This is a genomic window from Mycobacterium sp. NGS29 (assembly GCF_059812965.1).
The window spans coordinates 109801-167471 of record NZ_JCALDR010000008.1 but is presented as its reverse complement, the minus strand read 5'-3'; the positions used below and the strand labels follow the sequence as shown (position 1 = coordinate 167471).

Sequence of the window (57671 nt, the reverse complement as noted above, 5' to 3'; positions counted from 1 at the left end):
CGCAGCAGTTCGTCGACCATTTCCTCTTTCGAGGCGAAGTGGTGATACAGGCTGCCGGACAGGATGCCCGCGCCGTCGGCGATGTCGCGCACCGTGGTGGCACGCAACCCGCGCTCGGCGAACATCACCGCAGCGAGTTCCAACAACTCGTCGCGGCGGCTGTTAGCCTGGCCGGCCACGCGCTCCACCGGGTCAGCGTATCAACCAAGCGCTTGCTCGGCCAACGGGCCTCCCCGCGAGGGGGTCAGCGCATCGTCACCACGGGTGGGCTCTGCGACACGTCAGCTTTCGCGCTCACGTAGGAGCGCACCTGACCTGACTTGGTCCCGCCGGCCTTGGTCTGGGCGGTCAGCGGAAAGATGACGTCCCCGGAAACCCGTGCGTCCAAATGATATTGGTCGAAGAACGCTACGCTCAGACCACTCACGTCCGGCTTACCCCAGACCACGGTGCCGTCGACCAGGTCGTAATCGCGTGCCCGCTGTGGGCAGCCGGGCGGCGCCAATTGCGCGGACCGCGTGCACTGAGTCAATTGCGCCGATATGGCTGACATGATCGCCGACTGCCCGGAATCGCTCAGCTCGAAATCCAAGCTGCCGAAACTGCCGGTGGACAGACTGTCGAGCAGGTACGGCTTCTTCAGCTTGACTGCCACATTCGCGTTGGTGCTGCCCGCATTCACCCAGCCTGGGAACACATACGCCGGCGACTTGCCGACCGCGGTTCCGAAGAACGTCAAGGTCTCGAACGCTTTGTTGTCGACGGAACTGACCGTGTCGATCTTGATCGCCGCTTGATCGATCTTCCATTCCTTGCCGGACCTCTTGGTCGACAACGTCACATCGGAGATGTTCTCGCCGAACTTCGCGCTCACGTGAACCTGGCCGAAACTCAGCGCACCGGAGTCGCCGAGGATCTTGATGTCGGTGATGGGCCAATGCGCGATCTGCTTCTTGAGGATTTCGTCGGTGAGGAATTCCTTCGACCCCGGCTGATCGCTGCCGTAGCTCAGGGCCGTCTCCGCGTCGCCCCGCGCCAGTGCCTCGAGGTATCCCTTCACCGCGTCCCCGGCGCTGCCCGATCTGCCGTCACTTCCGGACGACACCACCGCGATCACGACGAACACGACAACCACGACGACGACGGCGGCGGCGACACTCAGGGCGATGATGAGCGGCTTTCGGTTGCGCGGGCCCGGTGGTCCGAACTGGCCGAAATGCTGGGGACCCGACGGCCACTGCTGGTAGCCCGACGGCGGCTGCCCCGGCCACGCCGGAGGGGGCGGCACCGGCGGCGCGGACCCGGGCTGCGGCAGCTGCCAACCGGCCTGGGTCGCACCGTCAGCGGGATTTGGGGCCTGGCCCCATGGACCCGTAGTCACCACAAACCTTCTTTCCCAGCGTTGCTCATCAGCTATGTGCATCCCCCGTTGAACGGCCCGTAACCAATGCCAGGCCTCGGCTGATCCTAAGTCGTCTCGTTGCGGTTATTCCGCGCTCGATCCGGCCGCCGGTGGCCGGCCGTCACGGTGCGAGGCGACGTTCGGTCGCGCATTGTCGACCGGGCGGCGCCAATTCCGCGAAACACCACACAATCCGTTCGTCGCGTCGTATGTTCTCCCGGGTCGAATTTTGCTCAGTCAGTCCACAGTTGCTCCGACACAGGAAGGGCCGGAATCGTGTTGTACCTGACGTTGCCGCCGGAGATCAATTCACTGCGGATGTTCGCCGGAGCGGGAGCGGCGCCGATGCTGGAAGCGGCCACCGCATGGTGCGGACTGGCCGACGAACTGGGCTCCGCCGCGGAATCTTTCGGCTCGGTGACCGCCAACCTGGCCGGACAGGTATGGCACGGTCCGGCAGCTATCGCCATGGCCGCCAAGGCGGCTCAGTACACGACGCTCCTGAACTCGGCATCGGCACAGGCGACCGTCGCGGCCGCCCAAGCCACCGCGGTGGCAAGTGCTTTCGAAGCGGCCAAGGCGGCCACCATCGATCCCCAGCTGATCGCAGCAAATCGCAACACCATGCTGAACCTGTTCCGCTCCAACATCTTCGGGCTCAATGCTCCGGCCATCGCGGCAGTCGAGGGAATCTACCAGGAGTTCTGGGCCGCCGACGTCACCGCGATGCTCGGCTACCACGGCGCTGCGTCCGCGGCGGTCGCACAGCTGTCGTCCTGGCAGCAGACGCTGTCGGAACTGCCCGGTATCGGCCGGCTTGTGGCCAGTGCGCAGGATTTCAACCTGGGCGTCGGCAATCGAGGCAGCGGCAACGTCGGCAGCGGCAACACCGGTGCCGGCAACTTCGGCAACGGCAATCGAGGCAACTCGAACGTCGGCGGGGGCAACAACGGCAACGCGAACATCGGCGGCGGAAACTACAGCGACCGCAACGTCGGCTTCGGGAACACCGGCGCGGGCAATTTCGGACTCGGGAATCTCAGTGTCGGTTTTGACAAAGGCGGCAACGCCGGCGCCGGTAACTGGGGCAACTTCAATTTCGGTTTCGGCAACAACGGCACCGCCAACATCGGCGCCGGTAACAACGGCGAGTACAACATCGGTTTCGGCCTCGACGGCAACAGACTGATCGGCATCGGCAATGCGTACTACAACCTGTCCACCGGACAGTTCACCTTCCACGGCCTGAACTCCGGCAGCGGCAACATCGGCTTCGGCAACTCAGGATCCAACAACATCGGCTTCTTCAATTCCGGCAGCGGCAACGTCGGCCTGTTCAACACGGGCAGCAACCCTTACGCCCCGGGCAGTCTGAGCAACCTGGGCATCGGCAATTCCGGTTTCGGCAACATCGGTTTCGGAAACTCGGCGAGCGGAAACTTCGGCATCGGCAACTCAGGCGTGTTGAATACGGGCTTCGGTAACTCCGGCGGATTGAACACCGGTTTCGCGAACGCGGGCGTACTCAACACCGGGATGGACAATTCCGGCGACTACAACACCTTCGACGGAAACTCGGGCAACACCAACACCGGATTCTTCAATTCCGGCAACGCCAACACCGGCGTCGGGGTTATCACCGATAGTGGCGCCGCCACCTCGGGATTCGGTAATACGGGTCTGAACGTCAGTGGCTTCAACAACAGGGCCTCCGGCGGATTGGTGAACGGCAGCATGTCGGGTTTCTTCAATTCGGCGGGCGGCGCAGACCCCACGCTGGGTGAGAACGGCCGCGTCTCCGGCTTCTTCAATGCCGCGGTACCCGAACCGAACTCGGACCTCGTCAGCGGCTTCACCACCGGGTTATGGAATATGGGTTCGCAAATGGCGGGCCTGTTCAGCATCGCCGGACTGCTGAACACCCCGTTCTGACGACGCCCGAGAGCGGCGCCACGGTTCAGGGGTGCTGACTGGAGACCGAAATCACTTCCCCGGTCAGGTAACTCGAGTAGTCGCTGGCCAGGAATGCGATGGTGGCGGCCACCTCCCACGGCTCCGCGGCGCGCCCGAATGCCTCCCCGGCGGACAGCCGGTCCAGCAGTTCCACAGACGACGTCCTGTCCAGGAACTTGTGCCGCGCAATGCTGGGCGAGACCGCATTGATCCGCACTCCGTACTCGGCGGCTTCGATTGCGCTGCAACGGGTTAACGCCATGACGCCGGCTTTCGCGGCAGCGTAGTGCGACTGCGAGTGCTGCGCCCGCCAGCCCAACACGCTGGCATTGTTGACGATCACGCCGCCGTGGTCCGCGTCGCGGAAGTACCGCAACGCCGCCCGGGTGGCGCGGAACACCGACGTCAACGATACGTCCAGGACGCGGTCCCATTCCTCGTCGGTCATATCGGCCACCGGCGTCTGACCACCCAGTCCGGCGTTGTTCACCAGCACATCGAGCCGACCGAATCGCGCTGTCGCCGTGGTGATCAGGGCGTCGACCTGCGCGGTGGACGTCACGTCGCACACGACATGCTCGACCCGGCCCAGCCCCAGCGCCGTCAACTCGTCCGCTGTCTCACCCAGGCGCCGTTCGTGGTGATCGGAGACCAGCACGTCGGCGCCCTCGACGAGTGCCCGGCGCGCGGTGGACGATCCGATGCCGGTGCCGGCAGCGGCGGTCACCACCACGACCTTGCCGTCCAGCAGTCCGTGTCCGGCAATCTCTTTCGGCGCTTCGGCCAAGCTCACCCTTTAACCTCCCGAGGCAGGCCGAGCACCCGCTCGGCGATGATGTTGCGCTGGATCTCGTTGGATCCGCCGTAAATGGTGTCGGCGCGGGTGAACAGATACAACCGCTGCCACTCGTCGAAATCACCGTCGGCCAGGGTCAGTCCCGGCTTGCCCAGCACATCCATCGCCAGCTCACCCAGGCTGCGATGCCAGTTGGCCCACAACAACTTCGACACATTGTCCTGACCGGGCTGCTCCACATCCATGGTGGCCAGGGCGTAGGAACGCATGGCCCGCAGCCCGGTCCAGGCCCGGGTCAGCCGTTCCCGGATGAACGGGTCGTCCACCGCACCGGTGCGCTGTGCCAGCTCCGCCACATTCGAAAGCTCTCGGGCATAGACGATCTGCTGACCCAGCGTGGAAACGCCACGCTCGAAAGTGAGCGTTCCCATCGCGACCCGCCACCCGTCGCCGGGCTGACCGACCACCAGCGACGCCTCGGTGCGGGCGTCGTCGAAGAACACCTCGTTGAACTCCGCGGTGCCGGTGATCTGGATGATTGGCCGCACCTCCACACCGGGCTGATCCAACGGCACCAGCAGATACGACAACCCGGCGTGGCGTTTGGAGCCTTTCTCGGTGCGGGCCACCACGAAACACCACTGCGACAAGTGCGCCAGTGAGGTCCAGACCTTCTGGCCGTTGATCACCCAATGGTCGCCGTCCAGCTCGGCGGTGGTCGCGACGTTGGCGAGATCGCTGCCGGCGCCCGGCTCGGAGTAACCCTGACACCACAATTCGGTGACGTCGAGGATGCGCGGCAGGAAGCGTTGCTGCTGCTCGGGAGTGCCGAACGCGATCAGGGTCGGACCCAGCAGTTCCTCGCCGAAGTGATTGACCTTGTCCGGGGCGTTGGCCAGCGCGTACTCCTCGTAGAACGCCACCCGGTGCGCGGTCGACAGTCCCCGGCCCCCGTGTTCGACCGGCCAGCCCAGACATGTCAGGCCCGCCGCGGCCAGATGCTGGTTCCAGGCTCGGCGTTCCTCGAACGCTTCGTGTTCGCGTCCCGGACCGCCGAGTCCCTTGAGTGCTGCGAATTCGCCGACCAGATTGTCGGCGAGCCACTGCCGTACCTCGGCCCGGAACTCTTCGACGTCCTGCATAACCTGTAGGCTAACCTACCAAGCACTTGCTTTGTTAGCCTAGCGACGCAGCCCGCGATGCGGCCGTGTGCTGAGCAGGCGGGCAATCGATACAGGAGCGTCGATGACCAGCGATCCCCGGACCATACCGGCGGCGCTGGACGACCTTGCCCGCCGCTACCCCGATCACGACGCGCTGATCACCGACGACCGCAGCTTCACCGCGACCGCCCTGCGGGACGAAGTGCGCCGGGCGGCCGCGGCACTGGTGACCCTGGGTGTGGCACCGAAGGACCGGGTAGCCATCTGGTCGCCCAATACCTGGCACTGGGTGGTGGCCTGCCTGGCCATTCACCACGTCGGCGCCGCGATGGTGCCGCTGAACACGCGCTACACCGCCGAGGAAGCCACCGACATACTGGCCCGCACCGACGCTCCGGTGTTGTTCGCCGCCGGCCGCTTCCTGGGCACTGACCGAACCGCGGATCTCGATCGTGCGGCACTGCCCGCGCTGCGTCACATCGTGCGCATCGGAATCGACGAGTCCGACGGCACCTGGGCGGAATTCATCGCCCACGGTGACGACCCCGCGGCGGTCCGCGAGGCAGCCGGGCGCGCCTCGGCCGTCACACCCGACGACGTCAGCGACATCCTGTTCACCTCCGGGACCACCGGCCGCAGCAAAGGTGTGCTGTGCGCGCACCGGCAGTCGCTGGCGGCATCGGCAGCATGGGCCGCCAACGGCAAGATCACCAGCGCGGACCGCTATCTGTGCATCAACCCGTTCTTCCACAACTTCGGCTACAAGGCGGGCATCCTGGCCTGCCTGCAGACCGGCGCGACGCTGATCCCGCACCTGACCTTCGATCCGCTGCGCACGCTGCAGGCCATCGAGCGGCACCGCATCACCGTGCTGCCCGGGCCGCCGACCATCTATCAGGTGCTGCTCGACCACCCGGCCCGCGCCGACTACGACCTGAGTTCGCTGCGGTTCGCGGTGACCGGCGCGGCGACCGTTCCGGTGGTGCTGGTGGAACGCATGCAGTCCGAACTCGACATCGACATCGTGCTGACCGCGTACGGCCTGACCGAAGCCAACGGCATGGGCACCGCCTGCCGGCCTGAGGACGACGCGGTGACCGTGGCGACCACCTGTGGGCGCCCGTTCGCCGACTTCGAGCTACGCATCGACGACAGCGGTGAAGTGTTGCTTCGCGGTCCCAACGTGATGCTGGGCTACCTCGACGATCCGACGGCGACCGCGGCCGCGATCGACGCCGACGGCTGGCTGCACACCGGCGACATCGGCACCGTTGATGACGCCGGCAACCTGCGCATCACCGACCGGCTCAAGGACATGTACATCTGTGGCGGGTTCAACGTCTATCCGGCCGAAGTCGAACAGGTGTTGGCCCGCATGGACGGGATCGCCGACGCCGCCGTCATCGGGATCCCTGACCGGCGACTCGGTGAGGTGGGCCGCGCCTTCGTTGTGACGCGGCCCGGTGCCGATCTGGATGAGGAGTCGGTAATCGCCTACACCCGTGCGCATTTGGCGAATTTCAAAATACCGCGCTCGGTGCGGTTCGTCGACGCGTTGCCGCGCAACCCAGGCGGCAAGGTGGTCAAACCACAACTGCGAGAGATGACGTGATGGATCTAGAACTGGACGAACAGACCCAGGAGTTTCAGGCCGAGGTGCGCGATTTCCTGGCCGCCAACCGCGACTCGATCCCGACGAAGTCCTACGACAACGCCGAAGGCTTTGCCCAACATCGCATTTGGGACAAAGTGCTGTTCGATGCCGGTTTGTCGGTGATCACCTGGCCGGAGAAGTACGGCGGCCGCGACGCCCCACTGCTGCACTGGGTCGTCTACGAGGAAGAGTACTTCCGGGCCGGAGCACCCGGCCGGGCCAGCGCCAACGGCACCTCGATGCTGGCACCCACGCTGTTCTCGCACGGCACCGCAGCGCAGCTGGACCGCATTCTGCCGAAAATGGCCAGCGGCGAACAGATCTGGGCACAAGCCTGGTCCGAGCCCGAGTCCGGCAGCGACCTCGCGTCGTTGCGGTCGACCGCGACGCGGACCGACGGCGGCTGGTTGCTCAACGGGCAGAAGATCTGGAGCTCCCGCGCGCCGTTCGCCGAGATGGGATTCGGATTGTTCCGCTCCGATCCGCAATCCCAGCGCCATCAAGGGCTGACCTACTTCATGTTCGACCTCAAGGCCGCGGGGGTGACGGTACGCCCGATCGTCCAACTGGGTGGTGACACCGGATTCGGCGAGATCTTCCTCGACGACGTTTTCGTTGCCGACGAGGACGTGATCGGCACGCCCAACGACGGCTGGCGCGTCGCGATGAGCACCTCGAGCAACGAACGGGGCATGTCGCTGCGCAGCCCGGCCCGGTTCCTGGCCGCCGCCGAACGGCTGGTACAGCTGTGGAAGGAGAGCGGCGCACCACCGGAGTTCGCCGACCGGGTCGCCGACGGCTGGATCAAGGCGCAGGCCTACCGGCTGCAGACTTTCGGCACCGTCACCCGGCTGGCAGCGGGAGGCGAACTGGGCGCGGAGTCGTCTGTCACCAAGGTGTTCTGGTCCGACCTGGACGTGCAACTGCACCAGACCGCACTCGATCTGCGCGGCGCCGACGGCGAACTGGCCGGACCGTGGACCGAAGGCCTGTTGTTCGCCCTCGGCGGCCCGATCTACGCCGGCACCAACGAGATTCAGCGCAACATCATCTCCGAACGCCTGCTCGGCCTGCCTCGAGAAAAGAAGGGGTAGAAACGCCAATGGAATTCATCCTCGACGAACAGCAGCGTGACTTCGCCGCGAGCATCGACGCCGCCCTGGGCGCCGCGGACCTCCCGGGCGCGGTGCGCGCCTGGGCCGCAGGCGATGCCAAACCCGGCTTGAAGGTGTGGGAGCAGCTGGCCAACCTCGGCGTCACCGCGCTGATGGTGCCGGAGAAGTACGACGGCATCGACGCATCGCCGGTCGATCTGGTGGTGGCGTGTGAGCGCCTCGGACGCTGGTGTGTGCCCGGCCCGGTCACCGAATCCATCGCCGTCGCACCGGTATTGCTTGCCTGCGATGCTCAAGCCGAGCGCTCCGCCCGGCTGGCCGCCGGCGAGTTGATCGCCACCGTCGCGCTGCCGCCACAGGTGCCGCGGGCGGTCGACGCCGACGTCGCCGGGCTGGTGCTGATGGTGGACCAAGACGTCAGCGAAGCGACCCCCGGCGAACGCCACGAGTCCGTGGACCCCAGCCGTCGCCTGTTCGACGTCACGGCCACCGGGGACGCCTGGCCGGCGGATGTCGACCGGGCCTTCGAGTTCGGCGCGCTGGCCACCGCGGCGCAGCTGGTCGGTGCGGCTGAGGCGTTGCTGGCCGGCAGCGTGGACTACGCCAAACAGCGGTCCCAGTTCGGCCGTGTGATCGGCTCGTATCAGGCGATCAAGCACAAGCTTGCCGACGTGCACATCGCGGTCGAACTGGCCCGGCCGCTGGTGTACGGCGCGGCGCTGTCGATGCAGCCCCGCGACGTCAGCGCGGCCAAAGCGGCAGCGGCCGAGGCTGGTCTGCTGGCCGCACGCTCGGCGTTGCAGACCCACGGTGCCATCGGTTTCACTCAGGAGCACGACCTATCGCTGTTGTTGTTGCGGGTGCAGGCGTTGCGATCGGCCTGGGGTACACCGCGATCGCACCGGCGACGAGTGCTGGAGGCGTTATGACCGAAGAACGCGAGATGTTGCGCGACACCGTCGCCGCACTGGTGGGCAAGCACGCCGGCCCGGCCGCCGTGCGGGCGGCGATCGAGTCCGAACGAGGTTACGACGAGTCGCTGTGGCAGTTGTTGTGCGAGCAGGTCGGCGCCGCCGCGCTGGTCGTCCCGGACGAACTCGGCGGCGCGGGCGGCGAACTGGCGGATGCCGCCACGGTGCTGCAGGAGCTGGGCCGCGCGCTGGTGCCGTCCCCGCTGTGGGGTACCACCCTGGCCGAGCTCGCGCTGCTGGCCGCGGCAGAACCCGATGCCGAGACGCTGGCGGCGCTGGCCGACGGCAGCTCGATCGGGGCGCTGGTGCTCGACCCGGACTACGTGGTCAACGGTGACGTCGCCGACGTCGTCGTGGCCGCCGCCGACGGCCGGGTGAGCAGGTGGACCGAGTTCAGCGCGGAACCGGTGACGACCATGGATCTGACTCGCCGACTGGCGCGCCTGACCCCCACGGACACCGCCGACCTGGGTGCCGATCCGGGTCTGGCGGACTTCGCGGCCATTCTGCTGGCGGCCGAACAGATCGGTGCTGCCGAGCGGTGTCTGGGCCTGACCGTCGAATATGCCAAGAGCCGCGTGCAATTCGGCCGCCCGATCGGCAGCTTCCAGGCGCTCAAGCACCGGATGGCGGACCTGTACGTCACCGTCGCCGCCGCGAAGGCCGTGGTCAACGAGGCATGCGACCAGCCCACACCCGTCAACGCCGCCACGGCCAGACTGGCCGCGACCGAGGCGCTGAACATGGTGGCGGCCGAGGCTATTCAGCTGCACGGTGGGATCGCGATCACCTGGGAACACGATATGCATCTGTACTTCAAACGCGCCCACGGCAGTGCGCAGTTGCTGAGCACTACGCGAGACATTCTGCGCGGCTTGGAATCCGAAGTTCTGCCGGCATCGTGACCCGGCACGTCGCGCTGCGCGCAGGCATCCCACCGTTCTACGTGATGGATGTCTGGCTGGCGGCCGCCGAGCGCCAGCGCACGCACGGCGACCTAGTGAATCTGTCGGCCGGCCAACCCAGCGTGGGTGCCCCGGAACCGGTGCGCGCCGCGGCCGCCGCGGCCTTGCATCGCAACCAGTTGGGTTACACCGTAGCGCTGGGCATTCCCGAGCTGCGGGCCGCGATAGCGGCAGATTATCAAGTGCGTCACGGTATTTCGGTTGAGCCGGATGCGGTGATCGTCACCACGGGATCCTCGGGTGGCTTCCTGCTGGCGTTTCTGGCCTGCTTCGACGTGGGCGACCGGGTCGCGATGGCCGGTCCCGGGTACCCTTGCTACCGAAACATCCTGTCGGCATTGGGATGTGAAGTGGTCGAGATCCCGTGCGGACCCGAGACCCGGTTCCAGCCCACTGCCCAGATGCTGGCCGCGCTGGACCCGCCGGTGCAGGGCGTCATCGTCGCCAGTCCGGCCAACCCGACCGGCACCGTGATCCCGCCGGAGGAACTCGCGGCGATCGCATCCTGGTGTGACGACACCGGCGTGCGGTTGATCAGTGACGAGGTCTACCACGGGTTGGTGTACGACGGGGCGCCGCAGACCAGTTCGGCCTGGCAGACCTCGCGAAATGCCGTGGTGGTCAACAGTTTCTCCAAGTACTACGCGATGACGGGCTGGCGGTTGGGCTGGCTGCTGGTGCCGGCCGAACTGCGCCGCGCAGTCGACTGTCTGACCGGCAACTTCAGCATCTGCCCGCCGGTGTTGTCGCAGATCGCCGCGGTGTCGGCGTTCACCCCGGAATCGACCGCTGAGGCCGAGACGAATCTGCAGCACTATGCGGTGAACCGCGCGCTGCTGCTCGACGGACTGCGCGGCATCGGCCTCGACCGGCTGGCCCCGACCGACGGTGCGTTCTACGTCTACGCCGACGTCTCCGACTTCACTGCCGACTCGCTGCGGTTCTGTTCGAAATTGTTGAGCGACACCGGTGTTGCGATCGCACCGGGTATCGACTTCGACCCGGCACGGGGCAGCTCCTTCGTCCGGCTGTCGTTCGCCGGACCGACCGGCGACGTCGAAGAGGCGTTACGCCGGCTCGGTTCGTGGCTCCCGCGCCAGTAGCGCGTCGATGCGGGCCTCGAGAGCGGCCCGGTCCAGGTCGCCGAGGTTGATCCCGAAATCGGCGGCGAGGGTGTCCACCACCGCTGCCGCGTCGTCGAGGTCGATCTTCTCGGTGCCGCCGGGCCGGTGGATGACCAGCGTGCGCCCGCCCAGGTTCATCCGCCCCTCCTCGGTGACTCGGGCCGCCATCAAGTCGGTGACGAAGTGCGACGACGGATGCGTCGAGACATACCAGCTTCCGACCGTCAGATCGATCGGCGGCCGGGTCTTCGTGGCGAACTCGTACAACGGCTGCCACTCGTCGCGCAGCCGGGCCGCCAGGACGAGTCCGTCGCCGCCGTCCTGCAGACGGTACGGCTCGTGCCTGGTCTGCTGCGCACCGCCGGTCAGCAACCGCAGCGGCGAGGTGGGCGTCTGGCCACCGAAGCCGACATCGACGAGGTAGGGGCCGGCGCAGCCGGGGAAGGTCACCGCCAGGACGGTGTGGGACTGCGCCGGGATCGGGGCGTCCGGAGCCCTCATCCAAATCACCCGTCCGGTCAGGCGGCGCACCTTGAAACCCAGGTCGGCCAACACATATCCCAGCAAGCCGTTGTGCTCGTAGCAGTAACCGCCGCGACGCCGGTGGACCAGCTTGTCAGCCAGTGCCGCGGGGCTCAGGTCGTCCACGGGCACACCCAGGAACGGATCCAGGTTCTCGAACGGGATTGCCCGGGTGTGGGAGGCGATCAACTGTTCGAGGACCTCCAGGGTCGGCTCAGCAGCGCCGCGGTAGTCGATGCGCTCGAAGTACGCGGTCAGATCCAGTGCCATGCCGCCATTGTGGCCCCCACGACCCTGCCGGGCGATAGTTGCCGGAACGGTACCTACGCAAGGAACTGGTTCGCTACTGTTGACCTCGCGCATCATCCAACGCCGCGAAGGGGAAACGCCGAGATATGCCTGAAGACTCCCCTACCGAGGGCGCGGCAGCCAGCGGGATCGTTGCGGAGTTGGCAGCGGCCGGCTTCGAAGACGCGCAGCAGGTCGGACGCGGCGGCGCCGGTGTCATCTACCGCTGTTCGGAGACGGCGTTGGGAAGAAGCGTTGCGGTCAAAGTGCTGCCGTCTTCCTTCGACCAGGAGAGTCAGGAACGCTTCCTGCGCGAGGGCTACGCGATGGGCGGATTGTCCGGCCACCCGAATATCGTCCACATCCTGCGGGTAGGGGTCACCACCAGCAACCGGCCCTACATCGTAATGCCCTATCACGCCGCGGATTCCCTGGCGGTACGTTTGCACAACGAGGGTGCGACTCCGTGGCCCGAGGCGCTGCGGATCGGTGTAAAGCTCTGCGGGGCACTGGAAACCGCCCACCGCAACGGCACGTTGCACCGCGACATCAAGCCGGCGAACGTGCTGATCAACGATTACGGCGAACCGCAACTGAGCGATTTCGGCATCGCCCGTATCGAGGGTGGCTACGAGACCGCAACGGGATTCTTCTCCGGCACCATCGACTACACCGCGCCAGAGGTGATGACCGGCAACCAGGCGACCGTCGTCTCCGATGTCTATTCGCTCGGCGCCACCATCTTCGCGCTGATCGCAGGCAATGCCGCACACGAGCGCAGGAAGGGTGAAGACCTCATCGCCCAGTATCTGCGCATCAGTTCCAGCGGCGTCCCGGATCTGCGCCCCGAAGGAATCCCCGACTCGGTGTGCGCGGCGATAGAGCACGCAATGTCGATCGAGCCCGCGAAACGCCCGTCGTCGGCGGAGGCGTTCGGACGCGAGTTGCAAGCCGCGCAGCGCGCCAACGGCCTGAAGCCCGACGCGATGGCCATCACCAGCGCGCCGGACGGTACCGGGCGCACCGCAATACTGACCCCGGGCGTGTCGGTGACCCCGCCGGGCGCGACCGGCGATACCCGGCAGACTCCGCCGCCCAGCCCGGACACGTCGAACATGCATTCGCCGACCCGGCAGATCCCACGCCAGGACGGGCCGACGTCGTTCATCGGTCAGCCCCCCACCTCCCAGGGCGACCCTGGCCGGGACGAGTTTTCCGAGGCCGCGCAGGTGCTGCGGACCGCGAACGCCGCACCTGCCCAACCGCCGGCCGGCACCGGCGGCACGCCGCCACCACACCGCCCTGAACCGGCCCGCACGGCGGGACGATTCGGGCCGCCGGGTTCCAACAAGCGCCGCCTGCTGATAGCGGCCGCGGTTGCCGCGGCGTTGCTGTTGGTCGCCGGCATCGTCCTGATCGCGCTTCCCCAGGCCGAGAAACACGAGAACGCGTCGTCCCACCCGCCGACCCAGGCGCCGGTGCAGTGGAAATCGATCACCAATGCGCGCATCGCGCGCGATGCCGCAGCGACCACGCAGTCCGACGGCACGATATGGATCTTCGGCGGCGTCGGCAGCAACGGCACGGTCACCGCCCGGCACGAGGGTTACGACCCGGCCGTCGACGAATGGAAGGGTGGCGACGACCTTCCCGTCCCGATTCAGCGTGCCTCGGCAGTGACCTGGCAGGGCAATCCGGTGATACTTGGCGGCTGGAAGACGACGGGCGCGAAACCCGTTGCCAGCGACCAGGTTTGGCGTGTAGTCAACAGCCACTGGGTGGAGCTGCCGCGGATGTTGCAGCCCAGGGCGGCCGCGGCCGCGGTAGTGATCGGCGACCGCATCATCGTCGCCGGCGGTGTGGACGCCAACGGCGCACTGGTGAGCACCACCGAGATTTTCGACGGCAACTCCTGGATCCTGGGCACCCCCCTTCCGACGCCGCGGCAGCTGCCCGCCGCCGCCTCGGACGGCAAGCTGATGTACGTGGTCGGCGGAGCCAGTGCAGGCACCGATTCGGCCGCCGTCGAGGCCTACGACCCGGTTGCCAAGACCTGGACCACGCTGCCGTCGCTGCCGCAGCCGCGGAGTGACCTGGGGGTGGCCATCGCCGATGGACGTCTGGTGGCCGCCGGCGGTTTGTCCGGTGGTCAGGTGCTCAAGAGCGTGTCCGTGTTCGACCTGACCGCCAAGTCTTGGGACAACCTGCCCGACATGGCGTCGGCCCGGCACGGCATGGCGGTCGCGGCGGTGGCCAAGACGGTGTACGCGATCGGCGGGTCGACCGACGCCACAGATCAGCAGGTGGTGTCCACGGCGGAGTCGCTGACCTTGCCGGCTCGCAAGACGCAACCCGCGGCCCAATGGCGCACCCTGCCCCCGGCCAAGAGCCCCCGGCTGATGATGGCGTGGACGGTGCTCAACGACAAGATCTGGCTGATGGGCGGCCTGTACAACGGCGGCGTGCTGACCACCGTCGAGAGTTACCAACCGAGCACCGGCGTCTGGGAAACCGGACCTCCGTTGCCGATACCGCTGCACCATGCGGCTGCGGCCACGTATCGGGGTGAGGTGATCGTGCTGGGCGGCGCGAGCGACAACATCGCGGACGCATCCAATAAGGTCTTCGCGTTGCGCGGCAACAACTGGGTCGAGTTACCCAGCCTGAGCCATTCGCGGGCGGCACCGGCGGCCGCGGTGGTCGGCGACAAGCTCGTCGTGATGGGCGGGCAGAGCGCCAAGCAGTTGGTGCCTCAGACCGAGGTCTTCGACGGTACGTCGTGGAAAGACTCCGCCAACATGCTGACCCCGCGCGAGCACCTGGCCGCGGTGTCGGACGGCACCTACGTCTACGCCGTCGGTGGGCGGTTCCTGTCTGCCGACAAGAATTCCGCGGCGTTGGAGCGGTTCGACCCGGCGGCCGGGAGCTGGGCCAAGCTGGTCGAGATGCCGACACCGCGCGGAAGCTACGGCGCCACGTTCATCGACGGGCGGGTGGTCGCCGTGGGCGGCGAAGAACCGACCCAGGTGCTGGCTGTCGTCGAGGCCTATGACGTGGCCGAGGCGAAATGGTCGACGCTGACCCCGATGCCGACCCCGCGGCACGGTGAGGCGGTGGCCGCGGTGGGCCACACCATCTACGTCATCGGTGGGGCGAATCGCCCCTCCCACGAAGGCGGCACCGCGACCGTCGAGGCCCTCGACTTCAATTAGCACCGTTCCGGGTGCGGCGTTCGCTTGTTTTAGCTCTGTGGAATATGGGGACTCGTTACAGACGTTCGCCCACACCACGCAGATCGATCGAGCAACGGAGCTGATCATGAGTGACAACACCGTCCGGATTGTGATCGCCGCACTGGTAATCATCGCTTTGATCGCGCTGATCGCCGCCCTCGCGGCCAGGGCCAGACGCCGCCGCCGCGTGCAGCAGGCCGAGGAGATCCGCGAGCAGGCCCGGGTGGAGACTTCCCGGGTGGAGCGGCGCGAGGCGCTCGCCGAAGAGACTGCGGCCAAGGCGCGCGCGGCGCAGGCCGAGGCGGAGGCGAAAGCCGCCGAGGCGGCCCGACTGCAGGACCGCGCCGCCGCCCACCAGAGCGAAGCGGCCACCTCGCGCGAGAAACTCGACGAGCAGTGGCAGCGCGCCGAGCAGCTGCACCCGACCGGCGGCGTAGAGCAGCCGGACGCAGCCCGCACCGATCGCACCGCGGCGACCGGCGCAGAGGCGTGGGCCGGCGAATCCGGAAATTACCAGGACGACGAGCATTTCCGTGGGGCCCGCAACTGAACTCCCCGGTCAAGTAACGCTGCTGCGAAAACTCCCTCCAAACTCCTTTCGCAGCAGCGTTACCCATGCGGCCTAGAGCTGCTTGACCGCCCGCCGGGACTCGGCGGCGACCTGCCGCTCGCGCGCGTACAACAACCCGTAGGTGAAGCCGTTCTCGCCGGCGGTGGTCCCTGCCGAGACCGCCATTCGACGCAGCACCCCGGTGGCCACCTCCGCGTCCTGATGATCGCCCAGTATCGACTGAATGCGCTTGTAGCGCTTGACGGTGCGCTTCGCCGACTTGTCCAACGGCCGGCACAGTTCAGCGGCGTACCGGGCCCGCTTGGCGGCCTTGCGCGCTCGGTGCAACGACTCCCCCGACCCCTGTCGCACCGCAGATGCCAGCCGGCGGTCCGCTTTACGCTGTGCCCGGCGCGCCCGCTGCTGCAGCGACTTTGATGAAATATCTTGTGCTAGAGGTGGTTTGGCCCGCATATCGAGTAACGCCGACAGCAGGGCCGCATACCGGTCGGATTCCATCGCCTCGCCCACCCGGGTGCGGGCGGGTAGCTCGACGGCCTTGAGGTCATTGCGGATCCGTGACTTGACCGGACCCAGCACCAGCTCTGCGGGAAGCTCGTCGACCGCCGCGGTAAACCGGCCGAGCTGAACCTGGCAGTCGCGGACCTCGCCGAGCAGGCCCGCGAACCACTTCAGTTCCCCGTCCAGCTCGCCGATCGCGGAACTGTCCAGTACCTTGCTGAAGACGCGCAACGTGCTGCGCAGCCGCCGGATCGCCACCCGGGTGTCGTGGATGGGATCTGCCCCGCTGCGCAGACCGGTGTCACCGGCCAGCACCGCGTCGATCTGGGTGCTCAGATATCCGACAAGGGCGTTGGTGGCATGTTTTCCGGGCATACCCCACCGCATTTCCAGTCGCGCACCGGTCAAACCTGCGGCCGGACCGACCTCACCGACCCGGCATCGGACCCGGACCCGGACCCACCGGACCCGCCGGGTCAGCGGCAAGGTGAGTGCCGGTCTTCGGGCCGATATCGGATACCTGCCACTTGTCGCCGGCTTTGTTGACCGTGACCTGCAGCAGGATGACCGATACCCGCGCCTTCGGATTCTGCACGTTGCGGGTGGTCTGCGCAGCGGACACCACCACCTGGTAGACCTGCCCGGGCTGGGCCACGGCGTCGGTGGCGAGTACCTCGCCGGACGATGTGACCTGCGCCTGCGTCATGATCCCCCTGAGCAGTTCGCTCGCGTTGACGTACTTGTCCTTCAACGACTGCGACACCCCATCCTCGACCGAGCGGAAGAAGGCGTCGGGGTCCTCGAAGGTGTACGTCAGCGATTTCAGCGCATAGTCCCGGGCCAGGTTGGCCGCGGCATCCCGATCGGCCGCGCTGTGCCGCATCCCGGCCAGCTGAGCGGACACCGCTCGGTACTTGTCGAAGCAGAGCCATCCGGCCACCGCCACCGCAGCGACCGCGACGACCAGCATCCACCTGCGCACTCTTCTCTGCTGCGGCTGCGGCCGCGGCTGCGCGGCGGGCACCCCCGACTCCTCGACCTCATCGGCCGTGGTGTCAGCGACGTCCTCGACGATCTCCTCGGTCACGGTACTCATCGGTGTCCTTCCGGGACGGTCACCTGAACGCGGACCGCGCCCGCATCGGTGAAAGTGGATTCCCAAATGTCGACGAAATGCCCAGCGTCGACCTTGAATCCGCGCAACGGCGCGGTCGCCGGCTCCAATGCCGCAGCGAAGGTACTCAACGGCCCCGACAACATCTCGAGGTACTGCTTGAGGTTGGCCACCAGGGTGGGAATGGGAGCGCCCGGGGCGAAGGCACCGTCCCCGGTGTGGGCGTAGGCGTCCACATCTCGGGTCAGCCGCGCCAGTGCGAGCAACGAACCGGGCAGCAACCTGCCGCTGCGACTCAGCACGCCGCCGACATTCTGATCCCTGAGGTTGTCGGTCAGCGTCGCAAGATTGCCGAACAGCGTGGACAGCTCCTGCTTGTTCGCGCTCTCCATGTTGGCGGCCGCAGCCGCGGTGGCCGCCAGCGAGTCGACGGCGGCATCGTTACCGGCGAACGCCTCCGACACGTTGCTGACGATGGTGTTGACGTAAGTCGGATTGAGCACCGAGAGCAGCGCATTGGCCTTATTGAGCAGGTCACTGACCGTAACCGCGGCGGCCACCCGGCCGGGTGGGATCACGGTACCGTCGCTGAAGTACGGCGGGGCGAGGCGCTTGGGTGTGAAGTCGATGTACTGTTCGCCGACCAGCGACAGGTTTTGGATACTGATCCCACTGTCGGCCGGAATCGGATGATGGCGATCCAGATCAATTGACACCGTCAATCCGCTTGCGGTGGTGTGGATTCCGGCCACCCTGCCGACCCGGATGCCACGCATGGTCACCTGCGAGGTGGGCATCAGGCCACCGGAGTTGTCCAGCAACAGGGTGAGCCGGCACGGCTGGGCCGTCGGCTCGGCGCCGAGCACACCGAACGTCAAATACCCCGCACCCAGCAGCGTCGCGACCGCGAGGATCGCTGAGGTGACAACGGCGTTGAACTTCATGGCAGCATCCCCATCGACTGCAGCACTGAGATCGCCTCGTCCGCACGAGTTCTGGGGGTGACCGACACGCTGAGCCTGGGCCCACCACTGCTGTAGAACGGGATCAGGCGGTCGCGGATCAGAGCGATCATCTTGTCGGCCATGGCAGGCAAGGTGATATCGGCCGAGGCGATGGTCCGCACCGTCGGGGTGATGTAGGACAGCATCTGCAGGAGGTCGGGGGTGTTGGGGACCAACAACTGTCCCCCGTAGCGACCGAGATCCTGGGCGCAGACCAGCAGCGCAACGATGCCGGGCAACACCGCCGACATCGCTCGCAGTCGTACCGGTCCTTCGTTGATCAACCGGTCGAATGCCCCGGTGTCGGCCAGTAGTTCGGCGCTGACCCGCTGCGTCCCGGTCAGGATTTCGTCGATAGTGCCCTGGTTGGTTGCCAGGTCGTGCAGCATTGCGGCGAGCTTGTCGCGCATCCGGTCCAACTCGGCCGGGTCCTTGGAGAACGCCGTGTTGAAGTTGACGACGGATTCTTCGAGCGTGCCGAGCGAGCCGCCGGAGACCAGGGTGGACACCGATCGCAACACGTCCTCGATATTGTCGGCGGGGACGGTGTTGCGCAGCGGTATGGTGTCGCCATCGTGCAGTGCGGCAGCGGCCGGATTCTGCTCCGGTAACAGCGCAATGTAGATGTCTCCCAACACCGTTGCCTGACGCAACTCGGCCCGGGTGTTCTTCGGCACCCTGATGTTCTTGTCGAGTTCGACGTAGGCCACCGCGGTGCGGCCCACCAACCGGACCCGGTCCAGGACTCCCACCTGCACTCCGCCCAGATCGACTTTGGCCCTGGCCGGCAGATTCAGCACGCTGGAGAACTCGATCTTGATGGTGTACTTGTCCTCCGGCACAAAGGCGCCGGGCACCGGCAATCGGCTCGGGTCCAGCGAGCAACCTGGCAACAGGCCGATCACCGTGCACGCCAACACCGTCAGGATCCGCCGCTTCACGAGACCGCCGCCCCGAGCAGCAGATCGGTCAGCCCCAGAGCGGCCGCCTCGGAGGTGGCGCCGGGCGCACAGGCCACCTCGGCGCCCGGTGTCCTGCGCTGCTGTAACACGCTGCAAATGGCGTCGGCCTGTGCCGGCGACACCGACACCTGTGGTGGCAGGTAGGTGACATTGTGGGTTCCCCAGGCCGGCTGGTACTGCGTCGCAATCCAACTGGTGATCGGCGGCAGAGCGTTGATGAGACCGACGATCTGCGGGGTGTAGGCGGTGAGCACATCACGCAGCCACGGGATCAGCTTGTCTCCGATGTTGTTGTAGGCCCTGGGGCCGAACCGATTCAGCGCATCGACCAATAACGGCAACGAATGCGCAAGGTGGGCCAGCGCCGTACCGAACCCGGTCGACAGACCTTCGATCATCCGCAGGCTCTCCGGCAGTGTCTGCAGCACACCGGCCAAGGTGTCCCAGTGCTGCAGCAGGTCGGAGGTGAGAACCTCGCTGTTGGACAGCAATTGGCGATATTCGGCATCGGCGTGGTTGGGGTCGCCGATCAGAGTGACCAGATCGCGCAAGGTCTGGTTGATTCCCGGCCCGGTGCCCTCCAACGAGCGACTCAGCGCACCCAGACTCTCGTTGATCGCCTCAGCACCCGGTGCATGCATCGGATCCTGGCCCGGGGACGTTCCCAACACCGCACCGGCGAGTTTGTCCACGGCAGAGAAGGTTTGGCTCACGCTGATCGGTGTTTTAGTGGACTCCAGCCGGATGCACTGCGAGCCGGCGAATTTCGGCCCGGCAGCGTACGGTTTGGTGAGTTCGACGTGCCGGTCGGCGACGATCGACTGAGAATAGGTGAGCGCGCCGACGTCGGCCGGCAGGTCGAGGTCGCCCGGTACGGTGAAGTCGACCTGGACGTGGTCGGTTGTGTTGGTGATCCTGGTCACCGAACCCACATCGATGCCCAGCAGTTGCACCTTGTTCCCCGGGTAAAGCCCCACGGCATCAGTGAATTCCGCGCACAACGTCCTGGTGGTGGGCGCCACCATCGTGGCGCCGGTGACGACGGCGACAACGGCCACCAGGACTACCGCGGCGGCCCCGATCCAGGCGGACTTCTTCGTCATATCAGCACCGCTTCGCCATGCTCGGCAGGCAGATGTCCGGTGCCCGCGCCACCCGGTTGCTCTGGTCCACGACGAGAGTCTTTCCTTGCAGCATCGGCAACAGGACGTTGGCGATCTGCGTCAGTCCTTCGCTGGCCTTGCCGACCCGCTCCGGGTGGCCGACCAGCGCGGTGACGATGTCGTCGATGCCGTTGACCGAGGGGGCCAGCTCGCGGTGGTAGAACACCATGACGCGGTCGATGATGCGGGTAAGTTCACCCAACAGCGTGAAGAACTCGATGATGTCGACGGACTTCGAGGTGTAGCGCTGCCCGACCAACGCGAACTGCTCGATCAGCGCGGTGAGCTGGTTCCGGCCCGCCGCGAAGGCACTGCTGGCGTCGTTGATGAAATCCATGCCGCGGTGGAAGTCACCGCTCATCTTGCTCATCGAACGGGTCAGTTCGTTGGCGGACTGCAGGATTTCCCGCAAGGCGTTGGGGTATTTGTTGGTGGCGTCGGCGAGCTCGGTGAAGGTGTCGTGGATGACCCGGCCGTTGACATCCCTGATGAAGGGGGTGACGGCCTGGATGATGTCATTTCCCTGGAACGGCGTCTTGACATGATGCGGGGGAATCACGTTGTCCCCCAACGGTTTTCTGCCCTGCGGGTCGAGAGCCACGTAGTGGCCACCCAGTGGGGTCAGCAGCCGGATGTCCAGGGTGGAGTCCGAACCGATGGCCACCGAGCGCTTGATGTCGAACTTCACCTCGACCAGCGCCCGGTTCAATGCGACACTGGTGACCTTTCCGACCGGAACCCCGGCGATGCGAACCTCGTCGCCGGGCCGCACCCCGCCGGAGGTGCTGGAATGCGCCGTGTACCCGGCTTGCCCGGTCGGATTGACGTAAGCCAGGCCGGTGGTGACCAGTGCCACCAGGATCGCGCAGAGGCAGACGACTCCCAGCCGTCGGGTGCGGGCTGCTTCGGCGCGATCGTCAAGCGCGCGCCGGTGACGGAACCAGAGTGCCACTATCTGCACACCACCAAATCCTGTTGCGCGAAGGACACTTCGCCGATGCCGGGGAGGTGGACCTCGCCGTTGGAGCAGGAGTAGGCGGGCCGCTGGTCGTCGACCAGGGAGTCACGCAGGCCCTGGATCAGGGTGGGCGTCAGGGACAGGCCGGCGATCACCGTCGGGGTCTGCGGGAACAACCGGGTGGCGAGCCCGTACAGCGGCGATGTCGACGCGTCGAAACCTTGTTCGGCGCTCTGCAATAGGTGCACGAGGCTGCGCATCATGGGTAGTTCGATGTCGATCGAAGTGCGGAACGCCTCGGCTTTGGCAGTGAAGGTGGTCAGCGCATCGTTGAGCGCGTCAATGAGATTGAACAGCTGCTGCGACTTGCCGCCGAGGTCCCGGGACAATTCGCTGAGGTTGCGCAGCAGCACGGTGATCACGGCCTGGCGGTTGACCGCGTACTTGGAGATGGTGTCGAGATCGCGCAACACCGGCCCGACTCCGGTCTCGTCGCCCTGGATCAACCGCAGCAGATTCTCCCCGAACTGATTGAGTTGCGCGGCGTCGAGGGTCTGGAAGACGGGGCGAAACCCGTTGAACAGCTTGGTGATGTCGAACGACGGCACGGTCTGTCCGACCGGGATGGTGGAGCCGTTGGGTAGCCGGTCGCCGGGCGTCACACCCCCCGGTGACGTCTGGACCAGTTCCACGTAACGCTGGCCCAGCAGGTTCTGGTAGCGCACCGCCGCAATGGTGTTGCGGTATAACGGGTGTTCGTCGAGTGAGCTGAAGGAGACCTGGGCATTGCGGCCGTCGAGCCGGATGGTCTCGACTTTTCCGACCTGGACCCCCGAGATGCGGACGTCGTTGCCGACGTCGAGTCCGGAGACATCGGTGAACGTCGCCGTATAGTGCGATACCGCTCCAGTGACCGGGTTGCGCAGCGCGCTGAGCAACAGGATGGCACACACCGTGGCCACTGCGGTGAACAGCGTCACCCAGAATGCGGGTCTGGCAAGGTTTCTCATCGGCCCGGCGCCACACTGACTTCGGTGCGCAGCTTCACCTGTCCGTCGTCGATTACGAATGCGCCACCGAAGCGGTCGAGCAGCCCGGAAAGCCGGTCATAGGCGGGCGCCAGGCTGCCGGCGGCGAACGAGGCCGGGATTCCGACATTCATGATCGCGTTGACCAGCGCAGCGATCCAGGTGTTGTGTCGCGCCGACAGTTGACCGACGTCGATCAACAGCTGACCGGTCTGGGTGAAGACCCGGTTGGTGCGATCGACACCGCCGGCCGCTACCAGCGGCGTGAGCCCGTCGAGCAGGCCGGTCGTCTGACCGACCGCGGGCAGCGTGTCGTTGAGACCGCTGACGAACGACGCCAGTACCGAAAGTGATTGTGCGACAGGCATGGTCTTGGTATCGGAGATGATCCTGGCCAGGTCTGAGCCGGCCCTGGCGACCGGTTCGATGATGCCGGCGTGCCGGCGCAGCACCTCGACGACGTGCTCGAATTCGGGGGTGTCGAAGCTTCGACTCAGTTTCTGACCCTGCCGCAACAGCCCGGTGATGGAGGCAGCCTGCGCATCGACGCTCATCACCAGGGTTTGATCGGGCCGTAGCGGGGGACCATTGCCGTCGCTGACGAGTTCGACCGCTGCGGTGCCGAACACGTTCGACGAGGTGAACCTGGCTTTGGTGGCGGTGGTCAGCGCCCGGGCCTGTTGCGGGTCCAACAGCACCGTCATGCGTTGCCAATTGTAACCGGCCGATTCCAGTTCCTTGACCGACCCGATGGCCAGGCCGTGGAACTTCACCTCGGCGCCGGGCGCCAGGCCCTCACCGATCGTGTCGGCGACAACGGTCAGCCGGAAGGTGTTGTCGTAGGCCCCATCTGCGGTCTGGTAGAGCAGGACGCCAATGCCGGTGAGCACGGCGGCGACCGCCACACCACGGATTCGCAACGTCCGCGCAGTTGCTCCCAGCGCGATCAGTTCTCGAAATGTCATGTGCTACCCCGACAACCGTAGGCCCGGGTTGTTGCCCCAGAAGACCAGCGTCAGCACCATGTCAGCGATGACGACGGAGATCAGGCTGGCCCGGATGGCGCGACCGGATGCCTGCCCAACGCCTTCGGGCCCACCGCCGGCGTAATAGCCTTCATAGCAGTGGATGGCGACGATGAGCAGGACGAAGATCGCCGCCTTGAGCACCGACAACAGCACATCCGACGGTTGGATGAACGCGTCGAAGTAGTGGGAGTAGGTGCCCGTGGATTGGTGGTGCACGACGTTGACGACCAGCGCGCAGCACAGGTAGCTGAGCACCAGCGCCATCAGATACAGCGGAACGATGGTGATCACGCTGGCGATGACGCGTGGAGTGACCACAAACGGAATCGACTGAATGCCCTGTACCTCCAGGGCATCGATCTCCTCAGAGACCCGCATCGCGCCGATCTCGGCGGTCATCCGGGTGCCGGCCTGCGCACCGAAACCGATGGCCGCGATCATCGGCGCCATCTCCCGCGTGTTGGCGTAGGCGGAGATGAAGCCGGTCAGCGGCCCCATGCCGACCATGTCGAGCGCCGCGTAACCCTCGATCCCGACCGACGCCCCGATCGCGGCGCCCATGAAGACCAGCACCCCGACCGTTCCGCCTCCGACGATGAATGATCCGTTCCCCCAGATCATGTCGACCAGCACAACCCCGATGTGGCGGCGGTAGCGGGTGAGGGTCCGCGGGATGGCAGCCAGCGCAAGCACCACGAAGCTGGCCTGATGCCCGAGGCGCTCGAACACCGACATACTTCTGGTCGCGGCGGCCAGGGGCAACCGGACCGCGGTCGCCAATCCGTGCGGCAGGTATCTCGACGGGGTAGCCATCAGCCCACCTTCGTCGGCATGAACATGGTGACGAATTCGGTGATCACCAGATTGAGCAGGAAGACGGTGACTACGCCGAGCACCACCGCTGCGTTGACCGCGTCGGCCACCCCGCGCGGGCCACCGCTGGCCTCCAGGCCGCGCTGGCAGGAGATCAGCGTGACGATCACCCCGAAGAGCCAGGTCTTGAGCAGCGCCACCACGAGATCGGCTGTGCTGGCGAAGGATCCGAACGAAGCGATATAACTGCCCGGGGTGCCGGACTGGTACCCGACGTTGATGACGTAACCGGCCGACAGGCCCATGAAGATGATGAAGACACACAACAACGGCGCCACCAGGATCATCGCTGCCAGCCGGGGCGCGACGAGGCGCTGCACCGGGTCGATGCCCATCACCCGCAGCGCGTCCACCTCGTCGCGGATGCTGCGCGCGCCCAGGTCGGTGGTCACCGCTGCGCCGGCCGCTCCACCGAGCAACAGCGCCGCCACGATCGGCGCGGCCTGCCGGATGACACCCAGACCGCCGGCCGCCCCGCAGATCGACGTCGCACCGACCTGCTGGATCAGGCTGCCCACCTGCACCGCGACGATGACCCCGAACGGAACCGAGATCAGCAGCGCCGGAACGGCGGTGACACTGACGATGAATGCCGCCTGCTGCAGGGTGTCTCGCCACGGGTGGCGCAGCCGGCACAGGTCGGTGAGCAGGTACCCGACGGCCTGCGCCGCCAGCTCGAAGAACCGGCCCAGGGACTGCACCGAGCCGTCAGCCTTGCCCACCACGCGGCGGGCGCCCCTGGCGAACGTGCCGAACACCGGCGAGCGACGGCGCAGCGGGGACGCCGGGGGCCGGGGTGGCACCGTCAGCACTTGCGCACTAGCGACCACCGGCCGTCTCCTTCCGCACGCCGGCCCGGGCAGTCCGGCAGGCAGCTGAAAAAGGCATGACAAATCCCCGATCACACGGATGCATTGGGAGAGCTGGACGATTGTTGTTGAGTTCGCAGAGTACACACCAAGCATTACTAATGCGAGCCTTCTTTTCAATTTTTTTGCGGTGTAAAGCAGCTCGACAAGCACCGCGCGAATGCGGCTGTCAAACTTCTTTACAAAAGCCGCAGTCGGCGCCGGTGAACACCGCTGAGTCAACACGGAAAGATTGGTCGATCAATTTGCTTCGAACCATGGTGGAGAGGTGGTAGCGGGGTTTACGCTGCGCTACACATTTAGCGGTCCCCGAAATTGGAGGTTGTCGTCATGGTGGATCCGGCCCCGCTCACCGCTGCCCGTCTGGCGACACCGCCGGAAGCGATGCGCAGCGAGTACGACGTGGTGATCCTCGGTTCAGGCTACGGAGGCGCGATCACCGCCGCGCGCCTGGGTGTGGCGAATGCGCGCGCCGGCCGCAAGCTCGACATCGCCGTCTTCGAGCGTGGGTCGGAGCGGCCGACCGGCACATTTCCGGAGTCGGAGAAAGCGGCGGCGGCCGAGCTGCGGTCGCCGCTGAACCCGCTCGGTCTGATCGAGCTCGAACGTTTCAAGACCATCGACGTCATTCACGCCAACGGCCTTGGCGGTACCTCACTGATCAACTTCAATGTGGCGATCGTGCCCGACCGGGAGGTCTTCCTGGCGTCGTGGCCGAAAGAGTTCCAGCGGTTGGTCGAGCGGCAGCGCGCTGGCGTGGGCGGCCTCGAAACGTATTACGGTCGGGCCCGCAAGATGCTCGGCGCCTTCCCCTACGCCGAGAATGTGCCGCTGCGCCGCGTCGAGGCGTTCACCCAGATCGCCAAGAACGCCGGCGCCCAACTGGAGCTGCTCAACATCACGGTCAGCACCGAGGACCGGGTCACCAAGTACGGCGTGCAACGCCGGCGGTGCCCCAACCACGGCGGCGACGGGACCGGTGACAACACCGGTTCGAAGAACACGTTGATGACCAACTACCTGCCAATGGCCGCCCACTACGGCGTCGAGCTGTTCGCCGGTGTCGAGGCACAGCGCATCGAGGCAACCGACGACGGACGGTGGCGGGTGATCACGCGCCACACCGGCAACAAGGGTGCCGGTGGCGTCACCGCCGTCGTCGCGCGTCGCGTAGTGGTCTCGGCAGGCACCCTCGGCAGTAACGGAATCCTGCTCAGGTCCGCTCAGGCCGGGTTGCAGCTCTCGACGCGAGTGGGCAAGAACTTCAGTGGCAATGGCGACAACTTCGGTATCGCCTACAACACCGACATGCAGACCGACACCCAGACCTGGGCCACCACCGACGGACCACCACGCTCACTGCTGGCGTGCGGACCCAGCATCACCGCGGCGATGCGCTTCGGCGCCGACCAGTCGGACCTGCGCAAACGTTTCACCGTCCAGGACCTTTCGCTGCCGCGCGCCTTGATCGACAGCTTCCGGTTCGGGCTGATGGGGCTGGCCGCGACCAGCTACCGCGACTACCGCAAGGCCAAGCTGGAGCGGTGGCGCCGCGACATCGCGTTCAACACCGACGGGGCGATGAACCATTCGCTCGGCTTCCTGATCATGGTGCACGACAACTCCGACGGAGAGCTGGTGCTGCGCAAGAACGGCACCGTCAAGGTCGACTGGCCGGGTGCCCCCACCGAGCGCGTCTACAAGGACGTGGACGCCGTGCTGCAGCCGGCGGTGGAGGCCATCGGCGGCACCTACATCAAGAACCCGCGCTGGGACACGCGCTTTCTGGGCAAGCACCTGATCACCGCGCACCCGATGGGCGGCTGCACCACCGCCGACAACGTCGACGCCGGCGTGGTCGACCACGCCGGACGGGTGTTCCGGCCCGACGGCGGCACCTACGACGGGCTCTACGTCTGCGACGCATCGGTGATCCCGCGGGCTATCGGCGTCAACCCGTTCCTGACCATTTCGATGTTCGCTGAACGCACCGCCGAACTCATGCGCGAGGAGCTGGGCCTGCCCGGCTACGACCCGGCCGTCGAAGCCGACGACCGGGCCTGAGCCGGCCGAGGGCTAGGTCCGCAGGGCGAAGAAGCCGATCATCTCGTACCGCTCGCGGGGCAGCCGGTACAAGATCTTGCCCAGATAGGTACCGGGCACCACCTCGACCAGCTCGTCGCGGATGCTGCGGATGATGACGTAGGGGTTCTCCTTGACGTCGGCGTAGTCGATGACCATGACCTGCACGTCCGGGTCCAGCTTGCCGGCGTCCTGGTAGGTCTTGAAGTCGAAGGCGAGCTTGCCGCCGGCCGTGTCCTTCATCTTGTACAGCGGCCACAACAGCTTGGACGGCAGGTTGGCGTTGTTGGTCATGCGGTTGTCGCCGGTGCCCGCGGACAGGTCGAACCGTTTACCCTGCCACGGCATCCACAGGCTGGTCACCAACCGGGCGGCCGCATCGACGACGGCGTTGGTGGTGGTCATCACCAGGATCCCGTCGGTGGGTCCGTCCAGGTCACCGGGCGCGGTGCCGTGGCGGAAAATCGCGTCGAGTTCGGCTTCGGCGGCGGCACTGTCTGTTTTCGCCCGCTCTTTGAGGTCGACGATCCAATCCCACGCCTCCTGCGCGGCCTCCCGTTCTCGGAGTTCGCTGACGCGGCTTTCAGTTGCTTCGATTGACATGTCATACCTTTTCTGGATCGGACCTGTGGGGTCGGTTAATGCGACGTTCCGGACACCATGAACGCCGCACCACGAAAATTAAAACCCGATTTCGAAAAAGGCAATGGTGAATATTTCTTGTCGAATACTACTGAGGAAAAGTCCAATCATTTGACACCGTATTTGATTTTCCCAAGTTTTGGGAATGGCCCGACAGGGTCTGTCAGAGCCAGGTGTCGTCGGTGGTGGTGGTGAGGAACGCTTCCAGGTCGTCACGCCATTGGGCCGGTGTGGTCTTGTCCGGTTCGATGCCGGTGTAATCGCCGCGATAGAACAACAACGGCCGCGGCTTGATCTCGGGGACCTCGGACAGCGAGTTGACCGCACCGAACACCACGAAATGGTCACCGCCGTCGTGCACCGATGCGACAGCACAATCGATGTAGGCCAGCGACCCTTCGATGATCGGAGACCCGAGCTCTGATGGGCGCCAGTCGATTCCGGCGAACTTGTCCGGCTCTTTGGAGCCGAACCGTGCCGACACGTGCTGCTGGCCCTCGGTCAGCACGTTGACGCAGAACCGTCCGCTGGCCTCGATTGCCTGCCAGGAACGCGACACCTTGGTCGGACAGAACAACACCAGCGGCGGGTCCAGCGACAGCGCCGCGAAGGACTGGCAGGCGAAGCCGATCGGCACGTCGTCGTGCACGGTGGTGATGATGGTGATGCCGGTGCAGAACTGACCCAGCACGCTGCGGAACGTTCGCGGGTCGATCGGCGCAGCGCTCACGGCTAGCTCTTGAACCCGACCGAGAAGTCGTGACCCCACAGACTCACCGCGGTGCTCTCCCGCGCGATCCAGTCGTGATCCTCGACTTGTCTTCCCTCACAACCGAATTCGACATCGAAGCCACCGGGTGTCTTCATGTAGAAGGACAGCATCAGGTCGTTGACGTGGCGGCCCAGCGTCGCCGACATCGGCACCTTTCTGCGCAACGCCCGATCCAGGCACAGCCCGACGTCGTCGGCTTCGCCCACCTCGACCATCAGGTGCACGATGCCGCTGGGGGTCTGTCCCGGCATGAACGCCAGGCTGTGATGGCGGGGGTTGCAGCCCAGGAACCGCAACCACGCCGGCGGGCCGTCGGCCGGCCGGCCGACCAGCTGTGGCGGCAGCCGCATCGAGTCGCGCAGCTTGAAGTCCAGCACATCCCGGTAGAAGTGCAACGTCTCTTCGTCGTCGCGGGTGGTCAGCACCACATGCCCCAGACCCTGCTCCGCGGTGACGAACGTGTGCCCGTACGGGCTGACCACCCGACGGTGCTCCAGGGCGGCGCCGTGGAAAACCTCCAGGCAGTTGCCGGACGGGTCGGCGAACCGGATCATCTCGTCGACCCGGCGATCGGCCAGTTCGGCGGCGGTCGCTTCCTTATAGGGCGTGCCCTCGATGTCGAGCCGGTTGCGGATCTCCTGCAGCCCAGCGGCATTCGCGCATTCCCAGCCGGCTTCGATGAGCCGGTCCTGCTCGCCCGGGACGATCACCAACCGGGCCGGGAAGTCGTCCATCCGCAGGTAGAGGGCGCCCTCGGTAGCCCCTTTGCCCTCGATCATGCCGAGGACCTTCAGCCCGAACTCGCGCCAGGCGGCCATGTCGGTGGCCTCGATGCGCAGATAGCCCAGTGACCGGATGCTCATCTCGCACCTCCCAGGAAATCGATTGTCAGCTTGTTGAATTCGTCGAACTTCTCCACCTGGGCCCAGTGTCCGCACTGCCCGAACACGTGCAGCTGAGCCCGCGGGATCGTCTTGAGTGCCACCAGTGCGCCGTCCAACGGGTTGACCCGGTCCTCGCGGCCCCAGATGAGCAGTACCGGCTGACGCAGTTTGTACACCTCGCGCCACATCATGCCGAGCTCGAAATCCGCGCCGGAGAACGACATTCCCATCGCGCGGGTCGCCGTCAGCGACTCCGGGGTGCTGGCCAGTTCGAAACGCTGGTCGATCAGTTCGTGGGTGATCAGCTTCTGGTCGTAGACCATGACGCGCAGAAATGCCTCGAGGTTCTCCCGGGTCGGCTCGACGGAGAATTTGCCCAGCCGTCTGACGCCCTCGGTGGGGTCGGGCGCGAACAGGTTCACGCTCAGACCGCCCGGACCCATCAGCACCAACCGTCCGGCCAACTCCGGATAGTCCAGCGCGAACCGCACCGCAGTACCGCCGCCCAGCGAATTACCAACCAGCGGAACGCGTTTCAAGTCAAGTTGCTCGAACAGTCCGTGGAGCGCCCGGGCCGCATAGCGGTTGAACTGGCCGTGCTCGGCACGCTTGTCGGAGTGCCCGTACCCCGGCTGATCGACCGCCAGCACGTGGAACTGCTCGGCCAGCACCGCGATATTGCGGGAGAAGTTCGTCCAACTCGACGCACCGGGCCCGCCGCCGTGCAACAGCACCACCGTCTGCCCGTTGCCGACCCCCGCCTCGTGGTAGTGCAGCCGCAGCGGACCGTCGACGTCGACTTCGGCAAACCGCGAGGTGGACTCGAAGGTGAGCTCGTCCGTTGTGCTCATACCATCGTGTCGCCGGGCGGCAACCCGAACGCGTGGTTACCGAAGATCTGGTAGGCCCGCTCCGGGTCGTTCGCCGCGTGCACCCGGCCGGCGTGCGCGTCGCGCCAGAAGCGTTGCACGGGTTGCTCAATTCCCAGCGCGGTCGCACCGGAGGCCTCGAACAGCCGGTCGATCGACGCGATCGCGCGACCGGTGGCACGCACCTGGTCCCGCCGCGCGCGGGCCCGCAGGTCGAACGGAATCTCCTTGCCGGCGGACAGCAGCGCGTACTCGTCGGCAACGTTGCCGCTGAGCTGACGCCAGGCCGCGTCGATGTCACTGGCCGCCTCGGCGATCCGCACCTTGGCGAACGGGTCGTCCTTGGCCTTCTCGCCGGCGAACGCGGCACGTACCCGCTTGCCCTGGTGCTCGACGTGCGCCTGGTAGGCGCCGTAGGCCATACCGACGATCGGCGCCGAAATGGTGGTGGGATGCATGGTGCCCCACGGCATCTTGTAGACCGGGGCGGTGTTGCGCTCATACCCGCCGGCGGTGCCGTCGTTCATCGCCTTGTACGACAGGAACCGGTGCCGGGGCACGAAGACGTCTTTGACCACGACGGTGTTGCTGCCGGTGCCCTTCAAACCGACCACGTGCCAGACGTCGTCGATGCGGTACTCGCTGCGCGGGATCAGGAAGCTGCCGAAGTCGACCGGACGGCCGTCCTTGATGACCGGCCCGCCCAGGAATGCCCACGTGGCGTGGTCGCAACCGGACGACCAGTTCCATGAACCATTGACCAGGTAGCCGCCGTCGGCGACGACGCCGGCGCCCATCGGGGCGTAGGACGACGAGATCCGCGTCGCGGTGTCCTCGCCCCACACCTCTTCCTGGGCCTGCTGATCGAACAGCGCCAGGTGCCAGTTGTGCACCCCGAGGATCGAACTCACCCAGCCGGTGGAGCCGCAGGCGCTGGCGATCCGGCGCACCGCCTCGTAGAACAGGGCGGGGTCGCACTGCAGGCCGCCCCACTGCTCGGGCTGCAACAACGTGAAGAAGCCAACCTCGGCGAGTTCCTGCACCGTCTCGTCCGGCAGCCGGCGCAGATCCTCGGTCGCCTGAGCGCGTTCGCGGATCCGCGGCAGCAGATCGTCGATGGCAGCTAACACCTGCTGCGCATCACGCTGTTGAATGGTGGTCACTTACGTTTGCCTCCTGTGGGAGCGCGGGCTGAGTCGCACGTAGAGAAAAGACTAGAACACGTTCCGATTTGTGTCGAGCAGGGTATTCCTGCGGCTGGTAGAGATGCGAATCGGGTTTTCTATAACATGTTCTAGTTGACCGAAGAGAGGGCGCGCCTTGACCCAGGCGGATCTGGACCGAGTACCCGACGAGCCGCTCGGCGACCATGTCCTGGAGCTGCAGATCGCCGATGTCGTCGCCGAGACCGACGACGCGCGATCGCTGGTATTCGCCGTTCCCGACGACGCCGCCATCCCGGCCGAGCGGCTGCGCTACGCGCCCGGCCAGTTTCTGACCCTGCGGGTACCCAGCGACCGCACCGGGTCGGTGGCCCGCTGCTACTCGCTGTGCAGCTCGCCGTTCACCGACGACGCGCTGACGGTGACGGTCAAACGCACCGCCGACGGCTACGCATCCAACTGGCTCTGCGACAACGCCCACAAAGGCATGCGCATCCATCTGCTGGCCCCGTCGGGCACCTTCGTGCCCACAACCCTGGACGACAATTTCCTGCTGCTGGCCGCCGGCAGCGGGATCACCCCGATCATGTCCATCTGCAAGTCGGCACTGTCCGAAGGCAGCGGTCAGGTGACCCTGATCTATGCCAACCGGGACGAGAACTCGGTGATCTTCGGTGCCACGCTGCGCGACCTGGCGGCGAAGTATCCGGATCGGCTCACGGTGCTGCACTGGCTGGAGTCCCTGCAGGGACTGCCGGGTGCCGCCGCGCTGGCCCGGCTGGCCACCCCCTTCACCAGCCGGCCGGTCTTCATCTGCGGGCCGGGCCCGTTCATGGAGGCGGCGCGCCTGGCCCTGGAATCGTTGAATGTCCCTGCGCGGCAAGTGCATATCGAGGTGTTCAAGTCGCTGGAATCCGACCCCTTCGCGGCGGTCACCCTGGACGACAGCGCCGACGACGACGCCGGACCGGCGACCGCGGTGGTCGAACTGGACGGCGAAACCCACACGGTGTCGTGGCCGCGCAGCGCCAAACTGCTCGATGTGCTGCTTGCCCGGGGGCTCGACGCCCCGTTCTCCTGCCGGGAAGGGCACTGCGGTGCCTGCGCGACCACCCTGCGCACCGGCAACGTCACGATGGAAGTCAACGACGTGCTCGAACAGCAGGATCTCGACGAGGGGCTGATCCTGGCGTGTCAGGCCCACCCGGCTTCGGACTCGGTGGAAGTCACCTACGACGAGTGATCGCGCCCTGTCAATCTCACCCCAAATCTGCTTCGGTAGACGAGACTGTGCTGGACCGGGAAGGGGAAGCGGGATGAAGCGTCTGGTACCGGCTCTGGCGACCGCAGGCGTGCTGCTGACGTGGTCGCCCGTTCCCGTCGCGGCGGCCGGCGACAACGCCGCCACCACCCTGTTCCCCGTCGACGAGGCGAGCCAGATCGAGACACATTCCTACGTCAATTGCCACGGTGGCGGCACCTGCGACTTCGTCGCCGGGGCCAACCTGCGCACACCCGACGGCCCGGCCGGGTTCCCGTCCGGCCTGTGGGCCCGCCAGACCACCGAGATCCGGTCGAACAACCGCCTGGCGTATCTGGACGTGCACGCCACCAGCCAGTTCGAGCGGGTGTTCAAAGAGGGCGGAATCGACACGATCACCACGCAGTACTTCGGTGACGGCCCGCCCGACAAGTACCAGACGACCGGCGTGATCAACTCGACGAGCTGGTCGACGGGAAAGCCGATGTCGGCGAACACGCTGGTGTACGTGTGCACGCACATCCAGGTCGTCTATCCCGGCGTCAACCTCACCTCGCCCAGCACCTGCGCGCAGACGCCGATCACCTGACGGTCCGCCCCCGCCTCAGCGCGGCAGACCCAGCAGCCGCTCGGCAGCGACGGTCAGCAAAATCTGCTCCGTGCCGCCCGCGATCGTCAGACACCGGGTGTTCAGGAAGTCAAAGACCGCCCGGTTGTGCACCAGCCCACCACCCTCGGACATATCCATCATGAATTCGGCCAGCTCCTGGCGGTAGCGCACACCGATCAGCTTGCGCACGCTGGACTGCGCCCCCGGATCCTGGCCACCCACTGCCAGCACCGCGATGCGCTGATCCAGCAACGCCCCGGACTGGGCCAACAGGATCAGGCCGGCGAGCCGGTCCTGCTGGGCGACGTCGAGGTCGATCTCGGCCAGGACCCGCAGCAGCTCTTCCATCGGGTTGCCCAGCGCGGTTCCGCTGGCCATCGCTATCCGCTCGTTGGCCAAGGTGGTGCGGGCCAGCCGCCAACCGTCGTTGACCTTGCCGACCACCATCTCGTCGGGAACGAACACGTTGTCCAGGAACACCTCGTTGAACAGCGAGTCACCGGTGATCTCGCGCAGCGGCCGGATCTCGATGCCCGGCGCCTTCATGTCCACCAGGAAGTACGTGATGCCCTTGTGCTTGGGGACGTCCGGGTCCGTCCTGGCCAGACACACCCCCCAGGCGGCTTTGTGGGCGGCCGATGTCCACACCTTCTGCCCGGTGAGCAGCCAACCGCCGTCACCGCGCACCGCCTTGGTGCGCAGCGACGCGAGGTCGGAACCGGCTCCCGGCTCGGAAAACAGCTGGCACCAGAGGAAGTCGCCGCGCAGGGTGGACGGCACGAACCGTTCGATCTGTTCCGGGGTGCCGTGCTCGAGGATGGTCGGCGCGGCCCACCAGCCGATCACCAGGTCCGGACGCTCGACGCCTGCCGCTGCCAGCTCCTGATCGATCAGCAGCTGTTCGGCCGGGCCGGCCCCACGCCCGTGCGGCGCCGGCCAGTGCGGCGCCTGCAGGCCGGCCTCGGCCAGCGCGGCCTGCCGCTGCTCCACCGGCAGTTGCGCCACTTCGGCCACCGCCGCGGCGATCTCGGCCCGCCGACCTTCTACCTCGGTCAGGTCGATGGACAGTTGCCGGCGGACCCCGTCCTGGGTCAGCGCCGCGACCCGGCGCAACCAGCGCTGCGCACCGCCGAGGAACCGGCCGATGCTGTGCGCCCGCCGCAGGTAGAGGTGCGCGTCGTGCTCCCAGGTGCAGCCGATGCCGCCGAGTACCTGAATGCAGTCCTTGACGTTGGCCTTCGCGGCGTCGATGGTCAGACCGGCCGCCAGGGCTGCGGCGATGGCGAATTGCCGGTGGTCCGGATCGGAGGCCGCGCGGGCTGCGTCACCGGCGGCCACCTCGGCCTGCTCGGCGCGGCACAGCATCTGCGCGCACAGGTGTTTGACCGCTTGAAAGCTGCCGATCGGCTTGCCGAACTGCTCCCGCACCTTGGCATAGGCGACGGCAGTTTCCAGGGCGTATCGGGTGATGCCCGCGGCTTCGGCGGCCAGCAGCGTCGCTGCCAGGTCCTCGACCCGCCCGCGCGGGGCTTCGAGCGGGACGGCCCGGGCGGACGTCAGCTTCACCCGGGCCAACGGGCGGGAGAAGTCCGCGGCGCGCAGCGGCTCCAGCGTCACCCCGTCGGCGTCGGAATCGACGAGCACCCACTTGCCGTCGGCCGGCACCAACAACAACCCGCCCGACGCACCGCCGAGCACCCACGGCAGCGTGCCGGAGGCCGCCTCGCCGTCGAACTGCACGTCGCCGTCCAGCGCCAGCCCGGCGAAACGTTCACCAGACATCAACGCGCCCAACAGTTCCGGGTCGGCGACCAGCAGGGTCGCCAACGCGGTCGTGGCGACCGGCCCCGGCACCAGCGCCTTGGCGGCCTCCTCGACCATGGCGCACAGATCCTCGATGCCCGCCCCGGCGCCCCCGGCCTCCTCGGACACGGCGACCCCGAACAAGCCGAGGTCGGCCAGGCCCGAAAAAACCGGCCGCCAGGCGTCGGGATCCCCCTGCTCCACCGCTCGGGCCGGGGCGACGGCGGGCTCCCCCGCGGCCGCGCTGCGGGCCCAGTCGCGCACCAGCTCGCGCGCGGCGAACTGTTCGTCGGTGACGGTCGCTACCACGAGCACTCCTCAGCGTCATCAAGTTCACCGGGCACACAGTCTTTCATGCCCACTAGAACGTGTTCTAATAGTGGAAACGATCAACCGTCAAGTCGACGGTAATCAGGCCAGGACACGTCGCTGTCCCGACTGCGGGGAGGTGGGAGATGTACGCCGAGAATGCGTATCGTTTGCGAACAGATCGCCCACACCAGGAGTCGCCAGCCACATGTCGCCAGCGAATGCCAGCAGTTCCGTCAACCAACCTCGCGAGGTGCTGAACGTGGCGGTACTTGCTGAGTCGGAACTGGGTTCGGAAGCGCAACGCGAACGGCGCAAACGCATCCTGGACGCCACCATGGCCATCGCGTCGAAAGGCGGGTACGAGGCCGTGCAGATGCGCGCGGTGGCGGATCGTGCCGACGTCGCGGTCGGCACCCTGTACCGGTACTTCCCGTCCAAGGTGCACCTGTTGGTGTCGGCCCTGGGCCGCGAATTCAGCCGCATCGATGCCAAGACCGATCGCTCCGCAGTGGCGGGCGGGACCCCGTTCCAGCGACTCAACTTCATGGTCGGCAAGCTCAATCGCGCGATGCAGCGCAATCCGCTGCTCACCGAGGCGATGACGCGTGCCTACGTGTTCGCCGACGCCTCGGCGGCCAGCGAAGTCGACCAGGTGGAGAAGCTGATCGACTCCATGTTCGCCCGGGCGATGAGCGACGGTGAGCCGACCGAGGACCAGTACCACATTGCCCGGGTGATCTCCGATGTGTGGCTGTCCAACCTGCTGGCGTGGCTCACCCGCCGCGCGTCGGCCACCGACGTGAGCAAGCGCCTCGACCTCGCGGTCCGACTTCTGATCGGCGATCACGAGAACTGCTAGTCGGGCCGTCCGGTCGGCTAGGCCGGCGGACCCGAGGTACGTCCCCGGATCAACTCGGTAGCAAGCAGTTCCACCACCGGCAGGCCCGAGCGCGGCGGCTGCAGCACCAATTCGCCTGCGCGCCGGCCCTTGTGCAAACTCGGCTGCGCCACCGTCGTCAGCCCCCGGCCGATCGCCTCGTCGACCCCGTCAAAGCCGGTGACCGTCATCTGACCCGGCACATAAATGCCATGTGCGCGAAGGTAATCCATGGCCGAGAGGGCCAGGATGTCGGCGGTGCACAGCAGCGCGGTGATGCGCGGATTGGCCTGCAGCGCCACGCTGGCCGCGTCGCCGCCGGAAGTGGGCAGGTGCTCGTAGCTTTCCACCACGGTCAGCGACTCCCGGTCGATGCCGGCGGCCGTCATCGCCTCCCACACCCCGATGATGCGTTCCCGCTGCACGTCGAAGATCGGCGACTGCAACCGGTCGGCAGTCACCAGGCCCTGGCGCCGGTCGCGGCCCAGCCGCATGGTCAGCAGGCCGATCTCACGGTGACCCAGGCCCAGTACGTATTCGGCGAGCTCGCGCATAGCCGCGCGGTCGTCGATACCCACCCGGCAGACCGACGGCAACCCGATCGGCTGGTCGACCACCACCACCGGCAACCGGCGCTGCAGCACCACCTGCAGATAGGGATCGTCGTCGCGCACCGAATAGACCACGAACCCGTCCACCCCGGCACCCAGCACCGCCGTGGTGCCGTCCTCGATGCTGCGTCCCGGCCCGACAGCCACCAGCAACAACCCCTGACCCAGTTCCTCGCACGACTGGGCCAGTCCCGCAACGAAATCCCGGGCCGCCGGGTCGCTGAACGAGTAGGTCAGCGCTTCGGTCATCACCAGTCCGACGGCGCCGGCCTTGCGGGTGCGCAACGATCTGGCCACCGGGTCCGGCCCCGCGTAACCGATCCGCTTCGCCGTGGCCAGCACCCGCTCCCGGAGTTCAGGGGAGAGCTGGTCCGGTCGGTTGAAGGCGTTGGAGATCGTGGTGCGAGACACCTTGAGCTCGGCCGCCAACGACGCCAGAGTCGCCCGCCTGCGCGGTGTTGGACTCACATTCGGTGACGCTACCGCGCCGTCCCGACCGCCGCTGCGGGACAGTGCCGCTCAACTTTCTGATGGAAACGATTTTCACTTATGTCTCTGTGTGGGAATCACCCGCCGCAGCGCGTTGGCCGCGGCACTGTCCGGTGGGTCCGCGCCGGCCCGCGGGCGTTTGCCGAGACTGCCACCGTCGGGGGAATCGTGCTGTCCCTGGCGCCAGGAGTGCCTGTTTCGGTGTTCCTGGCCGGCATCTCTTGCGTCATCCATCTTTTTTGCTGGCTACGCGGGCGACATCGGCACCAGCACCGCATAAGCTGATTACGCGCCGGCCCCGTGCGGTCGGCGAGGCGGGAAGGGGGAACAGTGCGTCAGCAGATCGTCGCGGTGGCCGCGCTGGTAGGAGCATGCACCCTCGTCAGTGGTTGCACCGACGTCGTCGACGGTAAGGCCCTGGCAGGTGCCAAGGCCGGTCTGGCAAATCAGACTCCGATATCGGTGAGCGCGCTGGACAACCTGCTGCTCGACCCGAGCCAGATCAACAGCGCCCTGGGCGCGACCTCGATGAAGGTGTGGTTCAGCGCCAAGTCCATGTGGGACTGGAGCAAGAACGTGACCGACACGAACTGCCTGGCAGTCGACAGTGCCGCGCAGGACAAGGTGTATGCCGGCACCGGGTGGACCGCGATGCGGGGACAGCGGCTCGACGACAGCGTCGACGACACCGGCGACCGCAAGTTCTACACGCTGCAGGCGGTCGTGGCGTTCCCCAACGCCCAGGACGCCAGCAACTTCTACAACTCCTCGGTGCAGAGCTGGAAATCGTGCGCCAACCGGCGCTTCAACGACGTCAGCCCCAACCAGTCCGACATCACCTGGACCGTCGGCGACGTGAACAACGAGAACAGCATGTTGAGCACCACCAAGGTCCAGGAACGCGGGGACGGCTGGACCTGCCAGCACGCCCTGACCGTGCGCAACAACATCGCCATAGACATCGTGACGTGCGCCTTCAACCAGACCGGCACCGCGGCCGTGGACATCGCCAACAAGATCGCGGGCAACATCGCCAAGCTGTAGGAACGCCGCGCCTAAGCTGAGCCCGTGGCCAGCATCGACCTCAACGCCGACCTGGGGGAAGGATTCGGCATCTGGCGATTGGGTGACGACGACGCCATGCTCGGAATCGTCACCAGTGCCAACGTCGCGTGCGGCTTCCACGCCGGCGACCCGGCCGGGCTGCTGCGGGTGTGCCGCACGGCCGCCGAGCGCGGTGTGCGCATCGGTGCTCAGGTGAGTTACCGCGACCTCGCCGGGTTCGGCAGACGCTTCATCGACGTCGCCGCCGAAGACCTGCGCGCGGACGTGATCTATCAGATCGGCGCCTTGCAGGCGCTGGCGCGGGCAGCCGGCTCGACGGTGTCCTACGTCAAACCCCATGGCGCGCTGTACAACACCATCGTCACCCACCGCGCGCAGGCCGCTGCGGTGGCGGACGCGGTTCAGCGCGTGGACGCCGCGCTACCGGTGCTGGGCATGACGGGTTCGGCGTTCTTCGAGGAAGCCGAACGCCGCGGGCTGCGCACGGTCGCCGAGGCTTTCGCCGATCGCGCCTATACCCCGGATGGCCGGTTGGTGCCCCGCCGCGAACCGGGTGCGGTGCTGCACGACCCGACGGCGATCGCGCGGCGGGTCGCGGCGATGGTGACCTCGGGTGAGGTGCCGGCCGTCGACGGCACCCCGATCGCGGTAACGGTGGAATCGGTTTGTGTGCATGGCGATTCGCCGGGCGCGGTGCAGATCGCGACCGCGGTGCGCGAGGCGCTGATCGCCGCCGGCGTCGAGTTGAAGGCCTGCTGCTAGTGCGGCTCAAACTGGGGCGTCCCGACCTCAGCCGATATTCACATCGGTTCGATGTGCCTGTCGCAGCACCTGACTCGCCACTGTCAGCGATGTGGATGGGGGTGGCGACCCTGCTCCTGGACGACGGATCGTCGGCATTGCTGACCGACGGTTATTTCTCCCGCCCCGGACTGGCGCGGGTGGTGGCCGGCAAGGTGGCGCCTTCGCCTGCGCGCGTTGACGGTTGCCTGGCGCGGGCCAAGATCACCCGACTCGCCGCCGTCATACCGGTGCACACCCACATCGACCACGTCATGGATTCCGCGCTGGTCGCCGAGCGCACCGGTGCCCGGTTGGTCGGCGGTGAATCGGCGGCCAATGTGGGCCGCGGGCACGGGTTGGCCGACGACCGCCTGACGGTGGCGGTTTCCGGTGAGCCGATCATGTTGGGCGCCTTCGAAGTAACGCTGATCGAGTCGCATCACTGCCCGCCCGACCGGTTCCCGGGAGTGATCGATGCCCCGGTGGTGCCGCCGGTGCAGGCGTCGGCCTACCGGTGCGGCGAAGCGTGGTCCGCGCTCATTCACCATCTGCCGTCCGGCCGGCGACTGCTGATCCAGGGCAGCGCCGGTTACGTCGCCGGTGCGCTGCACAACCGACCGGCCGACGTTGCCTATCTGAGCGTCGGCCAGCTGGGTCTGCAGCCGCGGTCCTATCTCGTCGAGTACTGGAACCAGACCGTGCGGGCGGTCGGGGCACGACGGGTCGTCCTGATCCACTGGGACGACTTCTTCCGTCCGCTGTGGAAACCGTTGCGCGCCCTGCCCTATGCGGGCGACGACCTGGATGTGTCGATCCGCGTCCTCGACGAGCTGGCCGCCGAGGACGGCGTTGCCGTGCAGATGCCCACGCTGTGGCGGCGCGAAGATCCCTGGGTCTAGACCGTTGACACTGACCCTCTCGCTGGTGCTGCTGGCTGTCGTGCTCGCGTGCGCGGTGGCACGCCCCCGGGGCCTGCCCGAGGCGGTGGCGGCCGTACCGGCGGCAGCGATTCTGGTGGCGGTCGGTGCGATCTCGCCACACCAGGCGGGCGCCCAGGTGTCCGGTCTCGGCCGGGTGGTCGCCTTCCTGGGCGCGGTGTTGGTGCTGGCCAAGCTGTGTGACGACGAAGGGCTGTTCGAAGCAGCGGGTGCGGCGATGGCGCGCACCGGTTCGGGGTCCTACGGGCTGTTGCGGCAGGTATTCGTCATCTCGGCGATCATCACCGCGGTGCTCAGCCTCGACGCCACCGTCGTGCTGTTGACCCCGGTGGTGCTGGCCACCGTGCGCCGGTTGCGGACCCCGGTCCTGCCGTATACCTACGCCACCGCGCACCTGGCCAATACGGCCTCGCTGCTGCTTCCGGTGTCCAACCTGACCAACCTGCTCGCCTACCGCGGTGCCCACCTTTCGTTCGTCAAGTTCACCGAACTGATGGCGTTGCCGTGGCTGGCCGCGACGGGCACGGTGTACGTGGCGTTCCGGCTGTTCTTCGTCCGCGACCTGCGCACCCAACCCGACCGCGCGGATCTCGGACCGCCACCGCGTCCACCGGTGTTCGTGCTGGTGGTGGTGGGTGCGACGCTGGCCGGTTTCGCGGTGGCCGAGTACCTGGACATCCCGCCGGCATGGGCTGCGCTGTGCGGTGCCGCGGTGCTGGCTGCCCGCAGTCTGCGGCACCGGCGCACGACGGTCACCGAGATACTGCACTCGCTCAACATTCCGTTTCTGGTGTTCGTGCCCGCGCTGGGCATCGTGGTACAAGCCGTCATGCTCAACGGCATGGCCGCCACGATGTCGGCCCTGGTCCCGGCCGGTTCCGGGTTGGCGGCCCTGCTCGGCGTCGCGGCCCTGGCGGCCGTGCTGGCCAATGTGGTCAACAACCTGCCGGCAACGCTGGTGTTGGTGCCGCTGGTCGCCGCCGGCGGACCTGCGGCCGTACTGGCCGTGTTGATCGGCGTCAACATCGGACCAAACCTGACCTACGTGGGTTCGCTGTCCAACCTGTTGTGGCGACGGGTGCTGCGCCAGTACCGGGTCGAGCCCGGTGTCGGGGAGTACACCCTCCTGGGGTTGTGCACAGTGCCGGCCGCATTGCTGGTGGCGGTGCTGGCGTTGTGGGCAGGCGTGCGGGTACTGGGTGTCTAGCCGCCGCGGTGTGGCCCGCCCGGGCCGGATCGGATGATCGCCGCCAGTTCCTCGCGGGACTGTGCCCCCACCCGCTGACAGGCGCGGTAGATGTGGCCTTCCACGGTGCGTATCGACATGACCAGCTTCTCGGCGATCTGCCGGTTGGACAGACCGGCCGCGACGAGTTCGGTGACATCGCGCTGCCGACCGGACAGCTTGAGCCCGGCCGGAGTTCGCAGCGCCGGCGTGTGCAGTCCGCCGCACTCGACCGCCAGTTCCTTGGCCAGTGCCGCCGCATAGAGCCCGCGTCGCTGTTGCTGACTGCCGGTGAATGCCACGGAAGCCTGCGCCGCGGTATCGGCGGCGGCGGCCCGGTCACCGATGGCGCGGTAGGCCGCCGACGCCGCCAGCAGAGCCGTACCGTCACCGGCCGCCAACGCCGCCGTGTGCGCCGCGACCGCATCCGCCAGTGGCAGCGACAACGTCTCGGCCAACTCGCGGGCGCGCCCCGCACCCGCGGTGTCGCCCCACTGCGCCGCAGCCTGGATACAGGCCAGTTCATGGGTGGGTTGCCCGCGGTCGCGGGCAATTTCCGCCGCCCGCCGCACCTCGGTCACGGCTGCGCGCAACTGCCCGTCGGCAGCCAACCCCCAGCCGACCGCCACCGCCAGCCCGGTGTGCATGAACAGGAAGTCCGGCGGTACGCAGGACCGCGCCGACGCGACCGCTTCGGCGGCGTCAGCTGCCTGACCCAGTTTGGCGTGCGCCTCGGCCAACGCGAAAAAGGTGGCCGGCCGCAGACCGGTGGTGACGGCATGCTTATGCACTCCGGCAAGTGCTTCGTGACCCAGCCGGGCGGCGTCGGCGACTGCTCCGCGGGCCAACTCGACGTTACTCAACAGGCACGCCAGATTTGCATAGGCCAGGCCGGGAACATCGCGCGCCGAATCACCCAATGTCGTTGCCATGTCGACGAATTCGGCGATCCGACCGGTCAGCCGGCACGCCCGGCCGTACACCGCTCCGAACCAGAACCTCATGTGCGAGGCCTCGAACGACGTCGTCGCACGCCGCAACGCCTGATCGGCCAGCACGGTGAGGTCGTCGACCTCACCCAGCGCTCCCCTGGCCATGATCAACGCCAGCGCCGCCATCATCGCGTGGAAGTCCGGCAGTGCGGTGGATTCCAAGGCGGCGCAAGCATTTTGGGCAGCATCCCGGCAGCGCGCCGATACCGCATCCAGACAGGCCTGCACCGCCAGGCGCTCGGCTGACTGAGCCGGCGTTTCGGACCCGGCCGCCAGGCCGTCCAGGACGGCGGCCGCCTCCGCAGGCCGGCCCAGCATCCAGACCAGGTTGGCCGCGCGCACGGTCGCCCAGTGCTGACCGTCGGGCAGGTCGGCGAGCTGACGCAGCGCCTCCTCCGCCTGATCGCCACGGCCCAGCAGAACCAGGTTCATCGCCCGCACCGCCGCCGCACCGGGTGCGCCTGCCCGGGTCGCCGCGGCGGCGAACCGGTCGGCCAGATCGAGGTCCAGCAGCGTCATGGCGTGACGCGCCGATTCCAGATAGAGCACGGGATCCGGACCGAGATCGGACTCGAGGCGCAGCAGCGCCCGGCGCACGGTGGCCTGCATGTCGGCGTCGCCGTCGTCGGCCAGCCGCGTCGCGAGCCGGCCGCGGATCGCCGACAGGTGCATCTCGCCCGCGACGGCACGGCGCAGTTCGCCGAACAACGGGTGCGCCAGCCGGACCGTCAATGCGGCACCGGTGCGCTCGACGGTGACCAGTCCCATCCGCTCGGCGGCGTGCAGATCAGCGCGGCACACCAGGTCGCACAACACGTCGACGGGCAACGGCTCGCATTGCGACAGGACGTCGACCACCATCGCCATCGGCGGATCCAGCCGGCCCATCTGGCGCATCACGGTGTCGGACAGGCTCGCCGACACCGCAACATCGTCGTCCCAGATCCAGACCCCGGCCAGGTTCCGCATCCGACCGGCCGCCAGCTGGTCAGCGAGCAACTGCCGCAGGAACAGGCTGTTGCCGCCGGTGAGCTGGCGGAACCGGGCGGCACTGCGGGCGTCCACGGGGCCGCCGAGCGTGGTCTCGATCACCTCGCGGGTCGCCTCGGCCGAGAGCGGCTCCAGATCCAGGCGGGTCAGCAGGCCGTCTTTCCACAACGCCGTGACGGCGTCGGGTTCCGCGCCGCCGGTACGCATGGTGACCACCAGCCGCGCCCCGCCGGACTGGGCCAGCTGGTGGACAACCAGGGCCGACAACCCGTCGAGCAGGTGCGCGTCATCGACACCCACCAATACTCGGCCTCGATCCTGTTGCAGCACAAAGGAATCGATTACCCGTCGCACGCTCTGCCACGGGTCGACCGGCTCACTCAGCACACCGATGAACGCGCCGAGCGGCAGCGCCCGCGCCGACTCGGTGCCTACGATCCACTGGGTACGCCCACCCGCGATCTTGGCCTGTCGCAACACTTCGCGCGCCAGCCAGGTTTTTCCCACCCCCGCCGCCCCGGCGATCAGCACGCCCGCCTGCGCACCGGTCCCTCTGAGGGCACGGCGGATGGCTGCCAATTCGCTGGCACGCCCGGTCAACGGCGCGGCGCCGATCACCCCGCGACTATAACGTTCGTCAGCGCTGTCGGATGGTGGCGCGGCCCGCCTTCGGTGGCACGACGGCCGGCCTGCCCAGCAAAGTGACCTCCATCAGCCGACGGACCGTGAGGCGTGCGGCTTGGTCGGTGTCGAAGTGTATGAGCCGGCCGATGTCGACGGCGAGTGCGAACGCGGCGTGCACGGCGTATCGCGCCCGCCCGATCTTGAGCTCCGGTCGCGCCTCCACCGCGAGGCGCGCCCAGGATTCGACGGTGGACCGCTGAATGTTGTACAGCAGGATCGCATCGGTCTCGGGCAGGTTGTGCCGCTCGGTGTAGTACACGCACGCCAGTTCGGGATTGGCCAGCGACCGCGCCACGTAGGCGTCGACCAGCTGTGCAAGCGCCTGTTCCGGGTCGCTGTTGGCGGCCAGGCTGGTGGACAGATCGGCGAGCAACTGATCGGCCATCCGCCGATACGACACGGCGAGGATGTCGGCTTTGCCGGGGAAGTAACGGTAGATGCTGCCCACCGGCAAGCCGACCGCGGAGGCGATATCGTCCATCCCGGTTTCCCGGTAGCCATGCTCGTAGAACAACCGCATCGATTCGCGCAACAGCAGTTCGTACTCCCCGCCCGTGCCCGAGAACGGGGCCGGCGGCGCCGTGCGGGGCGCAGTCCCGCGCCGGGTCGGCAGGTCGGTCAGCAGCACCGCGGCGCAGATGTCGTTCAGGGTCTCCCGAATCTCGCCGTTGCTGAGGCGGGAACGGTGGTCGGTGATGCTGCCGATCACGCTCAGAATCGCGGCCGACAAGCTCCAGCGTTGGTGCGAGGTGAGTTTCGGCCGCAGCTCCATCAGGGGTCGCTGCAGGCGGCGGTTGACCAACTTGAGTTGATCGGCAAGTGCGCTCTGGTCGGCGCCGTGCAGGTAGCGGCCTTCCCAGCGGTACAACCCCCCGGCGGTGCGGTTGGCGATGGTGGTTTCGATCAGCGCGCCGATCAACAGCCGGACGGTCTCACCGGGATCGGCGTCGTCGGACAGGTTCTCTGCGAAATCGGTTGCGTCGACCAGGTGCTGCCCGAGTGCCAGCACAGCATCCCGGAACAGGTCGTACTTGCCTTGGGAGTGCCGGTAGAGAGCCGCCGCGGAAATCCCCACCCGGGCGGCGATGTTCTCCATACTCACCGCGTGATAGCCCAATTCGCTGAACGCGTCGGAGGCAGCGCGGGCTATCTGCTCCTTGCGGTCCTTCGGACGCCGCTTGACTTCCTTGGCGGAGGTGCGGCGCGCCTGGGGCATGTAGATCACCGTAGCCGCGCGGCCTGGGTACGGAGGGACGAACGTGCTCATTCGGCTCCGGGCGCCTCGATCAGGAACCGCGGGGTGCGCGGTCGCGCCACATCACCGGCAGTGCGAGATCGGCCAGGACGGTACGCAACAGCGTCGGATAGTTGGTGATGAGCCCGTCCACCCCGGCGCCGATCTGCTCGCGCATCGCCTCGACGTCGTCGACGGTCCAGGGAATCACCTTGAGTCCCAACGCGTGCGCTCGAGCAACGAAGGCGGTGTCGACCAGACGGTAGTCCGGCGACAGGATGTCCGCCCCGACCATCGCGGCGCCGAGCATCGGGTCACCCACGATCCCCGGATCGATGTGAGCGGTCCATGGTGAACCCGGCACCCAGGTTTGCGCACTCCACAACGCCACCAACGGAATCGACGGCTCGGCCTGGCGCACCAGCGGCAGCGTGCGCCAGTCGAAGCTCTGGATCTGCACCCGGTCCGTGGTGCCGGCGGCCCGGACCGCGGCCAGCACGGCGTCGACGAACTCCTGCGGGCCGGCGGTGGCCCCCGGCCGATCCGCCTGCACTTTGGTTTCGATGTTGTACCCGACACCGGCCGACACGGTGTCGGCGAACACTTCGGACAAGGTGGCGATCTTGTTGCCCCACACCACTTCTGCTGCGGGAAACTGCGGGTCGGGCCGGCCGCAGTCCAAGGTGCGGAGCTGCGCCAGGGTCAGCTCGTGCACCTGGCTGCCCACGTACGGATAGGCCGGGTCACCGGTGAACGCCGGCGCGGTGTCGGCACAGGCAGTGGCCTCGATGACCGTGTCGTGCCACACCACAGGTTGGCCGTCCTTGGTGATACCGACATCCAATTCGATTGTGCTGACCCCTGTTTCGACCGCCTTGCGGAAGGCACGCAGCGACTCGCCGGTGGTCTCACCGCGCCCCCCCGCGTGGGCCTGCACATCGAAGCCGACCGGTTGCGCCGACGCCACCGGCACCCACGCCGCCCCCGCTATTGCCGAGCAGACGCAAAAGCCCGCGACACGCCGAAGATTCCGGAGCTTTTGCGTCTGCTCGGCCAGGGAAAGTCACCCCCGGCGCTGGCGAGCAATCTCGGCGAGCACCACCCCGGCGGCGACCGCGGCGTTCAGCGATTCGGTCTGACCCGCCATCGGGATGGACACCACCTGATCGCAGTTCTGCCGCACCAGCCGCGACAGTCCCTTGCCCTCGGAACCGACGACGACCACCATCGGATCGGTGCCGTCCAGATCGTCGAGCACTGTGTCGCCCCCGGCGTCCAGACCCACCACCCGCAGGCCCCGTCCGGCCCAATCCTTCAGCGTCCTGGTCAGATTGGTCGCCCGGGCCACCCGTATCCGGGCCGCCGCCCCGGCGCTGGTGCGCCACGCGACCGCGGTCACCGAGGCGGAGCGGCGCTGCGGGATCAGCACACCGTGGCCGCCGAACGCCGCCACCGAACGCACGATCGCGCCGAGGTTGCGCGGGTCGGAGATATTGTCCAGCGCCACCAGCATTGCCGGTGGCGTGGCGAGTGCGGTGGCGACCAGATCATCGGGATGGGCGTAGTCATAGGGCGGCACCTGCAACGCGATGCCCTGGTGCAGGTGGTTGGCCGTCATGCGGTCCAGGTCGGTGCGCGGCACCTCGAGAATCGCGATGCCCGAATCGGCCGCGCGGGAGACGGATTCGGTCAGTCGCTCGTCGGCCTCCGAACCCAGTGCGACATAGAGCGCCGTCGCCGGGACCCCCGCACGCAGGCATTCCAGGACCGGATTGCGGCCCAGTACCGTTTCGGTCTCGTCGACCTTGCGGGCCGGGCGCTGGGCTTGCGGCTTGGCCCGCTTGGCCGCCGGATGGTGCGGGCGCAGATGCGCCGGGGGCGTGGGTCCGCGCCCCTCCAGTCCGCGGCGACGCTGGCCACCCGAGCCGACGGTCGGCCCTTTCTTGGAGCCGGATTTGCGGATCGCCCCGCGGCGCTGCGAGTTGCCGGCCACTACTTGCCGCCACCGCTCAGCGTCCACTGCGGACCGTCGGCGGTGTCGGTGACCTCGATACCGGCCAGCTTGAGCCGGTCCCGGATCTCGTCGGCCAGTGCCCAGTTGCGCTCCTCGCGCGCCTTCTGCCGATTCTTCAATTCGGACTGGACCAGCACGTCCACCGCCGCCAGCGCGGCCGATGTCTCGTCTTTGGATTCCCAGCGCTCGTCGAGCGGATCGCAACCCAGGATGCCCATCATCGCGCGGATCGAGGACGCGCTGCGCAGCGCGCCCTCGTGGTCGCCGGCGTCCAGCGCGCGGTTGCCGTCGGCACGGGTCTGGTGAATCTCGGCCAGCGCCATCGGCACGGACAGGTTGTCGTCGAGCGCGCCGGCGAAGCGCGGGGTCCATTCGCCGGGTACGACGGCACCGACTCGGCTGCGGACCCGGTGCAGGAAGTCCTCCAACCCGACATAAGCGCTGACCGCGTCCTGCAGTGCGGTCTCGGTGTATTCCAGCATCGAGCGGAAATGCGCGCTGCCCAGGTAGTAGCGCAGTTCGGCGGGTCGCACCCGTTCCAGCATCGCCGGGATGGCCACCACGTTGCCCAGCGACTTGCTCATCTTCTCGCCACCCATGGTCAGCCAGCCGTTGTGCAGCCAGTAACGAGCGAACCCGTCGCCGGCGCTGCGGCTCTGCGCGATCTCGTTCTCGTGGTGCGGGAAGATCAAATCCATTCCACCGCAATGGATGTCGAATTCCGGTCCGAAATAGGTGCGGGCCATCGCCGAACATTCCAGGTGCCAGCCGGGACGCCCGCGCCCCCACGGCGAAGGCCACGACGGCTCGCCCGGCTTCTCCCCCTTCCACAGGGTGAAATCGCGCTGATCGCGCTTGCCGGTGGCCACGCCCTCGCCCTGGTGCACGTCGTCGATCCGGTGCCCGGAGAGCTGGCCGTACTCGGGGTAGCTGAGGACGTCGAAGTACACATCGCCGGCGGCGGCGTACGCATGACCGGTTTCGATCAGGCGTTCCATTAATTCGACCATCTGCGTGATGTGACCGGTGGCCCGGGGCTCCGCCGACGGCGGCAGCACACCGAGCGCGTCGTAGGCGGCGGTGAAGGCTCGCTCATAGGTGGCCACCCACTCCCACCAGGGCCGGCCCGCCGCGGCGGCCTTGGTCAGGATCTTGTCCTCGATGTCGGTCACGTTGCGGATGAACGAGACCTCGTAGCCGCGAGCGATCAACCAGCGGCGCAGGATGTCGAAGGCCACACCGCTGCGGACGTGCCCGATGTGCGGCAGCGTGTCCGGAGTCGCGCCACACAGGTAGATGGAGACGTGGCCGGGCCGGATCGGCACGAAATCACGCACGGCACCTGTTGCCGTGTCATGGAGCCGCAGGACGGCACGATCGGTCACGACGTGCCAGCTTACTGCCTGCACCGCGGCCGGGGCGCCGCGCGGCCTAGCGGAGCGGAATGACCATCGCGGTCGCGATGGCGGCCAGACCCTCGCCGCGCCCGGTGAGACCGAGCCCGTCGGTAGTCGTGGCCGACACCGATACCGGCGCGTTGAGCAACCGCGACAACACCGCCTGCGCCTCGGAACGGCGCGGGCCGATCTTCGGCCGGTTGCCGATCACCTGGACCGCCGCATTGCCCACCCGGTAGCCCTCCGCGGCGAGCAGCTGGACGACGTGCCTGAGCATGTCGGCGCCGCTGACGCCCTGCCAGCGGGGATCGTCGACGCCGAAGACGCCACCGATGTCACCGAGCCCGGCGGCAGACAGTACCGCGTCACACAGCGCATGCGCCGCGACGTCGCCGTCGGAGTGTCCGGCGCAGCCGTCCACGCTGGGGAATAGCAGGCCGACCAGCCAGCACGGCCGCCCGGGTTCGATGGGGTGCACGTCGACGCCCAACCCGACGCGTGGCTGCTGGATCACGTCCGCACCACCGACCTGGCCAGCTGCAGATCCAGCTGGGTGGTGATCTTGAAGGCCAGCGGGTCGCCGTCGACCACCTGGATCCGGCCGCCGATCTGCTCCACCAGCGACGCATCGTCGGTGAAGCCGGCAGTGCCGGCGTGCTGGTAGGCGCGCACCAGCAGCTCGGTGGCGAAACCTTGCGGCGTCTGCACCGCGCGCAGACCGGCCCGCTCCGGCGTCCCCAGCACCACGCCGTTGGCGTCGACGGCCTTGATGGTGTCCGCCAACGGCAGGCCGGGTACCACCGCCTGGTGACCCGCCCGCAGCGCTTCGACGACCCGCGCGATCAGCGACGGCGGTGTCAACGGCCGCGCCGCATCGTGCACCAGGACGAACTCCGGCGGTTGGCCGAGCGCCGACAACGCCGACTGCACGGTCTCGGTGCGGGTCGGCCCCCCGGCCACGATCGTGGCGAGGTGTCCCAGGATCAGCTTGGCCTCGTCGGTGCGATCGGGCGGGACCGCGACGATCACGGAGTCCACCACGCCGGAGGCCCGCAGACCCTCGAGGGTGCGCTCGACCAGCGAACGGCCTTCGAGTTGATAGAACGCCTTAGCGACGCCGGCAGCCAGACGCTGCCCGGACCCTGCGGCCGGGATTATCGCGACGACCTTTCCCGCGCTCACCTACGAGCTCCGGGGAATTCAGGAGGCGGCGGCCAGGACCTCGTCGAGAATGGTGTCCGCCTTGGCCTCGTCGGTGCTCTCAGCCAGGGCCAATTCGCCGACCAGGATCTGGCGCGCCTTGGCTAGCATCCGCTTCTCGCCCGCCGAGAGACCGCGCTCCTGATCGCGCCGCCACAGGTCGCGCACGACCTCGGCCACCTTGTTGACATCGCCGGAGGCGAGCTTCTCGAGGTTGGCCTTGTACCGGCGGGACCAGTTGGTGGGCTCTTCGGTGTGCGGAGCACGCAGCACCTGGAAAACTTTGTCGAGGCCTTCCTGGCCCACGACATCACGGACACCGACGTACTCGGCGTTGTCCGCCGGGACTCGAACGGTCAGGTCGCCCTGCGCGACTTTCAAGACGAGATACTCTTTTTGCTCCCCTTTGATGGTTCGAGTTTCGATCGCCTCGACTAACGCAGCACCGTGGTGTGGATAGACAACGGTGTCACCGACCTTGAAGATCATCTGATTCGAGCCCCTTTCGTTAGCTGAGTCTAACACGCGGGCCCGACGCGTGGGGAACAACGGTGCAGGTCAGAGGCACGCCGGGTGCATATTAGGTCTTGACAGGCGGGCCAGGACGTGCAGGGGGACCATCTTCGGTGGCGCATTCAGTCCCTTGGGCACGGGCCCGAATCCGCCCTCCGAGAATATCTGGCCGGCCCCTGCCGGAGTTCAGCGGGCACCGGGCACAAGCTGGCCGGCACCCGATATCGGGTGTCCCCGCTACCGCCGACGATGCGTTGCTACTACTGTCCATAGTTGAAATCCGGGACCAGGAGGCATTGAGTGAACCGCTTCAACATCCGACTGCCGCTGCGCCTGGCCAAGCTGACCACCTGGGTGGCAACCGCTGGTGTGGCGGCGGCCGTGCTCAGTGGTTGTGGGACCGGCCAGATCTCGCAGACCGCCGCCCAGGAACCCGCCGTCAACGGCAACCGGCTCACCATCGGCAACGTGGCGCTGCGCGACATCCGGATCCAGGCCGCGCAGACCGGTGACTTCCTGCAGCCCGGCCGCACCGTGGAGCTGGTGCTGGTGGCCGTCAACAGCTCGCCGTACGAGGCCGACCGGTTGACCGGCATCACCAGTGACATCGGGCAGGTGACGTTGTCCGGGGACCCCAAGCTGCCGGCCGCCGGGATGCTGTTCGTCGGGACACCGGACGGTCAGACCGTGGCGCCGGGGCCCCCGGGAGCCAACGGCGTCGCGAAAGCGACCGTGAACCTGTCCAAGCCGATCACCAACGGCCTCACCTACCAGTTCAGCTTCAAGTTCGAAAAGGCCGGCGAGCGCAGCGTCCAGGTACCGATTTCGGCCGGTGTGGAGCAGGCGCAGGAACGCGCGCCGCACCACTCCTGAACCAGCCTGTCGATACCGGGATCTGTCACCCCCCGGCGATAGCGTCACGGCGTGGCCAATGCGCGTTCGCAATACCGCTGCTCGGAATGCAGTCATGTCAGCGCCAAGTGGGTGGGCCGCTGCCTGGACTGCGGCAGCTGGGGCACCGTTGAAGAATCCGCTGTCCTGACTGCGGTCGGCAGTGGCCGGCGCTCGCCCCCGTCGTCGTCGCGTGCCGTGCCGATCAGTTCGGTCGAGCCCGACAGCAGCCGGCATCGTCGCACCGGGGTCGGCGAACTGGACCGGGTGCTGGGTGGCGGTGTCGTGCCCGGCTCGGTGACGCTGCTGGCCGGGGACCCCGGGGTGGGCAAGTCCACCCTGCTGCTCGAGGTGGCCCACCGCTGGGCGCAGCGCGGGCAACGCGCGTTGTACATCTCCGGCGAGGAGTCCGCCGGGCAGATACGGCTGCGCGCCGACCGGATCGGCGGCGGCGGGACGTTCGACGAGGTCTATCTGGCCGCCGAGTCCGACTTGCACGCCGTCCTGGCCCATATCGAGACGGTGCGGCCGGCGCTGGTCATCGTCGATTCGGTACAGACGATGTCGACCAGCGAGGCCGACGGCGTGGCCGGCGGGGTCACCCAGGTGCGTGCCGTGACGGCCGCGCTGACCGCCGTCGCCAAGACCAGTGGCGTGGCGATGATTCTGGTCGGTCACGTCACCAAGGATGGGGCGATCGCCGGGCCGCGCTCGCTCGAGCACCTGGTGGACGTGGTGCTGCACTTCGAAGGCGACCGCAACGGATCGTTGCGGATGGTCAGAGGGATCAAGAACCGGTTCGGCGCTGCCGATGAGGTCGGCTGCTTTTTGATGCACGACAACGGCATCGAAGGCGTCTCCGATCCCTCACACCTCTTCCTGGACCAGCGGCCGACCCCGGTGCCCGGCACCGCGATCACGGTGACCTTGGACGGGAAGCGTCCGCTGATCGGGGAAGTCCAGGCCTTGCTGGCCGTCCCGAACGGCGGTTCGCCGCGGCGGGCGGTCAGCGGTATCGACCATTCCCGGGCCGCGATGATCACCGCGGTGCTGGAAAAGCACGCCGATTTGAAGCTGGGCGTCACCGAGATCTATCTGTCGACGGTGGGCGGCATGCGGTTGACCGAACCGTCGGCGGACCTGGCGATCGCCACGGCGCTGGCCTCGGCGTACCACAGCCTGCCGCTGCCCACCACTGCGGTGATGATCGGCGAAGTGGGCCTGGCGGGCGACCTGCGCCGGGTCCACGGCATGGAGCGGCGGCTGACCGAGGCTGCCCGGCAGGGCTTCACCGTGGCGCTGATTCCACCGGGTTGTGCTGCCGTCCCGACGGGGATGCGGGCGTTGAGTGCGGCCACCATCGGCGAGGCGATGCACCACATCGTCGCCATCGCCGATCACCGCGCCGCCCGGCCGCGACGGAACCCGCCGACGGGCGGCTCGGCATAAGGGTCCCGCCGGACCGCGCGGCATAGCAGAATGCACGCTGTGACCCGTCCGACCCTGCGTGAAGCTGTCGCCCGTCTAGCCCCCGGCACCGGGCTGCGCGACGGCCTGGAACGCATTTTGCGTGGCCGCACCGGCGCCCTGATCGTGCTCGGCCACGACGAGAGCGTCGAAGCCATCTGCGACGGCGGCTTCTCGCTCGACGTGCGCTACGCACCTACCCGGCTGCGCGAACTGTGCAAGATGGACGGCGCCGTCGTGCTCTCGACCGACGGCAGCCGCATCGTGCGGGCCAACGTCCAGCTGGTCCCGGACCCGTCGATACCCACCGACGAGTCGGGGACCCGGCACCGCTCGGCGGAACGGTCCGCGATCCAGACCGGCTACCCGGTGATCTCGGTCAGCCACTCGATGAACATCGTGACGGTGTACGTCGGCGGCGAACGCCACGTCCTGGCCGATTCCGCGACCATTTTGTCCCGGGCCAACCAGGCCATCGCAACCCTGGAACGGTACAAGACACGCCTGGACGAGGTCAGCCGGCAGCTCTCACGGGCCGAGATCGAAGATTTCGTGACACTGCGCGAAGTGATGACGGTGGTGCAGCGGCTCGAGCTGGTCCGCCGCATCGGCCTGGCCATCGACTCCGACGCTGTGGAGCTGGGCACCGACGGCCGCCAACTGCGCCTACAGCTGGAGGAACTGCTGGGCGGCAACGACACCGCCCGCGATTTGATCGTGCGCGACTACCACGCCAACCCCGAACCGCCGACCACGGCACAGATCGCCGCCACGCTCAACGAGCTGGACGCGCTGTCGGACACCGACCTGCTCGAACTCACCGCGCTGGCCAAGGTCTTCGGGTATCCGACGACCGCCGAGGCACAGGATTCGGCGCTGAGCCCGCGCGGCTACCGCGCCATGGACGGCATCCCCCGGCTGCAGTTCGCCCACGTCGACCTGCTGGTGCGGTCATTCGGAACGTTGCAGGGGCTGCTGGCGGCCAGCGCCAACGATTTGCAGTCCGTCGACGGCATCGGGGCGATGTGGGCCCGACACGTGCGCGAAGGACTCTCGCAACTGGCCGAGTCTACGATCGCGGATCACTGAGAAGTCAGTGATCCCCGGCGGCTATCCGCCCGACGGCGGCGCCTCGGGTTGCGGTGCCTGGGCGGGTCCCGGTGCGGGGGCAGGCCCGGGTGGTTGCGGTGGCTGGTTCAGCACGAACGGAACCGGTTGTGAGCGCAGATTTCCGAGCTGGACGACCAGGTTGTAGGTGCCGGGTCCGATGGCCGGTCGTGGCAGCGGGCAGTGCTGCGCGGACCCCATGCCGGTCCAGGTCACCGCGGTGGTCACCTGCTCGCCCGGGGTGAACGTCTTGACCAGGGTCTCGTTGGACGGCGCGCAGTCCAGGTTGGACCACAGCCGCTTGTTGTCCAGCGAGTACACGTAGGCGGCCAGCACGGCGGCTCCGACATCGCGTTTGCAGGACACCAGCCCGATGTTGGTGACCACCATCGTGAATTTCGGCTGGTCGCCGATGAAGTACTGCGGCGCGTTGGTCAGTCCTTTGACCGCCAGCGTCGAGTCCGGGCAGTCGTCACCCTCTTTGAGCACCGGTGGCGGCTGCACCGCACCCGTCGGCGTGGGCGACTCGGGGTTGATCGTTCCCGGCGGCGCGCCGGCCGGGGCCTGCGTCTGTCCGGCCGGCTGCGGCGACTGCGCCCCAGGCGCCTGGGGTGCGTCCGACCCCGGGTGTCCCTGAGCCGAGGTCGGCTTGTCAGCAGGCTTCGCTCCGGCGTTACTACTGACGAATGCGATGACGATGGCTACGGCGATCCCGACCGCGACGACCGCGATGCCCAGGGCAAGTCCCCTGCGCCGCCAGTAGATCTCGGTAGGTAGCGGGCCTCGTGGTTCCAGATCCAGCACATTTCCACGGTAGGGCCAGGTCACGCCGACTCGCTTGACCTGCCTCGGCGTGTCGCCGAGTTAGCTGGCCGATTGCCGTGTAGTGGCGGCCAGCGCATCGAGCGATCAGCTCTGCGGCTCGGCCCCGATGTCGCCCTCGTGATGCACCAGCACCGCCCGTCCCTCGGCCAGGCGATAGGTCACACCGGCTATTCCCACCGTGCCGGCCGCCACACGGTCCGAGATGACGGTCGAACGCTCCATCAGCTGCGCAGCCGTCTCACGTACATGGCGCGCCTCGAACTCGTCGACCCGGGACAGCCCGTCACGACGGCCCATCAGAATCGTCGTCACGACCCGCTCCACCAGATCCCGCACGAAACCGACCGGTATGTCACCGTCGTCGAGGGCGCTCAATGCGGCCTTGATCGCGCCACAACTGTCATGGCCGAGGATGACGACCAACGGCACTTCCAGAACTGCCACCGCGTACTCGATCGATCCCAGCACTGCCGCATCGATCGCCTGCCCAGCCGTACGGACCACGAACACGTCGCCCAAGCCCTGGTCGAAGATGAGCTCGGCGGCCACCCGACTATCCGAGCAACCGAAGATGACCGCGGTCGGCTTCTGGCCGGTCGCCAGGCTGGCGCGGTGATCGACGCTTTGGCTGGGGTGCAGAGGCTTACCGGCGACGAATCGCTCGTTACCCTCACAGAGTGCTTTCCATGCGGAGATCGGGTTGCTGTTGGGCATGTCTGACATTGTGCCGCACCGCCCGGTGATTGACTCCGCGTACATATCAGTCGCCAATCTTTTGAGCTGGTATGAGAAAACCCAGCGTGACCTGCCGTGGCGACAGCCCGACGTCAGCGCCTGGCAGATCCTGGTCAGCGAGTTCATGCTGCAGCAGACACCGGTGGCCCGGGTGCTGCCGATCTGGACCGAATGGGTGCAGCGCTGGCCCACCCCGTCGGCGACGGCCGCCGCCACCGCTGCGGACGTGCTGCGGGCGTGGGGCAAGTTGGGTTACCCGAGGCGGGCCAAGCGCCTGCACGAGTGTGCGGTTGTCATCGCACGCGACCACGGGGATGTGGTCCCCGACGACGTCGAGGTCCTATTGACGCTGCCGGGTGTCGGCAGCTACACCGCGCGGGCGGTGGCGTGCTTCGCTTATCGCCGGCGGGTGCCGGTGGTGGACACCAACGTGCGCCGGGTAGTGGCCCGCGCCGTGCACGGGCGCGCCGATGCGGGGACGCCGTCGGCCGTCCGTGACCACGCCGACGTGAGTGCATTGCTGCCCGATGACGAACGCGCGACCAGGTTTTCGGTGGCGCTGATGGAACTGGGCGCCCTGGTGTGCACGGCCCGCGCCCCGAAATGCGGGGTGTGCCCGCTCGACGACTGCAGGTGGCGACGGGCCGGCTTCCCGGCTGCGACCGGGCCGGCGCGGCGCGTGCAGAGCTACGCCGGGACCGATCGTCAGGTCCGGGGTCGGCTGATGGATGTGTTGCGCGACAACGACTCTCCAGTCACCCGCGCGCAGTTGGATCTCGCTTGGCAGAGCGACCCCGCGCAACGAGACCGGGCGCTGTATTCGTTACTGGACGACGGCCTGGTGACCCAGACCGCCGACGGCCGCTTCGCGTTGGCCGGCGAGGAGTGAGTTTTCAGGCCACACCGGTCACGAATGTTTCGACCGCACGCCGGTACACTTCCGGCGCCTCGTCGTGCACCAGGTGGCCGGCTGCGGGGACATTCACATACGTTGTCGGCACGTCACTTTCGTGCATCTTCCGCATCTGTCCCGGCGGGGTCACGGAGTTGCCGGCCTCGATCAGCAGGCTCGGCGCGCGCACCGCCCGCCACTGCGCCCAGTAGTCGCGCAGTCCCCACTGCGCGGCGATCTCGATCCACCGTGCCGTGTGACCGTGCAACCGCCAACCCGTCTCGGTGCGGTCGAACGCTTCCAGGAAGTACTGTCCGGCAACAGGACCGAATTCGGCGAATACCCGCTCCGCAGAGTCGAATTCGACCGGTAGGGCGTGCAACCACGGCTCCCAGGGACCGGTGGTACGCCCGACGAAGTCCGGTGCCATGTCTTCCACCACCAGCGCCGCGACCAACTCGGGGCGCTCGGCCGCCAGACACCACGAATGCAGGGCGCCCATCGAATGCCCGACGAGCGTGACCGGCACACCTAAACCGTGCACCGCGTCGCCGAGGTCGGCCACGAAACGTTCGGTGCTGATCGGCTGGGGATCGTCGACGTCACGACCGCGGTGCCAGGGCGCATCGTAGGTGTAGACCGCGCCCAGCCGGGTGAGCCACGGCAACTGGCGGGACCAGGTGGTCCCGCGGCCCATCAGGCCGTGCACCAGGACCAGTGGCCTGCCCTGTCCGCCGCGGTGGGTCAACAGATCGGTGGCCATGCCGGGCACGGTAACCTAACGGAATGCCAGTGGTGAAGATCAACGCAATCGAGGTGCCTGCCGACGCTGGTCCGGAGCTGGAGAAGCGGTTTGCTCATCGCGCCCACGCGGTGGAGAACTCGCCGGGTTTCCTCGGCTTTCAGCTGCTGCGTCCGGTCAAGGGTGAAGACCGCTACTTTGTCGTGACGCACTGGGAATCCGATGAAGCGTTCCAGGCGTGGGCCAGTGGGCCGGCCATCCAGGCCCACGCCGGGATGAACAAAAACCCGGTGGCCACCGGCGCTTCGCTGCTGGAATTCGAGGTCGTGCTCGACGTTGCAGGCA

At 67.3% G+C, this 57671-nt stretch carries 55 protein-coding genes (3 of these 55 cut by a window edge); 22 read left to right on the top strand and 33 right to left on the bottom strand.

Going from position 1 to position 57671, the window contains the following annotated elements:
- Both kstR2 and AC5Y5Z_RS13835 read right to left on the bottom strand, forming a co-directional pair.
- Positions 1-188: the 5' portion of a TetR family transcriptional regulator KstR2 gene (gene kstR2 / locus AC5Y5Z_RS13840; RefSeq protein ID WP_463828605.1), read on the bottom strand. Its footprint begins 415 nt before the window's first position; only the first 188 of its 603 coding nucleotides appear in the window; the start codon lies at positions 186-188; its stop codon lies off the left edge, out of view.
- A 56-nt stretch (positions 189-244) separates the two neighbouring features.
- Positions 245-1381 carry a hypothetical protein gene (locus AC5Y5Z_RS13835; RefSeq protein ID WP_499925612.1) on the bottom strand — a complete coding sequence of 379 codons (1137 nt, stop codon included), beginning with the start codon at positions 1379-1381 and terminating at the stop codon, positions 245-247.
- 294 nt (positions 1382-1675) lie between these two features.
- Here AC5Y5Z_RS13835 and AC5Y5Z_RS13830 point away from each other — a divergent pair, with 294 nt between their 5' ends.
- On the top strand, positions 1676-3334 hold the full coding sequence (locus tag AC5Y5Z_RS13830) for a PPE family protein (protein WP_499925668.1): 1659 nt from the start codon (positions 1676-1678) through the stop codon (positions 3332-3334).
- Positions 3335-3359: 25 nt separating this feature from the next.
- Here AC5Y5Z_RS13830 and ipdF read toward each other — a convergent pair whose 3' ends face one another.
- On the bottom strand, positions 3360-4148 hold the full coding sequence (gene ipdF, locus AC5Y5Z_RS13825; protein WP_463828603.1) for a (5R,7aS)-5-hydroxy-7a-methyl-1-oxo-2,3,5,6,7,7a-hexahydro-1H-indene-carboxyl-CoA reductase: 789 nt from the start codon (positions 4146-4148) through the stop codon (positions 3360-3362).
- Positions 4145-5293 (bottom strand): acyl-CoA dehydrogenase IpdE1, encoded by a 1149-nt coding sequence (gene ipdE1 / locus AC5Y5Z_RS13820; protein ID WP_463828602.1) that lies wholly within the window; start codon positions 5291-5293, stop codon positions 4145-4147. Before ipdE1 ends, ipdF begins: the two co-directional genes overlap by 4 nt.
- Before the next feature lie 103 nt (positions 5294-5396).
- Here ipdE1 and fadD3 point away from each other — a divergent pair, with 103 nt between their 5' ends.
- The 5 genes from fadD3 to AC5Y5Z_RS13795 are packed head-to-tail and all read left to right on the top strand — an operon-like array spanning position 5397 to position 11122.
- Entirely contained in the window at positions 5397-6926 is a 1530-nt protein-coding gene (gene fadD3, locus AC5Y5Z_RS13815; RefSeq protein ID WP_499925610.1) for a 3-((3aS,4S,7aS)-7a-methyl-1,5-dioxo-octahydro-1H-inden-4-yl)propanoate--CoA ligase FadD3, read from the top strand.
- A complete protein-coding gene (locus AC5Y5Z_RS13810; protein ID WP_499925608.1) occupies positions 6926-8062 on the top strand; it encodes an acyl-CoA dehydrogenase family protein in 1137 nt (378 codons plus the stop codon). Before fadD3 ends, AC5Y5Z_RS13810 begins: the two co-directional genes overlap by 1 nt.
- Before the next feature lie 8 nt (positions 8063-8070).
- Positions 8071-9012: an acyl-CoA dehydrogenase family protein gene (locus AC5Y5Z_RS13805; protein ID WP_463828599.1), complete on the top strand. Its 942-nt coding sequence runs from the start codon at positions 8071-8073 to the stop codon at positions 9010-9012.
- Positions 9009-9959, top strand: a complete 951-nt coding sequence (ipdE2, locus tag AC5Y5Z_RS13800) for an acyl-CoA dehydrogenase IpdE2 (RefSeq protein ID WP_499925605.1) — start codon at positions 9009-9011, stop codon at positions 9957-9959. Before AC5Y5Z_RS13805 ends, ipdE2 begins: the two co-directional genes overlap by 4 nt.
- Positions 9956-11122: a pyridoxal phosphate-dependent aminotransferase gene (locus AC5Y5Z_RS13795; protein ID WP_463828597.1), complete on the top strand. Its 1167-nt coding sequence runs from the start codon at positions 9956-9958 to the stop codon at positions 11120-11122. Before ipdE2 ends, AC5Y5Z_RS13795 begins: the two co-directional genes overlap by 4 nt.
- Here AC5Y5Z_RS13795 and AC5Y5Z_RS13790 read toward each other — a convergent pair.
- Complete coding sequence (locus AC5Y5Z_RS13790; protein ID WP_463828596.1) at positions 11087-11935, bottom strand: arylamine N-acetyltransferase family protein; 849 nt, start codon at positions 11933-11935, stop codon at positions 11087-11089. The two genes, AC5Y5Z_RS13795 and AC5Y5Z_RS13790, sit on opposite strands and share 36 nt — an antisense overlap.
- Positions 11936-12060: 125 nt before the next feature.
- On the opposite strand from AC5Y5Z_RS13790, the gene AC5Y5Z_RS13785 reads away from it, so the two are divergent.
- Together AC5Y5Z_RS13785 and AC5Y5Z_RS13780 are read left to right on the top strand one after the other, a co-directional pair.
- Complete coding sequence (locus tag AC5Y5Z_RS13785; RefSeq protein ID WP_499925602.1) at positions 12061-15165, top strand: Kelch repeat-containing protein; 3105 nt, start codon at positions 12061-12063, stop codon at positions 15163-15165.
- A gap of 106 nt (positions 15166-15271) precedes the next feature.
- On the top strand, positions 15272-15736 hold the full coding sequence (locus AC5Y5Z_RS13780) for a hypothetical protein (protein WP_463828594.1): 465 nt from the start codon (positions 15272-15274) through the stop codon (positions 15734-15736).
- A gap of 72 nt (positions 15737-15808) precedes the next feature.
- Here the strand turns inward: AC5Y5Z_RS13780 and AC5Y5Z_RS13775 are convergent, their stop codons facing one another.
- The 10 genes from AC5Y5Z_RS13775 to AC5Y5Z_RS13730 are packed head-to-tail and all read right to left on the bottom strand — an operon-like array spanning position 15809 to position 25146.
- Positions 15809-16633, bottom strand: a complete 825-nt coding sequence (locus AC5Y5Z_RS13775; protein WP_499925600.1) for a CHAD domain-containing protein — start codon at positions 16631-16633, stop codon at positions 15809-15811.
- Positions 16634-16685: 52 nt separating this feature from the next.
- Positions 16686-17354: a hypothetical protein gene (locus AC5Y5Z_RS13770; RefSeq protein WP_499925598.1), complete on the bottom strand. Its 669-nt coding sequence runs from the start codon at positions 17352-17354 to the stop codon at positions 16686-16688.
- Positions 17351-18316 carry an MlaD family protein gene (locus AC5Y5Z_RS13765; RefSeq protein WP_499925596.1) on the bottom strand — a complete coding sequence of 322 codons (966 nt, stop codon included), beginning with the start codon at positions 18314-18316 and terminating at the stop codon, positions 17351-17353. The genes AC5Y5Z_RS13770 and AC5Y5Z_RS13765 overlap by 4 nt, the downstream gene beginning before the upstream one ends.
- On the bottom strand, positions 18313-19317 hold the full coding sequence (locus tag AC5Y5Z_RS13760) for an MlaD family protein (protein WP_473139829.1): 1005 nt from the start codon (positions 19315-19317) through the stop codon (positions 18313-18315). The genes AC5Y5Z_RS13765 and AC5Y5Z_RS13760 overlap by 4 nt, the downstream gene beginning before the upstream one ends.
- On the bottom strand, positions 19314-20441 hold the full coding sequence (locus tag AC5Y5Z_RS13755; protein WP_499925593.1) for an MlaD family protein: 1128 nt from the start codon (positions 20439-20441) through the stop codon (positions 19314-19316). Before AC5Y5Z_RS13755 ends, AC5Y5Z_RS13760 begins: the two co-directional genes overlap by 4 nt.
- 1 nt (position 20442) lies before the next feature.
- The gene (locus AC5Y5Z_RS13750; RefSeq protein ID WP_499925591.1) at positions 20443-21453 is read right to left on the bottom strand and encodes an MlaD family protein; all 1011 of its coding nucleotides are present in this window, start codon (positions 21451-21453) and stop codon (positions 20443-20445) included.
- Positions 21453-22469: an MlaD family protein gene (locus tag AC5Y5Z_RS13745; protein WP_499925589.1), complete on the bottom strand. Its 1017-nt coding sequence runs from the start codon at positions 22467-22469 to the stop codon at positions 21453-21455. The genes AC5Y5Z_RS13750 and AC5Y5Z_RS13745 overlap by 1 nt, the downstream gene beginning before the upstream one ends.
- Positions 22466-23452 carry an MlaD family protein gene (locus AC5Y5Z_RS13740; RefSeq protein WP_499925587.1) on the bottom strand — a complete coding sequence of 329 codons (987 nt, stop codon included), beginning with the start codon at positions 23450-23452 and terminating at the stop codon, positions 22466-22468. Before AC5Y5Z_RS13740 ends, AC5Y5Z_RS13745 begins: the two co-directional genes overlap by 4 nt.
- 3 nt (positions 23453-23455) lie before the next feature.
- Positions 23456-24328 (bottom strand): MlaE family ABC transporter permease, encoded by an 873-nt coding sequence (locus AC5Y5Z_RS13735; RefSeq protein WP_463828585.1) that lies wholly within the window; start codon positions 24326-24328, stop codon positions 23456-23458.
- The gene (locus AC5Y5Z_RS13730; protein WP_499925666.1) at positions 24328-25146 is read right to left on the bottom strand and encodes an MlaE family ABC transporter permease; all 819 of its coding nucleotides are present in this window, start codon (positions 25144-25146) and stop codon (positions 24328-24330) included. Before AC5Y5Z_RS13730 ends, AC5Y5Z_RS13735 begins: the two co-directional genes overlap by 1 nt.
- Before the next feature lie 441 nt (positions 25147-25587).
- Here AC5Y5Z_RS13730 and AC5Y5Z_RS13725 point away from each other — a divergent pair, with 441 nt between their 5' ends.
- Positions 25588-27321, top strand: a complete 1734-nt coding sequence (locus tag AC5Y5Z_RS13725) for a GMC oxidoreductase (protein WP_463828584.1) — start codon at positions 25588-25590, stop codon at positions 27319-27321.
- Positions 27322-27333: 12 nt separating this feature from the next.
- Here AC5Y5Z_RS13725 and AC5Y5Z_RS13720 read toward each other — a convergent pair whose 3' ends face one another.
- From AC5Y5Z_RS13720 to hsaA, 5 genes are all read right to left on the bottom strand, one after another.
- A complete protein-coding gene (locus AC5Y5Z_RS13720) occupies positions 27334-27942 on the bottom strand; it encodes a hypothetical protein (RefSeq protein WP_499925585.1) in 609 nt (202 codons plus the stop codon).
- Between the two features lie 202 nt (positions 27943-28144).
- Entirely contained in the window at positions 28145-28711 is a 567-nt protein-coding gene (gene hsaB, locus AC5Y5Z_RS13715) for a 3-hydroxy-9,10-secoandrosta-1,3,5(10)-triene-9,17-dione monooxygenase reductase subunit (RefSeq protein WP_463828582.1), read from the bottom strand.
- A gap of 2 nt (positions 28712-28713) precedes the next feature.
- Positions 28714-29616: an iron-dependent extradiol dioxygenase HsaC gene (gene hsaC / locus AC5Y5Z_RS13710; protein ID WP_473139836.1), complete on the bottom strand. Its 903-nt coding sequence runs from the start codon at positions 29614-29616 to the stop codon at positions 28714-28716.
- The gene (gene hsaD, locus AC5Y5Z_RS13705; protein ID WP_499925582.1) at positions 29613-30488 is read right to left on the bottom strand and encodes a 4,5:9,10-diseco-3-hydroxy-5,9,17-trioxoandrosta-1(10),2-diene-4-oate hydrolase; all 876 of its coding nucleotides are present in this window, start codon (positions 30486-30488) and stop codon (positions 29613-29615) included. Before hsaD ends, hsaC begins: the two co-directional genes overlap by 4 nt.
- The gene (hsaA, locus tag AC5Y5Z_RS13700; protein WP_463828579.1) at positions 30485-31669 is read right to left on the bottom strand and encodes a 3-hydroxy-9,10-secoandrosta-1,3,5(10)-triene-9,17-dione monooxygenase oxygenase subunit; all 1185 of its coding nucleotides are present in this window, start codon (positions 31667-31669) and stop codon (positions 30485-30487) included. The genes hsaD and hsaA overlap by 4 nt, the downstream gene beginning before the upstream one ends.
- 172 nt (positions 31670-31841) lie before the next feature.
- Between hsaA and AC5Y5Z_RS13695 the strand changes: the two genes are divergently transcribed.
- Together AC5Y5Z_RS13695 and AC5Y5Z_RS13690 are read left to right on the top strand one after the other, a co-directional pair.
- The gene (locus AC5Y5Z_RS13695) at positions 31842-32912 is read left to right on the top strand and encodes a 2Fe-2S iron-sulfur cluster-binding protein (protein WP_499925664.1); all 1071 of its coding nucleotides are present in this window, start codon (positions 31842-31844) and stop codon (positions 32910-32912) included.
- A gap of 73 nt (positions 32913-32985) precedes the next feature.
- The gene (locus AC5Y5Z_RS13690; RefSeq protein WP_463828578.1) at positions 32986-33519 is read left to right on the top strand and encodes a hypothetical protein; all 534 of its coding nucleotides are present in this window, start codon (positions 32986-32988) and stop codon (positions 33517-33519) included.
- A gap of 15 nt (positions 33520-33534) precedes the next feature.
- Here the strand turns inward: AC5Y5Z_RS13690 and AC5Y5Z_RS13685 are convergent, their stop codons facing one another.
- Entirely contained in the window at positions 33535-35652 is a 2118-nt protein-coding gene (locus AC5Y5Z_RS13685) for an acyl-CoA dehydrogenase family protein (protein WP_499925580.1), read from the bottom strand.
- 262 nt (positions 35653-35914) lie between these two features.
- Here AC5Y5Z_RS13685 and kstR point away from each other — a divergent pair, with 262 nt between their 5' ends.
- On the top strand, positions 35915-36514 hold the full coding sequence (kstR, locus tag AC5Y5Z_RS13680; RefSeq protein WP_463828576.1) for a cholesterol catabolism transcriptional regulator KstR: 600 nt from the start codon (positions 35915-35917) through the stop codon (positions 36512-36514).
- A gap of 17 nt (positions 36515-36531) precedes the next feature.
- Here the strand turns inward: kstR and AC5Y5Z_RS13675 are convergent, their stop codons facing one another.
- Positions 36532-37611, bottom strand: coding sequence for an Rv3575c family transcriptional regulator (locus AC5Y5Z_RS13675; protein ID WP_473139839.1), 1080 nt, complete (start codon positions 37609-37611; stop codon positions 36532-36534).
- Between the two features lie 351 nt (positions 37612-37962).
- Between AC5Y5Z_RS13675 and AC5Y5Z_RS13670 the strand changes: the two genes are divergently transcribed.
- Genes AC5Y5Z_RS13670 through AC5Y5Z_RS13655 form a run of 4 tightly spaced genes read left to right on the top strand, consistent with a single transcriptional unit; the run spans position 37963 to position 41625 of the window.
- Positions 37963-38676, top strand: a complete 714-nt coding sequence (locus AC5Y5Z_RS13670) for a sensor domain-containing protein (RefSeq protein WP_499925577.1) — start codon at positions 37963-37965, stop codon at positions 38674-38676.
- Between the two features lie 24 nt (positions 38677-38700).
- Positions 38701-39459: a LamB/YcsF family protein gene (locus AC5Y5Z_RS13665; RefSeq protein WP_499925575.1), complete on the top strand. Its 759-nt coding sequence runs from the start codon at positions 38701-38703 to the stop codon at positions 39457-39459.
- Positions 39459-40379, top strand: coding sequence for an MBL fold metallo-hydrolase (locus AC5Y5Z_RS13660; RefSeq protein ID WP_499925573.1), 921 nt, complete (start codon positions 39459-39461; stop codon positions 40377-40379). The genes AC5Y5Z_RS13665 and AC5Y5Z_RS13660 overlap by 1 nt, the downstream gene beginning before the upstream one ends.
- A gap of 4 nt (positions 40380-40383) precedes the next feature.
- Complete coding sequence (locus AC5Y5Z_RS13655) at positions 40384-41625, top strand: SLC13 family permease (RefSeq protein ID WP_499925571.1); 1242 nt, start codon at positions 40384-40386, stop codon at positions 41623-41625.
- Here AC5Y5Z_RS13655 and AC5Y5Z_RS13650 read toward each other — a convergent pair.
- From AC5Y5Z_RS13650 to carD, 8 genes are all read right to left on the bottom strand, one after another.
- Complete coding sequence (locus tag AC5Y5Z_RS13650; RefSeq protein ID WP_499925569.1) at positions 41622-44243, bottom strand: LuxR C-terminal-related transcriptional regulator; 2622 nt, start codon at positions 44241-44243, stop codon at positions 41622-41624. The genes AC5Y5Z_RS13655 and AC5Y5Z_RS13650 overlap by 4 nt on opposite strands.
- Positions 44244-44262: 19 nt before the next feature.
- Complete coding sequence (locus AC5Y5Z_RS13645) at positions 44263-45525, bottom strand: TetR/AcrR family transcriptional regulator (RefSeq protein ID WP_499925567.1); 1263 nt, start codon at positions 45523-45525, stop codon at positions 44263-44265.
- A gap of 70 nt (positions 45526-45595) precedes the next feature.
- The gene (locus AC5Y5Z_RS13640) at positions 45596-46516 is read right to left on the bottom strand and encodes a glycerophosphodiester phosphodiesterase family protein (RefSeq protein ID WP_499925566.1); all 921 of its coding nucleotides are present in this window, start codon (positions 46514-46516) and stop codon (positions 45596-45598) included.
- Between the two features lie 90 nt (positions 46517-46606).
- Positions 46607-47536, bottom strand: coding sequence for a 23S rRNA (guanosine(2251)-2'-O)-methyltransferase RlmB (rlmB, locus tag AC5Y5Z_RS13635; protein ID WP_463828567.1), 930 nt, complete (start codon positions 47534-47536; stop codon positions 46607-46609).
- The gene (gene cysS / locus AC5Y5Z_RS13630; RefSeq protein ID WP_499925564.1) at positions 47536-48942 is read right to left on the bottom strand and encodes a cysteine--tRNA ligase; all 1407 of its coding nucleotides are present in this window, start codon (positions 48940-48942) and stop codon (positions 47536-47538) included. Before cysS ends, rlmB begins: the two co-directional genes overlap by 1 nt.
- Before the next feature lie 46 nt (positions 48943-48988).
- Entirely contained in the window at positions 48989-49468 is a 480-nt protein-coding gene (gene ispF / locus AC5Y5Z_RS13625) for a 2-C-methyl-D-erythritol 2,4-cyclodiphosphate synthase (protein ID WP_463828565.1), read from the bottom strand.
- Complete coding sequence (gene ispD, locus AC5Y5Z_RS13620; protein ID WP_499925563.1) at positions 49465-50136, bottom strand: 2-C-methyl-D-erythritol 4-phosphate cytidylyltransferase; 672 nt, start codon at positions 50134-50136, stop codon at positions 49465-49467. The genes ispF and ispD overlap by 4 nt, the downstream gene beginning before the upstream one ends.
- A gap of 18 nt (positions 50137-50154) precedes the next feature.
- Positions 50155-50643 (bottom strand): RNA polymerase-binding transcription factor CarD, encoded by a 489-nt coding sequence (gene carD, locus AC5Y5Z_RS13615; RefSeq protein ID WP_065132069.1) that lies wholly within the window; start codon positions 50641-50643, stop codon positions 50155-50157.
- A 324-nt stretch (positions 50644-50967) separates the two neighbouring features.
- On the opposite strand from carD, the gene AC5Y5Z_RS13610 reads away from it, so the two are divergent.
- From AC5Y5Z_RS13610 to disA, 3 genes are read left to right on the top strand one after another with little or no spacing between them, the layout of a single operon-like run.
- Positions 50968-51540, top strand: coding sequence for a copper chaperone PCu(A)C domain-containing protein (locus AC5Y5Z_RS13610; protein ID WP_499925562.1), 573 nt, complete (start codon positions 50968-50970; stop codon positions 51538-51540).
- A gap of 51 nt (positions 51541-51591) precedes the next feature.
- Complete coding sequence (gene radA / locus AC5Y5Z_RS13605; protein ID WP_499925560.1) at positions 51592-53007, top strand: DNA repair protein RadA; 1416 nt, start codon at positions 51592-51594, stop codon at positions 53005-53007.
- A gap of 30 nt (positions 53008-53037) precedes the next feature.
- Positions 53038-54114: a DNA integrity scanning diadenylate cyclase DisA gene (gene disA / locus AC5Y5Z_RS13600; RefSeq protein ID WP_499925559.1), complete on the top strand. Its 1077-nt coding sequence runs from the start codon at positions 53038-53040 to the stop codon at positions 54112-54114.
- Positions 54115-54135: 21 nt separating this feature from the next.
- On the opposite strand, the gene AC5Y5Z_RS13595 is transcribed toward disA, so the two are convergent.
- Positions 54136-54936 (bottom strand): hypothetical protein, encoded by an 801-nt coding sequence (locus AC5Y5Z_RS13595; RefSeq protein WP_499925558.1) that lies wholly within the window; start codon positions 54934-54936, stop codon positions 54136-54138.
- A 105-nt stretch (positions 54937-55041) separates the two neighbouring features.
- Complete coding sequence (locus AC5Y5Z_RS13590; protein ID WP_463828560.1) at positions 55042-55671, bottom strand: carbonic anhydrase; 630 nt, start codon at positions 55669-55671, stop codon at positions 55042-55044.
- Between AC5Y5Z_RS13590 and AC5Y5Z_RS13585 the strand changes: the two genes are divergently transcribed.
- Entirely contained in the window at positions 55670-56581 is a 912-nt protein-coding gene (locus AC5Y5Z_RS13585; RefSeq protein ID WP_499925557.1) for an iron-sulfur binding domain-containing protein, read from the top strand. The two genes, AC5Y5Z_RS13590 and AC5Y5Z_RS13585, sit on opposite strands and share 2 nt — an antisense overlap.
- A 4-nt stretch (positions 56582-56585) precedes the next feature.
- Here the strand turns inward: AC5Y5Z_RS13585 and AC5Y5Z_RS13580 are convergent, their stop codons facing one another.
- Positions 56586-57347 carry an alpha/beta fold hydrolase gene (locus AC5Y5Z_RS13580; RefSeq protein ID WP_499925555.1) on the bottom strand — a complete coding sequence of 254 codons (762 nt, stop codon included), beginning with the start codon at positions 57345-57347 and terminating at the stop codon, positions 56586-56588.
- A gap of 23 nt (positions 57348-57370) precedes the next feature.
- Between AC5Y5Z_RS13580 and mhuD the strand changes: the two genes are divergently transcribed.
- A protein-coding gene (gene mhuD, locus AC5Y5Z_RS13575) for a mycobilin-forming heme oxygenase MhuD (protein ID WP_463828557.1) crosses the window boundary here: on the top strand, positions 57371-57671 show its 5' portion. Its footprint extends 17 nt past the window's final position; 301 of the gene's 318 nt are visible here — the first part of the coding sequence; its start codon is at positions 57371-57373; its stop codon lies off the right edge, out of view.
- Positions 57663-57671 carry the beginning of a serine hydrolase gene (locus tag AC5Y5Z_RS13570; protein WP_499925554.1) on the top strand. 1347 nt of this gene lie beyond the right edge of the window, so 9 of the gene's 1356 nt are visible here — the first part of the coding sequence; it begins with the start codon at positions 57663-57665; its stop codon lies off the right edge, out of view. Before mhuD ends, AC5Y5Z_RS13570 begins: the two co-directional genes overlap by 26 nt.

Bases quoted from the DNA above. Each gene is read 5' to 3' on its own strand.
- AC5Y5Z_RS13645 (WP_499925567.1), bottom strand. From the start codon at position 45,525: ATGCCCCAGGCGCGCCGCACCTCCGCCAAGGAAGTCAAGCGGCGTCCG.
- AC5Y5Z_RS13720 (WP_499925585.1), bottom strand. From the start codon at position 27,942: ATGTCAATCGAAGCAACTGAAAGCCGCGTCAGCGAACTCCGAGAACGG.
- AC5Y5Z_RS13780 (WP_463828594.1), top strand. From the start codon at position 15,272: ATGAGTGACAACACCGTCCGGATTGTGATCGCCGCACTGGTAATCATC.
- AC5Y5Z_RS13755 (WP_499925593.1), bottom strand. From the start codon at position 20,441: ATGACGAAGAAGTCCGCCTGGATCGGGGCCGCCGCGGTAGTCCTGGTG.
- fadD3 (WP_499925610.1), top strand. From the start codon at position 5,397: ATGACCAGCGATCCCCGGACCATACCGGCGGCGCTGGACGACCTTGCC.
- AC5Y5Z_RS13585 (WP_499925557.1), top strand. From the start codon at position 55,670: ATGTCTGACATTGTGCCGCACCGCCCGGTGATTGACTCCGCGTACATA.
- disA (WP_499925559.1), top strand. From the start codon at position 53,038: ATGCACGCTGTGACCCGTCCGACCCTGCGTGAAGCTGTCGCCCGTCTA.
- AC5Y5Z_RS13725 (WP_463828584.1), top strand. From the start codon at position 25,588: ATGGTGGATCCGGCCCCGCTCACCGCTGCCCGTCTGGCGACACCGCCG.
- AC5Y5Z_RS13765 (WP_499925596.1), bottom strand. From the start codon at position 18,316: ATGAAGTTCAACGCCGTTGTCACCTCAGCGATCCTCGCGGTCGCGACG.
- AC5Y5Z_RS13740 (WP_499925587.1), bottom strand. From the start codon at position 23,452: ATGACATTTCGAGAACTGATCGCGCTGGGAGCAACTGCGCGGACGTTG.
- carD (WP_065132069.1), bottom strand. From the start codon at position 50,643: ATGATCTTCAAGGTCGGTGACACCGTTGTCTATCCACACCACGGTGCT.
- hsaD (WP_499925582.1), bottom strand. From the start codon at position 30,488: ATGAGCACAACGGACGAGCTCACCTTCGAGTCCACCTCGCGGTTTGCC.
- AC5Y5Z_RS13790 (WP_463828596.1), bottom strand. From the start codon at position 11,935: ATGGCACTGGATCTGACCGCGTACTTCGAGCGCATCGACTACCGCGGC.
- AC5Y5Z_RS13805 (WP_463828599.1), top strand. From the start codon at position 8,071: ATGGAATTCATCCTCGACGAACAGCAGCGTGACTTCGCCGCGAGCATC.
- AC5Y5Z_RS13690 (WP_463828578.1), top strand. From the start codon at position 32,986: ATGAAGCGTCTGGTACCGGCTCTGGCGACCGCAGGCGTGCTGCTGACG.
- AC5Y5Z_RS13810 (WP_499925608.1), top strand. From the start codon at position 6,926: ATGGATCTAGAACTGGACGAACAGACCCAGGAGTTTCAGGCCGAGGTG.
- ipdE1 (WP_463828602.1), bottom strand. From the start codon at position 5,293: ATGCAGGACGTCGAAGAGTTCCGGGCCGAGGTACGGCAGTGGCTCGCC.
- AC5Y5Z_RS13785 (WP_499925602.1), top strand. From the start codon at position 12,061: ATGCCTGAAGACTCCCCTACCGAGGGCGCGGCAGCCAGCGGGATCGTT.
- AC5Y5Z_RS13770 (WP_499925598.1), bottom strand. From the start codon at position 17,354: ATGAGTACCGTGACCGAGGAGATCGTCGAGGACGTCGCTGACACCACG.
- AC5Y5Z_RS13580 (WP_499925555.1), bottom strand. From the start codon at position 57,347: ATGGCCACCGATCTGTTGACCCACCGCGGCGGACAGGGCAGGCCACTG.
- ipdE2 (WP_499925605.1), top strand. From the start codon at position 9,009: ATGACCGAAGAACGCGAGATGTTGCGCGACACCGTCGCCGCACTGGTG.
- AC5Y5Z_RS13590 (WP_463828560.1), bottom strand. From the start codon at position 55,671: ATGCCCAACAGCAACCCGATCTCCGCATGGAAAGCACTCTGTGAGGGT.
- hsaC (WP_473139836.1), bottom strand. From the start codon at position 29,616: ATGAGCATCCGGTCACTGGGCTATCTGCGCATCGAGGCCACCGACATG.
- AC5Y5Z_RS13745 (WP_499925589.1), bottom strand. From the start codon at position 22,469: ATGAGAAACCTTGCCAGACCCGCATTCTGGGTGACGCTGTTCACCGCA.
- AC5Y5Z_RS13775 (WP_499925600.1), bottom strand. From the start codon at position 16,633: ATGCCCGGAAAACATGCCACCAACGCCCTTGTCGGATATCTGAGCACC.
- AC5Y5Z_RS13735 (WP_463828585.1), bottom strand. From the start codon at position 24,328: ATGGCTACCCCGTCGAGATACCTGCCGCACGGATTGGCGACCGCGGTC.